General features: G+C 65.5%; 55 protein-coding genes and 1 tRNA gene (2 of these 56 only partly in view). 27 read left to right on the forward strand and 29 right to left on the reverse strand.

The window, feature by feature from the left end; translation table 11 throughout:
• Positions 1-661, forward strand: partial view of an ATP-dependent DNA helicase gene (locus SBA_RS01630; protein ID WP_261935672.1) — the end only. 2,108 nt of this gene lie to the left of the window's left edge; the window shows 661 of its 2,769 coding nt (coding positions 2,109-2,769); its start codon lies beyond the left edge, outside the window; its stop codon occupies positions 659-661.
• Positions 658-1,200, forward strand: a complete 543-nt coding sequence (locus SBA_RS01635; RefSeq protein ID WP_224547842.1) for a SixA phosphatase family protein — start codon at positions 658-660, stop codon at positions 1,198-1,200. The genes SBA_RS01630 and SBA_RS01635 overlap by 4 nt, the downstream gene beginning before the upstream one ends.
• A gap of 5 nt (positions 1,201-1,205) precedes the next feature.
• On the opposite strand, the gene SBA_RS01640 is transcribed toward SBA_RS01635, so the two are convergent.
• Together SBA_RS01640 and pip are read right to left on the reverse strand one after the other, a co-directional pair.
• Positions 1,206-1,607, reverse strand: coding sequence for an SPFH domain-containing protein (locus SBA_RS01640; protein ID WP_261935673.1), 402 nt, complete (start codon positions 1,605-1,607; stop codon positions 1,206-1,208).
• Between the two features lie 11 nt (positions 1,608-1,618).
• Positions 1,619-2,605 carry a prolyl aminopeptidase gene (gene pip, locus SBA_RS01645; RefSeq protein WP_261935674.1) on the reverse strand — a complete coding sequence of 329 codons (987 nt, stop codon included), beginning with the start codon at positions 2,603-2,605 and terminating at the stop codon, positions 1,619-1,621.
• Between the two features lie 218 nt (positions 2,606-2,823).
• On the opposite strand from pip, the gene SBA_RS01650 reads away from it, so the two are divergent.
• The 4 genes from SBA_RS01650 (at position 2,824) to SBA_RS01665 (ending at position 7,842) form a co-directional block, all read left to right on the forward strand.
• Positions 2,824-3,603 (forward strand): class I SAM-dependent methyltransferase, encoded by a 780-nt coding sequence (locus SBA_RS01650; protein ID WP_261935675.1) that lies wholly within the window; start codon positions 2,824-2,826, stop codon positions 3,601-3,603.
• 61 nt (positions 3,604-3,664) lie between these two features.
• Positions 3,665-4,369 (forward strand): 2OG-Fe(II) oxygenase, encoded by a 705-nt coding sequence (locus tag SBA_RS01655; RefSeq protein WP_261935676.1) that lies wholly within the window; start codon positions 3,665-3,667, stop codon positions 4,367-4,369.
• Positions 4,370-4,552: 183 nt separating this feature from the next.
• The gene (locus SBA_RS01660; protein WP_390902425.1) at positions 4,553-7,336 is read left to right on the forward strand and encodes a TonB-dependent receptor; all 2,784 of its coding nucleotides are present in this window, start codon (positions 4,553-4,555) and stop codon (positions 7,334-7,336) included.
• Positions 7,337-7,413: 77 nt separating this feature from the next.
• Positions 7,414-7,842, forward strand: a complete 429-nt coding sequence (locus SBA_RS01665; protein ID WP_066599614.1) for a response regulator — start codon at positions 7,414-7,416, stop codon at positions 7,840-7,842.
• A 646-nt stretch (positions 7,843-8,488) separates the two neighbouring features.
• Here the strand turns inward: SBA_RS01665 and SBA_RS01670 are convergent.
• Both SBA_RS01670 and dnaN read right to left on the reverse strand, forming a co-directional pair.
• Positions 8,489-11,101, reverse strand: coding sequence for an EAL domain-containing protein (locus tag SBA_RS01670; RefSeq protein WP_224547836.1), 2,613 nt, complete (start codon positions 11,099-11,101; stop codon positions 8,489-8,491).
• A 97-nt stretch (positions 11,102-11,198) separates the two neighbouring features.
• On the reverse strand, positions 11,199-12,311 hold the full coding sequence (gene dnaN, locus SBA_RS01675) for a DNA polymerase III subunit beta (RefSeq protein ID WP_224547835.1): 1,113 nt from the start codon (positions 12,309-12,311) through the stop codon (positions 11,199-11,201).
• A 172-nt stretch (positions 12,312-12,483) separates the two neighbouring features.
• Between dnaN and SBA_RS01680 the strand changes: the two genes are divergently transcribed.
• The 3 genes from SBA_RS01680 (at position 12,484) to SBA_RS01690 (ending at position 14,847) form a co-directional block, all read left to right on the forward strand.
• On the forward strand, positions 12,484-12,984 hold the full coding sequence (locus SBA_RS01680; RefSeq protein WP_261936656.1) for an invasion associated locus B family protein: 501 nt from the start codon (positions 12,484-12,486) through the stop codon (positions 12,982-12,984).
• 45 nt (positions 12,985-13,029) lie between these two features.
• Positions 13,030-14,292, forward strand: coding sequence for a 23S rRNA (adenine(2503)-C(2))-methyltransferase RlmN (rlmN, locus tag SBA_RS01685; protein WP_261935678.1), 1,263 nt, complete (start codon positions 13,030-13,032; stop codon positions 14,290-14,292).
• A gap of 81 nt (positions 14,293-14,373) precedes the next feature.
• Positions 14,374-14,847 carry a hypothetical protein gene (locus SBA_RS01690; protein WP_261935679.1) on the forward strand — a complete coding sequence of 158 codons (474 nt, stop codon included), beginning with the start codon at positions 14,374-14,376 and terminating at the stop codon, positions 14,845-14,847.
• Between the two features lie 16 nt (positions 14,848-14,863).
• Here the strand turns inward: SBA_RS01690 and SBA_RS01695 are convergent, their stop codons facing one another.
• A complete protein-coding gene (locus tag SBA_RS01695; RefSeq protein WP_261935680.1) occupies positions 14,864-15,376 on the reverse strand; it encodes a porin family protein in 513 nt (170 codons plus the stop codon).
• 363 nt (positions 15,377-15,739) lie between these two features.
• Here SBA_RS01695 and SBA_RS01700 point away from each other — a divergent pair, with 363 nt between their 5' ends.
• From SBA_RS01700 to SBA_RS01730, 7 genes are all read left to right on the forward strand, one after another.
• Positions 15,740-16,459, forward strand: coding sequence for a cytochrome b/b6 domain-containing protein (locus SBA_RS01700; protein ID WP_261935681.1), 720 nt, complete (start codon positions 15,740-15,742; stop codon positions 16,457-16,459).
• Complete coding sequence (locus SBA_RS01705) at positions 16,456-17,202, forward strand: molybdopterin-binding protein (protein WP_261935682.1); 747 nt, start codon at positions 16,456-16,458, stop codon at positions 17,200-17,202. Before SBA_RS01700 ends, SBA_RS01705 begins: the two co-directional genes overlap by 4 nt.
• Before the next feature lie 31 nt (positions 17,203-17,233).
• Positions 17,234-18,475, forward strand: coding sequence for an SAM-dependent methyltransferase (locus SBA_RS01710; protein WP_224547823.1), 1,242 nt, complete (start codon positions 17,234-17,236; stop codon positions 18,473-18,475).
• A gap of 111 nt (positions 18,476-18,586) precedes the next feature.
• Positions 18,587-18,898 carry a hypothetical protein gene (locus SBA_RS01715; RefSeq protein WP_261935683.1) on the forward strand — a complete coding sequence of 104 codons (312 nt, stop codon included), beginning with the start codon at positions 18,587-18,589 and terminating at the stop codon, positions 18,896-18,898.
• A gap of 72 nt (positions 18,899-18,970) precedes the next feature.
• Positions 18,971-19,393 carry a DUF350 domain-containing protein gene (locus tag SBA_RS01720; protein ID WP_224547819.1) on the forward strand — a complete coding sequence of 141 codons (423 nt, stop codon included), beginning with the start codon at positions 18,971-18,973 and terminating at the stop codon, positions 19,391-19,393.
• A gap of 4 nt (positions 19,394-19,397) precedes the next feature.
• A complete protein-coding gene (locus SBA_RS01725; RefSeq protein WP_261935684.1) occupies positions 19,398-20,231 on the forward strand; it encodes a S1 family peptidase in 834 nt (277 codons plus the stop codon).
• A 114-nt stretch (positions 20,232-20,345) separates the two neighbouring features.
• Positions 20,346-20,636: a DUF3297 family protein gene (locus SBA_RS01730; RefSeq protein WP_261935685.1), complete on the forward strand. Its 291-nt coding sequence runs from the start codon at positions 20,346-20,348 to the stop codon at positions 20,634-20,636.
• A gap of 36 nt (positions 20,637-20,672) precedes the next feature.
• Here SBA_RS01730 and SBA_RS01735 read toward each other — a convergent pair whose 3' ends face one another.
• The 4 genes from SBA_RS01735 to SBA_RS01750 all read right to left on the reverse strand — a co-directional run bounded on the left by SBA_RS01735 (position 20,673) and on the right by SBA_RS01750 (position 23,942).
• On the reverse strand, positions 20,673-21,425 hold the full coding sequence (locus tag SBA_RS01735; protein WP_261935686.1) for a CHAP domain-containing protein: 753 nt from the start codon (positions 21,423-21,425) through the stop codon (positions 20,673-20,675).
• Positions 21,426-21,575: 150 nt separating this feature from the next.
• Positions 21,576-22,106, reverse strand: coding sequence for a CHAP domain-containing protein (locus SBA_RS01740; RefSeq protein ID WP_224547812.1), 531 nt, complete (start codon positions 22,104-22,106; stop codon positions 21,576-21,578).
• Positions 22,107-22,214: 108 nt separating this feature from the next.
• A complete protein-coding gene (gene recF / locus SBA_RS01745) occupies positions 22,215-23,285 on the reverse strand; it encodes a DNA replication/repair protein RecF (protein WP_224547810.1) in 1,071 nt (356 codons plus the stop codon).
• Between the two features lie 168 nt (positions 23,286-23,453).
• A complete protein-coding gene (locus SBA_RS01750) occupies positions 23,454-23,942 on the reverse strand; it encodes a hypothetical protein (protein WP_261935687.1) in 489 nt (162 codons plus the stop codon).
• A gap of 120 nt (positions 23,943-24,062) precedes the next feature.
• Between SBA_RS01750 and SBA_RS01755 the strand changes: the two genes are divergently transcribed.
• Positions 24,063-24,470: a VOC family protein gene (locus tag SBA_RS01755; protein WP_066599553.1), complete on the forward strand. Its 408-nt coding sequence runs from the start codon at positions 24,063-24,065 to the stop codon at positions 24,468-24,470.
• Complete coding sequence (locus SBA_RS01760; RefSeq protein ID WP_066599550.1) at positions 24,467-24,997, forward strand: peroxiredoxin; 531 nt, start codon at positions 24,467-24,469, stop codon at positions 24,995-24,997. Before SBA_RS01755 ends, SBA_RS01760 begins: the two co-directional genes overlap by 4 nt.
• A 39-nt stretch (positions 24,998-25,036) precedes the next feature.
• Here the strand turns inward: SBA_RS01760 and SBA_RS01765 are convergent, their stop codons facing one another.
• Positions 25,037-25,951, reverse strand: coding sequence for a dienelactone hydrolase family protein (locus SBA_RS01765; RefSeq protein WP_261935688.1), 915 nt, complete (start codon positions 25,949-25,951; stop codon positions 25,037-25,039).
• A 37-nt stretch (positions 25,952-25,988) separates the two neighbouring features.
• Positions 25,989-26,426 (reverse strand): gamma-glutamylcyclotransferase family protein, encoded by a 438-nt coding sequence (locus SBA_RS01770; RefSeq protein ID WP_261935689.1) that lies wholly within the window; start codon positions 26,424-26,426, stop codon positions 25,989-25,991.
• A 323-nt stretch (positions 26,427-26,749) separates the two neighbouring features.
• On the opposite strand from SBA_RS01770, the gene SBA_RS01775 reads away from it, so the two are divergent.
• Positions 26,750-26,935, forward strand: coding sequence for a PspC domain-containing protein (locus SBA_RS01775; RefSeq protein WP_224547800.1), 186 nt, complete (start codon positions 26,750-26,752; stop codon positions 26,933-26,935).
• 331 nt (positions 26,936-27,266) lie between these two features.
• Here the strand turns inward: SBA_RS01775 and SBA_RS01780 are convergent, their stop codons facing one another.
• Positions 27,267-28,007 (reverse strand): DUF72 domain-containing protein, encoded by a 741-nt coding sequence (locus SBA_RS01780; protein WP_261935690.1) that lies wholly within the window; start codon positions 28,005-28,007, stop codon positions 27,267-27,269.
• A 129-nt stretch (positions 28,008-28,136) separates the two neighbouring features.
• Here SBA_RS01780 and SBA_RS01785 point away from each other — a divergent pair, with 129 nt between their 5' ends.
• Entirely contained in the window at positions 28,137-28,373 is a 237-nt protein-coding gene (locus tag SBA_RS01785) for a DUF2061 domain-containing protein (RefSeq protein ID WP_224547796.1), read from the forward strand.
• 6 nt (positions 28,374-28,379) lie between these two features.
• Here SBA_RS01785 and SBA_RS01790 read toward each other — a convergent pair whose 3' ends face one another.
• From SBA_RS01790 to recJ, 3 genes are all read right to left on the reverse strand, one after another.
• Entirely contained in the window at positions 28,380-29,051 is a 672-nt protein-coding gene (locus SBA_RS01790; protein ID WP_261935691.1) for a peptidylprolyl isomerase, read from the reverse strand.
• Between the two features lie 126 nt (positions 29,052-29,177).
• A tRNA-Glu gene (locus SBA_RS01795) sits at positions 29,178-29,252 on the reverse strand.
• A gap of 101 nt (positions 29,253-29,353) precedes the next feature.
• On the reverse strand, positions 29,354-31,120 hold the full coding sequence (recJ, locus tag SBA_RS01800) for a single-stranded-DNA-specific exonuclease RecJ (protein WP_261935692.1): 1,767 nt from the start codon (positions 31,118-31,120) through the stop codon (positions 29,354-29,356).
• A 139-nt stretch (positions 31,121-31,259) separates the two neighbouring features.
• On the opposite strand from recJ, the gene SBA_RS01805 reads away from it, so the two are divergent.
• Entirely contained in the window at positions 31,260-33,392 is a 2,133-nt protein-coding gene (locus tag SBA_RS01805; protein WP_261935693.1) for an autotransporter assembly complex protein TamA, read from the forward strand.
• On the forward strand, positions 33,392-37,615 hold the full coding sequence (locus SBA_RS01810; protein WP_261935694.1) for a translocation/assembly module TamB domain-containing protein: 4,224 nt from the start codon (positions 33,392-33,394) through the stop codon (positions 37,613-37,615). Before SBA_RS01805 ends, SBA_RS01810 begins: the two co-directional genes overlap by 1 nt.
• Before the next feature lie 105 nt (positions 37,616-37,720).
• On the opposite strand, the gene SBA_RS01815 is transcribed toward SBA_RS01810, so the two are convergent.
• From SBA_RS01815 to SBA_RS01835, 5 genes are all read right to left on the reverse strand, one after another.
• Positions 37,721-38,524 (reverse strand): APH(3')-I family aminoglycoside O-phosphotransferase, encoded by an 804-nt coding sequence (locus tag SBA_RS01815; RefSeq protein ID WP_261935695.1) that lies wholly within the window; start codon positions 38,522-38,524, stop codon positions 37,721-37,723.
• Between the two features lie 100 nt (positions 38,525-38,624).
• Complete coding sequence (locus SBA_RS01820) at positions 38,625-39,410, reverse strand: transglutaminase-like domain-containing protein (RefSeq protein WP_261935696.1); 786 nt, start codon at positions 39,408-39,410, stop codon at positions 38,625-38,627.
• Positions 39,411-40,069: 659 nt separating this feature from the next.
• Complete coding sequence (gene recA, locus SBA_RS01825) at positions 40,070-41,143, reverse strand: recombinase RecA (protein WP_088182345.1); 1,074 nt, start codon at positions 41,141-41,143, stop codon at positions 40,070-40,072.
• A gap of 119 nt (positions 41,144-41,262) precedes the next feature.
• On the reverse strand, positions 41,263-41,619 hold the full coding sequence (locus SBA_RS01830) for a response regulator (protein ID WP_224547782.1): 357 nt from the start codon (positions 41,617-41,619) through the stop codon (positions 41,263-41,265).
• Positions 41,620-41,651: 32 nt separating this feature from the next.
• Positions 41,652-41,783 carry a hypothetical protein gene (locus tag SBA_RS01835; protein WP_261935697.1) on the reverse strand — a complete coding sequence of 44 codons (132 nt, stop codon included), beginning with the start codon at positions 41,781-41,783 and terminating at the stop codon, positions 41,652-41,654.
• Positions 41,784-41,852: 69 nt separating this feature from the next.
• Between SBA_RS01835 and SBA_RS01840 the strand changes: the two genes are divergently transcribed.
• Positions 41,853-42,974 carry a hypothetical protein gene (locus SBA_RS01840; protein WP_261935698.1) on the forward strand — a complete coding sequence of 374 codons (1,122 nt, stop codon included), beginning with the start codon at positions 41,853-41,855 and terminating at the stop codon, positions 42,972-42,974.
• The gene (locus SBA_RS01845; RefSeq protein WP_261935699.1) at positions 42,967-43,368 is read left to right on the forward strand and encodes a hypothetical protein; all 402 of its coding nucleotides are present in this window, start codon (positions 42,967-42,969) and stop codon (positions 43,366-43,368) included. Before SBA_RS01840 ends, SBA_RS01845 begins: the two co-directional genes overlap by 8 nt.
• A gap of 28 nt (positions 43,369-43,396) precedes the next feature.
• Here the strand turns inward: SBA_RS01845 and SBA_RS01850 are convergent, their stop codons facing one another.
• The 4 genes from SBA_RS01850 to dapA form a co-directional block, all read right to left on the reverse strand.
• Positions 43,397-45,784: a hybrid sensor histidine kinase/response regulator gene (locus tag SBA_RS01850; protein ID WP_261935700.1), complete on the reverse strand. Its 2,388-nt coding sequence runs from the start codon at positions 45,782-45,784 to the stop codon at positions 43,397-43,399.
• A gap of 70 nt (positions 45,785-45,854) precedes the next feature.
• Positions 45,855-46,448, reverse strand: coding sequence for a DUF2062 domain-containing protein (locus SBA_RS01855; RefSeq protein ID WP_224550411.1), 594 nt, complete (start codon positions 46,446-46,448; stop codon positions 45,855-45,857).
• Positions 46,445-46,927, reverse strand: a complete 483-nt coding sequence (smpB, locus tag SBA_RS01860) for an SsrA-binding protein SmpB (RefSeq protein ID WP_066599515.1) — start codon at positions 46,925-46,927, stop codon at positions 46,445-46,447. Before smpB ends, SBA_RS01855 begins: the two co-directional genes overlap by 4 nt.
• Positions 46,928-47,042: 115 nt before the next feature.
• Complete coding sequence (gene dapA, locus SBA_RS01865; RefSeq protein WP_224550338.1) at positions 47,043-47,921, reverse strand: 4-hydroxy-tetrahydrodipicolinate synthase; 879 nt, start codon at positions 47,919-47,921, stop codon at positions 47,043-47,045.
• Between the two features lie 147 nt (positions 47,922-48,068).
• Between dapA and SBA_RS01870 the strand changes: the two genes are divergently transcribed.
• Both SBA_RS01870 and greB read left to right on the forward strand, forming a co-directional pair.
• Entirely contained in the window at positions 48,069-50,111 is a 2,043-nt protein-coding gene (locus tag SBA_RS01870) for a lytic transglycosylase domain-containing protein (protein WP_390902426.1), read from the forward strand.
• 109 nt (positions 50,112-50,220) lie between these two features.
• Positions 50,221-50,706 carry a transcription elongation factor GreB gene (gene greB / locus SBA_RS01875; RefSeq protein ID WP_261935702.1) on the forward strand — a complete coding sequence of 162 codons (486 nt, stop codon included), beginning with the start codon at positions 50,221-50,223 and terminating at the stop codon, positions 50,704-50,706.
• Between the two features lie 200 nt (positions 50,707-50,906).
• Here the strand turns inward: greB and SBA_RS01880 are convergent, their stop codons facing one another.
• A complete protein-coding gene (locus tag SBA_RS01880; RefSeq protein ID WP_261935703.1) occupies positions 50,907-51,824 on the reverse strand; it encodes a LysR family transcriptional regulator in 918 nt (305 codons plus the stop codon).
• A gap of 155 nt (positions 51,825-51,979) precedes the next feature.
• On the opposite strand from SBA_RS01880, the gene bla reads away from it, so the two are divergent.
• Positions 51,980-52,813 carry a subclass B3 metallo-beta-lactamase gene (gene bla, locus SBA_RS01885; protein WP_390902427.1) on the forward strand — a complete coding sequence of 278 codons (834 nt, stop codon included), beginning with the start codon at positions 51,980-51,982 and terminating at the stop codon, positions 52,811-52,813.
• Between the two features lie 59 nt (positions 52,814-52,872).
• Here bla and SBA_RS01890 read toward each other — a convergent pair whose 3' ends face one another.
• From SBA_RS01890 to aspS, 4 genes are all read right to left on the reverse strand, one after another.
• The gene (locus tag SBA_RS01890; protein WP_224550343.1) at positions 52,873-53,058 is read right to left on the reverse strand and encodes a hypothetical protein; all 186 of its coding nucleotides are present in this window, start codon (positions 53,056-53,058) and stop codon (positions 52,873-52,875) included.
• 122 nt (positions 53,059-53,180) lie between these two features.
• Entirely contained in the window at positions 53,181-54,494 is a 1,314-nt protein-coding gene (locus SBA_RS01895) for a methyl-accepting chemotaxis protein (protein WP_261935705.1), read from the reverse strand.
• A gap of 74 nt (positions 54,495-54,568) precedes the next feature.
• Positions 54,569-55,351 (reverse strand): polyphosphate kinase 2 family protein, encoded by a 783-nt coding sequence (locus SBA_RS01900; protein ID WP_224550345.1) that lies wholly within the window; start codon positions 55,349-55,351, stop codon positions 54,569-54,571.
• Between the two features lie 119 nt (positions 55,352-55,470).
• Positions 55,471-56,344: the 3' portion of an aspartate--tRNA ligase gene (aspS, locus tag SBA_RS01905; RefSeq protein WP_261935706.1), read on the reverse strand. 911 nt of this gene lie beyond the right edge of the window; the window shows 874 of its 1,785 coding nt (coding positions 912-1,785); its start codon lies off the right edge, out of view; it ends in the stop codon at positions 55,471-55,473.

The raw sequence follows: 56,344 nt of genomic DNA on the forward strand, positions 1-56,344 counted from the left end.
CACCGACATCAAGCGCGGCGATATAGCGGCGCTGTCCGGCGCTTACGGCCGGCTGATCGAGGCGGCGGGCGGCGGGACGCTGGGGCTGTTCACCGCGATCCGGCGGCTGCGCGCGGTCCATGCCCGCATCGCAGACCGGCTGGCGCGCACCGGCCTGCCACTCTACGCCCAGCATGTCGACCCGATGGATACCGGCACGCTGGTCGATATCTTCCGCGACGATCCGCGTGCCTCGCTGCTGGGCACAGATGCTTTACGGGACGGCGTTGACGTGCCGGGGCATTCGCTGCGGCTGGTGGTGATGGAGGGCGTGCCCTGGTCCAAGCCCACCGTGCTGCACGCCGCGCGCAGACTGGCGGGCGGCGGCAGCGCCTATGACGACCGGCTGATCCGCGCGCGGCTGGCGCAGGCCTTTGGCCGCCTGATCCGACGGGCCGAGGACAAGGGCCATTTCGTCATCCTGTCCGCCGCCATGCCCAGCCGCTTGCTGAGCGCCTTCCCCTCCGGAACGCCGATCCGCCGCCTGACGCTGGACGAGGCGATCATCGCCGTCAGCGGGGCGTCGCATCGCGAAACGCTTGGCGAAACCGGCCTGCTCGGGCATCAGGGGGGCGAATCCGGCCTGCCCCGATCAGGGACTCCCGAACAGGAGAGACAATGAAGCGCCTGACCCTGTTGCGCCACGCCAAATCGGACTGGGACGATCCGGTGGCGCGCGATTTCGACCGGCCCTTGAATCGCCGCGGCGAAAAGGCCGCGATGTTGATGGGCCAGTTCGCCGCCCAGCGGAAGATGCAGTTCGACCTGCTGGTCGCCTCCCCCGCGGTGCGGGTGATGCAGACGCTGGAAACCTTCTTCGCGGGCTATGGCCAGACGCTCGATGCGCGCTGGGACCGGCGCATCTACCTGGCATCCGCGCCCACCCTGTTCGACGTCGTGCGCGACCTGCCCGACAGCGCCGACAGCGCGCTGTTGGCCGGGCATAATCCGGGGCTGGAGGAGCTGATCCTCGACCTCGTCCCCGACGACGGCGTCAATCCGCTGCGCGAGGATGTGGAGGTCAAGTTCCCGACCGCCAGCATCGCCGTGCTCGACCTCGCCATCGACCGCTGGGGGCAAGCAGGCGAGAATAGCGCGACGCTGAGCAGCTTCACCCGCCCCCGCGACCTCGATCCCGCCTTGGGGCCGGGCACGCGTTGAGGCCTTTATGGCGCCGGGCTGGTCCGGGGCGCCAGACGGTTGCTTTCCAGCAGCGGCAGACCGCCTTCGGTTGGCACGTAGATAATACTGGCATCCTTGGCGTCGATCGCCTGAATTTGCAGATAGCGTAGATAGCCGTCGGGTCCGCCCAGGCTGTCCTGCAATATTCGGTTGGCACGCGCTGCCCCCTCCGCTCGCACGACCTCGGCATCTGCCAGCATCTTGGCGCTTTCCAGCCGGGCGCGCGCTTCCAGCACCGCTATCTGGCGCGACGATTGCGCTTCGGCGAGCGCCGCCCGCCCGGCCTGTTCCTGACTATAGACATTATAAGCGGGGCAGCCGGCCAGCAGGCCGAACCCGGTCACGAAGATCAGTATGATGATGCCGACAATGGCCGTTCCGCTCATGGGCTGCCCCCTCATCCCTCTATTATATCCGCAAAGCCGTCGGTCGCGCGGATCAGCGCGTCCAATATGCCCGGTTCATTATAGGCGTGCCCCGCCCCCTCGATCATTTCAAAGCGCGCCTGCGGCCAGGCGCGATGCAGCGCCCAGGCGGTTTCCGCGGGGCAGGCCATGTCGTAGCGGCCCTGCACGATGACGCCGGGAATGTCCGCCAGCTTGCCCGCGTCGCGGATCAGCTGCCCGTCCTCCAGCCAGCCGCCATGAACAAAATAATGATTTTCGATGCGGGCGAAGGCGAGCGCGAAATCGTCGGCGTCGTGGGTCGCCGACAGCGCCGGGTCGGGCAGCAGGCGGATCGTTTCGCCTTCCCACACGCTCCAGGCGCGCGCCGCCGCGATCTGGGCGGCGCGATCATCGCCGGTCAGACGGCGACGATAGGCGGCCACCAGATCGCCGCGCTCCGCCTGCGGGATCGGGCTAACGAACCGTTCCCACTTGTCGGGATAGATGCGGCTTGCGCCCGCCTGATAATACCAGTCGATCTCGGATTTGCGGATCGTGAAGATGCCGCGCAACACCAGTTCGGTGACGCGATTCACATGCGCCTGCGCATAGGCCAGCGCCAGCGTCGATCCCCAGCTTCCGCCGAACACCAGCCATCGCTCCACGCCCATCATCGCGCGCAGCCGCTCGATATCTGCAACCAGATCCCAGGTCGTGTTGGCGGTCAGATCGGCATGGGGCGTCGATCGGCCGCAGCCGCGCTGGTCGAACAGCAGCACATCGTAGCGCGCCGGGTCGAACAGGCGGCGATGATCGGGCGATATGCCGCCGCCCGGCCCGCCATGGAGGAACACGGCCGGCTTCGCGCCGGGCGTGCCGGCCCGCTCCCAATAGATATGATGGCCGTCGCCGACATCGAGATGGCCGGAAGCGAAGGGGGCGATCGGCGGATAGAGGGTCCGGGCGATATTGCCGTCCCTGGAGTCATGATCGGCCATGCTTTGCCTGCCTTTCCCGAACTTCATACATGTGCGCACTATGGAATCTATGTAAAGTTACCTGTTTACAGCCGCTTATAGCAGCCGAAACTTCTGTAGGACAGCGATTGCGCGCCGTTTCGACCAGCGACGTGCAGCATCGACAGCCGTCATGCCGCAGGGTTGAGCGGCGGACAAGCACGGCGCATGATGGCGCGCCATCAGGAGGGAAAATCATCATGCGCGCCAGCCCCGTCATCCTCTGCCCCGCAATCCTCTGCCTTGCCAGCCTCGCCGCGCCGCTCGCCGCCCGGACGCCGAACCCGCCCGCGCCCGACTATGCCGCCGCAATCTCGGACGCCAAACGCCCGGCCGAGGCGAGAGCGCTGGACGAGAGCCGCAAGCCCGCCGAAACGCTCGCTTTCCTGGGGCTGAAGCGCGGCATGAAGGCGGCCGACATCATGACAGGATCGGGCTATTGGGCGGAGATCATGGCCGATGCGGTCGGTCCGACCGGCAAGGTCACCGCGTTCGAGCCGAACCAGTTCTACACCCAGCCCGAAGAACAGAAAAAATGGCAGGCGCTGGTCACGCGGCGGCCGGATGTGCAATGGGTCCGCTACCCGTTCGAGGCGTTCAGCGCGCCGGCGGACAGTTTCGACTTCACCATCATCAACCTGAGCTACCACGATCTATACTGGCAGTCGGAGAAATATGGCATCCCGCGGACCGATCCGGCCGCCTTTGTGAAGAGGCTCTATGCCGCGACGAAGCCGGGCGGGATCGTGGGCATCGTCGATCATGTCGGCGCGGCGGGCGACACGCGGGCGATCGTGGACAAAGTGCATCGGATCGACCCGGCGGTGGTGAAGGCCGATTTCATCGCCGCCGGATTCACGCTGGAGGCGGACAGCCCACTGCTCGCCAACGCGGCGGACGATCATGCCAAGCTGGTGTTCGACCCGGCGGTGCGCGGCAAGACCGACCGGTTTCTGTTCCGCTTTCGCAAGGCGGGATAAGGCGAAGGCACCTCGCTGCGCCCGGGGCGAACGGGAAAGGCATTTGACCGCAAGCGGTGGGATGACGCAGCGTCGCGACAAGTCCACCCTGGCGCCCATGGACGTCACCGATCTCGACCGCCATGGCGCGGCGCGCCTGCCCGCTTTGCTGTCCCCCGACCAGTGCGCCGCGATCGTCGCCCTGTGGGACGATCCGCGCGCCTTTCGCAAGGAGGTGGTGATGGCGCGCCATGGCTATGGCAGCGGGCGCTATCGCTATTGCGCCTATCCGCTGCCCGATCCGGTCGCGGCGCTGCGGGACAGCCTCTATCCCGTACTGGCGGCGCAGGCCAATCGCTGGGCGGCGATGCTGGGCACCGGCGACATCTATCCGGCGCGCCACGCCGATTTCCTGGCCCGCTGTGCGCTGGCTGGGCAGGACAAGCCGACCCCGCTGCTGCTGCGCTACGAGGCAGGCGACTGGAATGCGCTGCACCAGGATGTCTATGGCCCGCATATCTTTCCATTGCAGGTCGCGATCCTTCTGTCGCAGCCGGAGCGCGACTTTACCGGCGGCGCCTTCGTCCTGACCGAGCAGCGGCCGCGGATGCAGTCGCGTCCCGAAGTGGTGCCGCTGCGCCAGGGCGACGCGGTGATTTTCCCGGTGCGCGACCGGCCGGTGACGGGCGCGCGCGGCGTACATCGGGTGCAGATGCGGCACGGCGTCAGCCGCTTGCTGTCGGGCGTGCGCTATACGCTGGGCATCATCTTCCACGACGCGGCCTGACATTGCAGGGTCAAGACCCCGGCCTCAGCCCACGTTCAGCCGACCCGATTACATCTTGCGACAAATATCGCTGGTCGTTGCCAGAATCTTGCGACAAGCGGCTGCTAGGCCAGTTATCAGCTTCGGGTTTGTCTGTGGGGGTTTTTCGTGCGTTTTTCTGCATCCATCGTCTGTGTCGCGCTCATGGCCGGCGTCGCGCCCGGCGCCCTGATGGCGCAGGAGGAGAAGAAGGCTGCACCCCCCGTCGAAATGGACGAGGGCGAAGAAATCGTCGTCACCGGCCAGCCGCAACGCGGATCGGTGATCGGCGACGTCCAGCCCGAACAGCAATTGTCCGCCGCCGACGTGCGCGCGCTGGGCGTCACCTCCATTTCCGAACTGATCAGCGAATTGTCGCCGCAGACCAACGGATCGCCGGTCATCCTGCTCAATGGCAAGCGCATCTCCAGCTTTTCCGAGATCCAGGACGTCCCGTCCGAAGCGGTGGCGCGGGTCGACATCCTGCCCGAACAGGTCGCCCTCTCCTATGGCTATGCGTCGACGCAGAAGGTGGTGAACATCGTCCTGCGCCAGCGCTTCCGCGCCGAAACGGCCGAAGGACGCGCGGGCACGACGACGCAGGGCGGGCGGGAAAATGGCAAGGTGGAGGCCGGGCTGCTGCGCATCCAGGGCGACAATCGCTTCACCCTGAACCTGCAATATAGCCGCGCCGCCGCGTTGCTGGAAAGCGAGCGGGGAATCACCGCCACCGCGCCGCGCCGCCCCTATGCATTGGCGGGCAATATCGTGGGCACCGGCACGGATGGCGAGATCGACCCGGCGCTGTCGGCGCTGGCGGGGCAGACCGTGACGATAGCCAGCGTGCCGGGCAGCGCCGCGGCCACGCCGCCCACGCTTAATGATTTCGTCGCGGGCGCCAATGCCGCCAGCGTCAGCGACCTGACCCGCTATCGCACGCTCAGCCCGGAGACGGAGAGTTTTTCCGCCAACGCCACCCTGGCCCGCGCGCTGGGCGGGGTGTCGGCGACGCTGAACGGACGGCTGGAACTGTCGGACAGCGATTCGCTTCAGGGCCTGTCGCAGGGCGCGTTCGATCTGGCGGCGGGCAGCCCCTTCTCGCCCTTCGCCAATGACGTCACCCTCTATCGCTATCTGGCGCAGGGCGGCGCGTTGCAGCAGCAGACCAAAGGCACGACCGGCCATATCGGGCTGACCCTGAGCGGGCGGCTGGGCGGGAGCTGGCAATGGTCCTTCACCGGCAATGGCGACCTGTCGATCACCCGCACCCGCACCGATCGCGGCATAGACACCGGCGCGATCCAGACGGCGCTCGATGCCGGCGACGCCAGCGTCAATCCCTATGGCAGCTTCGCCCCCGCGCTGACCGCCACCCGCCTGACCGACCGCGCCCGCGCGGAAAGCCGGGCGGTGCAGGGTGACCTGCTGGTCAGCGGGTCGCTGTTCGACCTGCCGGCGGGCGATGTCATGACATCGATCCGGCTCGGCGCATCGGCCAATGGCTTCGAAAGCCGGTCGGTCCGGTCGGGCGTGGCAAGCGGCAATGACTATAGCCGGGAGATCGGCAGCGGGCAGATCAGCGTCGACCTGCCGCTGACCAGCCGGTCGAAGGGCGTGCTGGGCGCGGTGGGCGACATCGGCGTCAATTTCAACGCCGCGGCGCAACGCTATTCGGACTTCGGCGCGCTCTCGACGCTGGGCTATGGCCTGCGCTGGGAGCCGGTCAAGGCGGTGCAATTCTTGCTGTCCGCCAATCAGGATCGCGCCGCGCCCACCGGCACGCAGATCACCGATCCGCAGATCGTGACGCCCAACGTGTCGGTGTTCGACTATGCGACCGGGCAGACGGTGTTCGTGTCCCAACTGTCGGGCGGCAACGCCAGCCTGCGCGAAAGCGTGCGCGACCAGTTTCGCCTGAGCGCCCGGATCAAGCCGTTCGAAAAGCCCAATCTGACGCTGACCGCCACTTATCTCAACAGCCGCACCAGCAACCCGATCGCCGCTTTCCCCACGCCCACCCCGGCGCTGGAGGCGGCCTATCCGCAGCGCTTCGTGCGCGACGCCGACGGCAACCTGCTCCAGATCGACGCGCGGCCGATCAACTTCCTGTCGTCGCAGAGCGAGCAGTTGCGCTGGGGCTTCGACCTGTCGATCCCGATCAAGTCGCATGTGCAGAAGCTGGTGGAAGCCTGGCGCGCATCGGGCGGCAAGCCGGAAGACCGGCCGCCCGAATTGCAGGCATTGTTCGGCAATCGCGGCCCCCGCGGCGAAGGCGGTCCGCCGCCCGGTGGCGGTGACGGCGGCGATCGGCGGCGCGGCGATGGCGGCGCAGGGCCGGGCGCCGGCGGGCCGGGCGGTGGCGGCGGTGGACCGCGTGGCGGCGGCTTTGGCGGCGGTGGGCGCGGGGGCGGCCAGGGCGGCGGGCGAATGACGTTCAGCCTCTATCACACCTGGCACCTGACCGAGAGCATCGCCATCGCGCCGGGCGTGCCGCAACTGAATCTGCTGGACGGCGACGCCACCGGATCGTCGGGCGGCCAGCCGCGGCATGAGATAGAGGCGCGGGTCGGCTATATGAACAATGGCATCGGCGCGCGGCTGGGCATCGACTGGGAAAGCGGCACCCATGTCGATGGCGCGCTGACGGGTACGGCGGGCGGCAGTTCGCGCCTGAACTTCGGCAGCCTCGCCACCGCGAACCTGCGCCTGTTCGCCAATCTGGGGCAGGTGCAGGGGCTGGAGCGCAAGATCCCCTTCCTGCGCGGGGCGCGGATATCGTTCAACATCGACAATATCTTCAACCAGCGCCGCGAAGTCACCGATGCGACCGGGGCGACGCCGCTGCGCTATCAGCCGGGCTATCTCGACCCGCTGGGCCGGACCGTGTCGATCAGCTTCCGCAAACTCTTCTTCCCCAATTTCGCGGCGGGCAACCGGCCACGTAGTTAAACCCGTATTAGGGACATTAAAGGCTTTCGTTCCTCGGCCGTTATGAGGACGTGTAACGGTTTGGGGAGACGCCTGTGATGAAGCCCGTCAGAATAGTGGTGGTCGACGATTCGCTCACCATCCGCGCAATGATCGAAACGCTGCTGGAGCGCGACCGGCGGATCGAAGTGGTCGGCATCGCCCGCAATGGCGAAGAAGCGATCGACATGATCCGGCTGGAAAAGCCCGATGTCGTGACGCTGGACATCGCCATGCCGGGCAAGGATGGTCTGGCGATATTGGACGAGATCATGGACATGGAGCCATGCCCGGTGATCATGCTGTCCAGCCTGATGCGCGACGGCGCGCCGATCGTCGCCGAAGCGATGGACCGGGGCGCGGCGGCCTGTTTCAACAAGGCGATGATCGTGCGCGAGGCGACCCGCTTCATCGGCCTGATCCGCGATCTGGGCCGTGGGCTGGTCGTGGCGGATACCGCAATGGAGCCGGTGGCGATCGCCGCCTGATCGCTGGATAATGGCGGGACGGAAAAAAACGAGGCAGGCGACTGCCTCGCTTTTTTGCGTTTGGGACATCCGCTGTCGACCCATTTTCGGACGGCAGAAAGGCTTTTCGCGATCCACACAACCGGACACAAAATTAGTCAGCGCGGCACGGGAATCTGTTAATCTCGTCGCGAAGACCGAGCCGTTCGGCATCCGCGAAATCGATGCACACTCCATTCGTTACTGACCCTGTCCACACGATTTTTGGCTCGCCTTTCAAAGGTTCAATGACGAGATAGTATCTCCCGCCTGTTCGCGGACGCGCTGAAGCTTGTATCAAATAGACCGTAGATTTGGTCTTTGGTCCTGCAAGCAACCGGTTTACCTTGAAGGTAATACGAAACGATCCATCGATGATGATTTGGCAATCCGCATCGAGACATATCCGAGGAGTATTTGGCATCTCCGAAACATCTTCAACGTGAGCGAGAGTGGCCCTAACCAACGATCCAGCAGGTTGAGCTAATGCAGGTGTCGCTAGGCAAGCGACAGCGATTGCAAGACAGGTTTTTCGCACGCGGCCCCCGACGTCAAATTCTTCTCGAACGTCCGCTTTTTAGCGCAACTGCGCAAGGCCAGACAGCCGGCTTCCCACCGCCACCCAACCTCACCCCGCCATCGACCTGGGCGCGTTGCGCAGGGTGCTGATGTCGACCGATCCGGCGAACTCCACGCCCATCCGGTCGTCCTTCGACCAGCGCGCGGTCGCGTTGACGAACTGGTTTTCGGCCAGCTCGATCGCGAACAATGTGCCTTCGGGCACGTTCCACAATCCCTCGATCAGCGCGCCGGTGGCGGAGATGTTGCGGACGCGGCCGGTATAGATATGGCCGTCATGATGGATCGCGATCGTGCGCAGCATCGTCTTGCGTTCCGGGCGGCTGGACTGGAAGCCGTTGGCGCTGGCCGCGGTGCCCATGCTGCGCTGGCCTGCCAGCACGTCCGCGGCGGGCATCGGCTTGCCGTAGATATAGCCCTGGATATGGCTGCAGCCAAGCTGGCGGATCAGCGCCAGTTCGTCCTGCGTTTCCGCGCCTTCCGCCGTGGTGTCCATGCCCAGCGCTTCGGCCAGGCTGACGATCGCCTTGATGATCGCGCTGTTGCGGCTGCCCTTGGTCGCGGCGCCGCGCACGAAGCTCTGGTCGATCTTGATCTTGTCGAACGGCGCCTTCTTCAGATAGCCAAGCGAACTATAGCCGGTGCCGAAATCGTCGAGCGCCAGCCGCACGCCGATCGCTTTCAGGCGCGTGAACATCGCGTCGGTGCCGTCGTCGTCGTTCAGGAATACGCTTTCGGTGATTTCCAGCTCCAGCCGTTCGGGCGCGAGCTGCGCGCCCGCGAGCGCGTTCATCACCGTGGACGGGAAGCCGGGATTGGCGAACTGGCTGGGCGAGACGTTGACGGCGACGCGGATGCCGTCCTGCCAGTCGGCGGCGTCGCGGCAGGCGGTATGCATCACCCATTCGCCGATCTGGCCGATCAGCCCGCTATCCTCGGCGATCGGAATGAACAGGGTGGGAGAAATCGGCCCGCGCACCGGATGGTTCCAGCGCAGCAGCGCTTCGTAACCGGTGATCTGCTCGGTCTTGGACGACACCACCGGCTGATAGACCAGATGCAGGCCGTCGGCGGCGAGCGCGCGGCGCAGATCTTCCTCCAGCGCGCGGCGATCCTCCGCATCGGCATGCATGTCGGACGAATAGAAGCGATGGACGCCGCGGCCATTGCCCTTGGCGGCGTAGAGGGCGAGGTCGGCATTGCGGATCAGCGCGTCGGCGGTGACGCCGTCCTGCGGGCAACAGCTGATGCCGATCGACACGCCGATGACCACAGCGGTCCCTTCGATCATATAGGGCTGCGAGATCGACGCGATGATCGCCTGCGCCAGCTGGGCCAGCGCGGCCTGATCGTGGCGGCCGGGCAGCAGCAGCTTGAATTCGTCGCCGCCCTGGCGCCCGACCAGCCCCTTGTCGCCGACCACGCGCTGCAACCGCTGGCTGACCTGGCGCAGCAGCGTGTCGCCGGCGGGGTGGCCGAGCGTGTCGTTGACGATCTTGAACCGGTCGAGGTCCAGCATCATCAGCGCGCATTCGCCCGGCTTGCCGTGGCGGGCGGCCACCGCCTGCTCCAGCGAGCTGAGCATCTGGATGCGATTGGCCAGGCCCGTGAGCGAATCGAACTGGGCCAGGCGCGTCACTTCCGCTTGGCTGCGGCGCATTTCGGTGAGATCGGTGCCCGACCCGCGAAAGCCGTGAAACTGGCCATATTCATTGAAGACCGGCTGGCCGGAAATCGACCACCACCGTTCTTCCTTCGCCAGCGCCGCGCAGACCGCCAGATCGGAAAAGCCGGTGCGAGCGGACAGGTGAAAACCCAGCGTGCGTTCGCCATCGCCCTGCTTCTTGTCGCCGGGGCGGATGATCTCCGTGATCGGCCGTCCGATCAGCCCGTCGCCGGGCGCATCCAGCGTCTGCGCCAGGGCGTCGCTGATATAGGTGAGGCAACCCGTCCGGTCGGTTTCCCAGAACCAGCCGCGCCCGGTGCGTTCATGTTCCTGCAAGAGCCGGTCGGAGCGTTGCGCGCGCAGATCCTGGCTGTGGCGGACAATCGCCCGGTCGCGATCCGCAGTCGCCTGACGCACCGTCGCCAGCAGCATCACCAGCACGCAACTGAACAGCAGCCCGACCTGCGCCATGCCGGTCTTTTCCACCACCGACACCAGCAGCGCGCCGAGAAAATAGCTGATCCCCAGTAGTCGACGGTCGCCGAAGATGCACACCGCCAGCAGCGCCACCGCCAGTTCCGGCACCGCCGCCAGAAACAGCGCGTCGGTCGCCGCCTTGGCTTCATAGCCCAGCCACAGGCTGAAGGTCAGGCCCGACAGGAACACCATCGGCAGCATCATCCAGTTCTGGACATGCGGCATCTGGCGCTGAAACCAGGACCGGCGCGGCGCGAGCATCAGGGCGCCGTCGATGGCCAACATGGCGACCATCAGGCCCACTTGCGCGATATCGCCGGAATAGAAGGGCAGGTTGAGCAGCGCGACGACGCAGATCTTGGCCAGCAGGATCAGCGGCCACAGCCGCGCGATGTGGATGAAGGCGCCGGAAATCCAGGACGCCGACACTTCGGTCCCGCTTTCCGACAGGCCGAGTGCGACCATCAGCGTCATCGGGCGGGACGGGTTATCGGTCAGGGATGCGCGGAGCGGGGACATGCGCCATTTGGTAACGCAAACTCCTTGCCAGAGAATTACTGCTGGCGGGTCATGACGATCCATAATGGTGCAGGTCGAACCTGCACCAAAGGGAAGGTCAGACGCGCATCGGCATCAATACGTAAAGCGCTGGACTGGCGTCATTTTCACGGATCAGCGTGGGCGCGGCCGCATCGGCCAGATGCAATTCGACCAGGTCACTGTCGATCTGCCCCAATATGTCGAGCAGATAGCGCGCATTGAAGCCGATATCGAAGCCTTCGCCCTGGAAGGCGCCGGGCACTTCTTCGGCCGCCGTGCCGTTTTCTGGGCTAGTGACGGACAGGGTGATCTTGTCCTTGTCCAGGCTCATCTTGACCGCGCGGGTCTTTTCGGTGGCGATGGTGGCGACGCGATCGACGCCTTCCTCGAAGCTGCGCGGATCGATCTTGAGCAGCTTGTCGTTCGCGGTCGGAATGACGCGGCTATAGTCGGGGAAGGTGCCGTCGATCAGCTTGCTGGTCAGGATCGCGCTGCCCAGGCCGAAGCGGATCTTGCTGGCCGACAGGTTGATCTGCACCGAACCTTCCACCTCGTCCAGAAGCTTGCGCAGTTCGCCGATGCACTTGCGCGGGATGATGATGCCGGGCATCCCCTCCGCACCGTCCGGGCGGGTTACGGTGACGCGGGCCAGGCGATGACCGTCCGTCGCCGCGGCCTTCAGCACCGGCTGATCCTCGTCGGACACATGGAAATAGATGCCGTTCAGATAATAGCGCGTCTCTTCGGTCGAAATGGCGAAGCGCGTCTTGTCGATGATCTGCTTCAACGTCTCCGCCGGCAGCTCGAAACGGGTCGGCAGGTCGCCTTCCGCGATTACGGGGAAATCGTCGCGCGGCAGGGTCGACAGGTTGAAGCGGGCGCGACCGGCCTGGATCAGCATCTTGCCTTCGGCCGCCTGCAGCGACACCTGGCTGCCTTCGGGCAGCTTGCGCGCGATGTCGAACAGGGTGTGGGCCGAAATGGTGGTCGCCCCGGCCTGTTCCACCTGCGCCGACACGCTTTCGACGATCTGGAGGTCGAGATCGGTCGCCATCAGCTTGATCGCACCGTCGGCCGACGCCTCGATCAGCACGTTCGAAAGGATGGGGATGGTATTGCGCCGCTCGACCACCGACTGGACGTGGCTCAGGCTCTTAAGGAGCGTTGCGCGTTCGATGGTGGCCTTCATGTCCCTGTTCTGTCCGTTTCTTTTTAAGCCGATAGCCGGGGATTCGGTCGAATCCCGGCGACAATGATGGATGCTTCTTCATAACCGCTATGACGGCTTGGGCAAGCACCGCCTTCGCGCTTTTGATCGAGCCGGGGTTGCAAAAGGGGACGGCATGGGCTTTGCCCGCATCATGCCTCGCTTCATCGCCCTGCTGATCCTGTCGCTGCTGGCGGCGTCGCCGGCCCTGGCGCGCGATTCGCTGGGCATTTTCGAGGGTTGGGGCGCTTTTCGCGATCCCGGCGCGGGGCAGAACGGGCCGCGCTGCTATGCCATCGCCCAGCCCGCCGCGCGGAGAGGACAGACGCCCAAGGGGTTCGTCGCGGTCGGCACCTGGCCGCGCCAGCGGGTGCGCGGACAATTGCATATCCGCCTGAACCGCGCGCTGGCGGCCAGGGCGCCGGTCACGCTGACCGTGGGCGAGCGCCGCTTCGCGCTGGTCGCCGGGCAGATGGACGCCTGGGCGCCCGATGCCCGCGGCGACGCGCAGATCGTGGCGGCGATGCGATCGGCCAGCAGTATGAGCGTGGCAGGCGTGGGCGCAGACGGGCGCGGCTTTGCCGACAGCTATGCGCTGCGCGGCGCGGCGACGGCGATGGACGCGGCGGCGCTGGGCTGCGCCAAACTGCGTTAGGCGGCCGCGCTTCCAAAATCCGCAAAAATCGGCTAAGGGCGCGCCATGCAATCAGCCGCCAGCCCGCTCATGCCGATTCCCGGCCTTATCGACCCTGTGCCCGTGCCGCGCGCGGTGACGCCGCGTGAAGACGGGCGCACCGACCTGATGGGCCTGTCGCGCCCGCAGATCAAAGCCGTGCTGGAAGAGGCCGGGCTGGACGTGAAGGCCGCCAAGCTGCGCTCCAAGCAATTGTTCCACTGGCTCTATCATCGCGGCACCACCGATTTCGACGCCATGACCGACCTCGCCAAGCCGATGCGCGGCTGGATGGCCGAACGCTTCGTCGTCGGCCGCCCGCAGGTGGTCGAAGCGCAGGTGTCGAGCGACGGCACGCGCAAATGGCTGCTGCGGTCCGACGATGGGCAGGACTATGAAATGGTCTTCATCCCCGATGCGGATCGCGGCACGCTCTGCGTCTCCAGCCAGGTCGGCTGTACATTGAATTGCAGCTTCTGCCACACCGGCACGATGCGGCTGGTGCGCAACCTGACGCCGGGCGAAATTGTGGGGCAGGTGATGTTGGCGCGCGATTCGCTGGGCGAATGGCCCAAGGGTAATATGGCCGTTGCCAATGACGTCGATGATGATGACGACGCGCCGCAATATACGGCGGACGGGCGGATGCTGACCAACATCGTGATGATGGGCATGGGCGAGCCCCTCTATAATTTCGATCATGTCCGCGACGCGTTGAAGCTGGTCATGGACGGCGACGGGCTGGCGCTGTCGAAGCGCCGTATCACCCTTTCTACGTCAGGCGTGGTGCCGATGATGGCGCGCGCGGCCGAGGAGATCGGCGTCAACCTGGCCGTCTCGCTCCATGGCGTGACCAAGGCCGTGCGCGACGAACTGGTGCCATTGAACCGCAAATATGGGATCGAGGAACTGCTCCAGGCCTGCGCCGACTATCCCAAGGCGAACAATGCCCGGCGCATCACCTTCGAATATGTGATGATCCGCGACAAGAATGACAGCGACGAGGATGCGCGCGAACTGGTCCGGCTGATCCGCAAATATAAGCTGCCGGCCAAGGTCAACCTGATCCCGTTCAACCCCTGGCCGGGCACAGACTATGAATGTTCGACGCCGGAGCGGATTCGCGCGTTCAGTTCCATCGTGTTCGAAGGCGGCATCAGCGCGCCGGTGCGCACCCCGCGCGGGCGCGACATCATGGCGGCCTGCGGCCAGCTCAAGTCGGCGAGCGAGAAGAAGAGTAAGGCGGAGATGAAGCGCCTTTCCGAAGAGAAGCAAGCTGCGCTCGGATGAGCGCGGGACGATAGGCTGCGCCATTGGCGCAGGACGACCAGCCCCGCCCGCAACGGCGGGGCTTTTCTGTTGGGGAAGATAATGACCGATGCCGAGATAGACGCGCTGGCGACGGCCTTTTGCGCCTGTACGCTGCCCAAGGAAAGCTGGACCCACGGCGCGCATTTCGCGACCGCGCTGTGGTTTATCCTCACGCGCCCGGACGTGCAGCCCGAACGGGACATGCCCGGCATGATCCGCCGCTATAATGCAAGCGTAGGCGGGGTGAACAGCGCGACGAGCGGCTATCATGAGACGATCACCCAGGCGTCGATGCACATGGCGCGCCGCCTGCTCGCCGGATTGCCGGCCGATGTGACGCCGACGACTGCTTATATCGCGCTGATGACCTCACCGCTGGGGGACAAGGACTGGCTCTTCGCTTACTGGTCGCGCGACGTGCTGATGGCAACGACGGCGCGGCTGGGCTGGGTCGCGCCCGACCTCCAGCCGCTGCCTGCCTGGACGGACAATATAGGAAAAGGGCGGCCCCTTGCAGGACCGCCCCTTCCCTGATTCCGATCGAGAGGGATCAGAAGCGGAAGCCGACGCCCACCAGGCCGACGTCGCGGCCACCGATGTTGGCTTCATATTCGCTGCGCTGATATTCAGCCGAGATGTAGGTGTTCGGGGTCACCGAATATTCCAGACCGCCACCATAACGCACGCCTTCGAACGACGCGCCGCCATTGCCAAGGTCGATGCGGGTGTTGGCATAGCCGACCTTGCCGAAGGCCAGAACCTGCGGAGTCAGGGTGTAGCCGAGACGGACCGAAGCGGCCAGGTCGCGGCTGACTTCCGCACCGGCGCCGGCGCTGGTGGTGGTGTCGCTGAACGACACTTCGGGGCCGAAGGTCACGCCCGGGGTCACGGCGATGTCGTAACCGGCGGTCACGCCATAGGTGAAGCCTTCGCGGCCATCGAACTTGTCATAGCCCGCCGTCACGCCCGCGCGCGGCCCGGTGAAGGGCGCAGCGTCCTGAGCGAAAGCAGGAGCCGAAACAACGGTGGCAGCAGCAATAGCTGCGAAAATCACAGTCTTCATAAAGTCCTCATTTATTATCTTGTCGCCGTGACTTAGACATTCATCCGGCGTTCAGGTTTGATGCAAAGCAACCATGAACTTATTCTCACGATAGCTCCTGCGACTCTTCTCTCCATTATCGGGAGATCAAGAGCATGATCTGCATCATGATCACGCAGCAGCCATCTAGGATCGCAAGATTGAGTTGCAAAGGGGGTCTGCCTTTATTTCAATTAATTTCGGGGCTTGTGTTGCAAAAGTGTGACATCGCCCCCGCCGGGCTGAAGGGACGCCGGCCACGCGCCCGCTCGCAATGGCCTGTAACCAGAGCAGGTCGAGGACCGAATAGTGGACTATTGCCTCAGATGGGATAGGATCACCGCCATGGACAGCCCGACCCCTACGGTAGCCGGCGATGTCAAGCGCCACCGCCTGTCCACCCGGCTATGGCACTGGGCCAATGCGCTGCTGCTCTATACCCTGTTCGCCAGTGGCCTGGGCATCTTCAACGCCCATCCCCGGCTTTATTGGGGGCAATATGGCGCAAACCTGGACCATGCCTGGCTGACGCTGGCGCGCTTCCCCGGCTGGATCACCCTGCCCGGCCATTACAGCCTGGCCCTGTCGCGCCACTGGCATCTGGCCGCCGCGCCGCTCTTCGCCTTCGCACTGCTCGCCTACATGCTGTGGAGCCTCGCCAACCGGCACATCGCCCGCGACCTCGCCTTTCGCCGCGGCGAACTGGCCCCGCGCCATGTCTGGCAGGATATCAAGAACCACGCCCGGCTGCGCTTTCCCACGGGCCAGGCGGCGCTGCGTTATAATGTGCTGCAGAAGGCGAGCTATATCGGCGTGATCTTCGTCGCGCTGCCGCTGGTGATCCTGACCGGCCTCACGATGTCGCCAGGCATGAATGCGGCCTGGCCCTGGCTGCTGGACCTGTTCGGGGGACGGCAGTCGGCGCGATCGATCCATTTCATCACCGCCTTCGCGCTCGTCGCCTTCTTCCTGGTCCACATATTGATGGTCGTCCTCGCCGGGCCGCTGAACGAGGTGCGCTCGATGATCACCGGCCGCTATCGCGTGCCGGAGGATCGGCCATGATCCTGACCCGCCGCCATCTGCTGCTCGGCGCGACCGCAACGCTGGCCGGCTGCGACCGGCTGGCGCGCAACGAGACGTTTCGCGAGGCGCTGTTTTCCGCCGAGAATTTCCACAAATGGGCGCAGCGCGGCCTGATGGCCCCCGATGCGCTCGCGCGCGAGTTTCGGCCCGACCAGATTTCTCCCGTCTTCCGCGCCAACGGCACCGCCAATCCCAATACGCCCGCCTACAAGGCGTTGTGGCGCAACGGCTTTGCCGACTGGCGGTTGCAGGTCGGCGGCCTGGTCGCGCGCGACCTGTCGCTGTCGCTGTCGCAACTGCGCGCATTGCCCCATCGCGAGCAGATCACCCGTCATGATTGCGTCGAAGGCTGGAGCGCGATCGGCAAGTGGCGCGGGGTCCGCCTCAAGACCATTCTGGACGGCGCAGGGCTGCGCAGCAGCGCGCGCTATATCGTCTTCCGCTGTGCCGACGACATGGGCGGCGGGCGGCCCTATTATGAGAGCATCGATCTGGCCGACGCCTTCCACCCCCAGACCATCCTGGCCTTCGCGCTCAACGACCGGCCGCTGTCGGTCGCCAATGGCGCGCCGCTGCGGCTGCGGGTCGAACGCCAACTGGGCTATAAACAGGCCAAATATCTGATGGGGATAGAGGCGGTCGACAGCCTGGCCGCGATCGGCAAGGGCAAGGGTGGTTTTTGGGAGGACCATGCCGATTATGATTGGTATGCGGGCATTTGACGTCTGCGTAACGACATGACAAGGTCCCGGCATGAAGCTGTTTGAATTGGTTCTCAAGCGGTTGGTCACACGCGGTCGCCTGACCGTTCACTACGCCAACGGCAAAAAAATCACCGTGGGTCAGCCCGACCCAGCCTTTCCCGACCTCGCGTTGCGCTTCAAGGACGGCCGGGTGCCTTTCGACATCGTGAAAGACCCGCGGCTGGGCATGGCCGAAGCCTGGATCGACGGGCGGGTCGGTATCGATGGCGGCGGCATCATGGAATTCCTGTCCATGATTCGCGCCAACAACCCCTGGGAACAGGGCAAGTCGATCGAGGGCAAGAGCCTGCTCAAGCGCAGCATCGGCAGCGTGCGGCAAAAGCTCTGGCGCGCCAACCACAAGGCCCGGTCCAGGGCTAATGTCGCGCATCATTACGACCTGTCGGGCGCGCTCTACGCTCTCTTCCTGGACCGCGACCGCCAATATAGCTGCGCCTATTACCCCGACGCGGACAATGAGGCCGGGATCGGGCTGGAACAGGCGCAGGAAGACAAGAAGGCGCATATCGCCGCCAAGCTGCACTTGAAGCCGGGCATGAAGGTGCTGGACATAGGCTGCGGCTGGGGCGGAATGGCGCTGTACCTGCACCGCACCTGCGGCGTCGATGTCACCGGCATCACCCTGTCTGAAGAACAGCTCAAGGTCGCGCGGCAGCGGGCCGCCGATGCCGGCGTCGCCGACCATGTGCGGTTCGAACTGATCGACTATCGCGACATGACGGGGCCGTTCGACCGGATCGTGTCGGTGGGCATGTTCGAACATGTCGGCACCGCCCATTTCCGCACCTTCTTCGACACATGCCGCAGCCTGCTGACGCCCGAGGGCGTGATGCTGATCCACACGATCGGCCGCATGGGCGGGCCGGGCGTGACCGACGCCTTTACCCAGAAATATATCTTCCCCGGCGGCTATATCCCGGCCCTGTCGGAAATGATCGCCGGCAGCGAGGGCACGCGGCTGATGGTGACCGACGTGGAGGTGCTGCGCATCCATTATGGCCTCACCATCCGCGAATGGTATCGGCGGACCATGGCGCATAAGGCCGACATCGTCGCCCTCTATGACGAGCGCTTCTTCCGCCTCTGGACCTTCTACCTGGCCGGGGCAGCGACCGTGTTCGAACATGGCGGCATGGTGAATTTCCAGGTCCAGTATAGCCGCGACCGCCGCGCGCTGCCGATCACCCGCGACTATATGCAGGAAGCCGAGGCGGCGCTGCGGGGGCGCTGAAAAGCCTGAACCGTCGCTGACATGTCCATTCGCGGACGGTTCAGTCGGCGCGGTGCATTCTCTTGTCCATGCTCCCCCCGTGACGGGCGGGATCTGTGAGGAGAGAAAGACATGAACCTGTTCTGGAAGGGCGCGGCCGCGTTGAGCCTCGCCATCACCGGCCTTGGCGCGGCGGCGGCGCCGGCCCAGGCGCAATATTATGGTGGTTCCGGCTGGCGCGGCGACCGCGACGGGCGCTGGGACAATCGCCGCTGGGACAACAGGCGCTGGGATGATCGCCGCCACTGGCGCGGCGACCGGCGCGATTGGCGCGGGTATCGCGGCCATTATCGGACCGCCTATCGCTATCGCACGCGCTGCTGGACCGAATGGCGCTACGACTATTATCGCGACCGCGACGTGCGCGTGCGCATCTGCCGCTAAAGCCGGCGGCTATATTGTACCCGTGACCCGCCCCGATTGAACCTTGGGGCGGGTTGCGGCATTGGGGACGGCATGACCGATCCCATGCCCGTGATTCAAAGCCTGTTGTCGGGCCTTCCCATCCTGCTGCTACATCTGGGCAGCGCCACCCTGGTCTGGCTGGCGGCGCTGGGCCTCTATATGTGGATCACCCCGCATGACGAATTCGCGCTGATCCGCGGCGGCAACGAGGCCGCGGCGATCTCGCTGGGCGGGGCGGCGATCGGGCTGGCGGTCCCCTTGGGCTTCTGCCTCGCCGGGTCGGTCAATGTCTGGGACATCGTCATCTGGGGCAGTGTAACCCTGGTGCTGCAACTCGTCGCCTTCCGCCTGGTCGATTTCCTGCTGGGCACCCTGTCGGCGCGGATCGAGGCCAATGAACGGTCGGCCGCGATCTTCCTGGCGATGATGAAGGCCGCCATCGCCTGCCTCACCGCCGCCGCGGTCGCGGGCTGAGGCGATGGCAAAGCGCGGCTGCGGCTGCCTGCCGTTCGCGCTGGGTGGCCTGCTGCTGGTCGCCTGGCTCGGTCAGGACATGGCCGTGCCGCCGCTCAAGGTCGAGCAATATGATCCCCGATCGCCGCGCCGGCCGATGCCCGACTGGAGCGACGAACAGTTTGTGATCGAGGATACGCCCGGCGGCCCTGCCGATTCGATGGGCACCGCCTTCGCCGTCGACCGGGACGGCGCCTGGCTGACGGCGCAGCATGTCACCCATGGCTGCGCGCGCGTCGGGCTGGAGGATGGCCGCTTCGCCCGGCCGGTGTCGCGGGTGATCGAAAGCCGCGAGGCGGATGCGGCGCTGGTCGCCGACAGTCTGCCCAGCGAAGCCGCCCTGCCGCTGTCCAGCCGCATCCCGCAACCGGGGACGCCGGGCTATCATATGGGTTTTCCCGCGGGCGAACCGACGCTGGTCATGTCCGAACTGATCGGCGAGGCGAGCGCGCGGCGCGGGCGCAGCGACCTGACCCAGCCGATCCTCGCCTGGGCGGAAAAGGGCCGTATCCCGGCCGGCGACGGCACCCTGTCGGGCATCAGCGGCGGGCCGGTCTTTGCCGAGGACGGCCATGTCGTGGGCGTCAACAGCGCCTCGACCGACCGGCGCGGTCGCATCCTGACCACCGCCCCCGACGCGGTCGCCCGGCTGACGGCGGCGAGCCGCGCGGTCGACGATCGCCCGGTCGCCTATCCCTTCGCCGGCCTGGCCGACGCGGAAAGCCGCTTTACCGCCTGGCTGGAGCAGGGCGTGATCCGCCGCATCTACTGCGACGTAGATGAAAAGCGCGGCGGTTGACGGACGGCGACCGCAGGCGGGTTTATTGTTTTTCGCATTTTCCGAGTCGGCAAGTGATTCCACTTGCCTCGAAAATGCTCTAGGCGAGGCGCAACTTTTCCAGGGAATATCACCATGAGCGACACGCCCCCCGATCATCTGTCCACCAACCCCAAAAGCCCCCATTTCGACATGGAGGTGCTACAACGCGGCATCGGCATCCGGTTCAAGGGCCGCGAGCGCAAGGATGTGGAGGAATATTCGATTTCCGAGGGTTGGATTCGCGTTGCCGCCGGCAAGAGCCGCGATCGCCACGGCAACCCGCTGACGATCAAGCTGTCCGGCGAAGTGGAAGCCTGGTTCGAGAACCCGGCCGAGGGCGCGCAAGACGCGGCCGCCGCGGACAAGCCGGCCGACGCCGAATAAGCAAAGAGGGCGCCGCTGAGGGCGCCCTTTTTTCTGTCAGTTCATCACCGCTTCGCGCCGGACGTCGGCGATGATCGCGCTCAGCGTGCGCTGCGACGGATCGGCATCGGCATATTCCACGACGAAGGGATCGGCCTCCAGCCGCGGCGCGGCCTTGCGCGCCCTGGGCGCTGGCTTGGCCTGCGCAACCTGGATGATGCGCGGACTGACCATGACCGGCGTCGCGCGGGGCTCGCGCAACAGGGTTGGCGCTCTTTGCTCGTCCCAGACATCCGAATCGACCTTGGCGAAACGCACGCTCGCGCCCAGCGTCGGGTCGGGGGTAAAATCATGCAGCCGGGCCTTGGCCGGATAGATGAAGCCATAGGTCGGGTTGGTGCGCGCGCCCATCTGGCCGGTCGGGCTGTGCCACACGCGCACCTGGCTCCAGTCGCCATCCTCCGACACGTCGATCGCCAGCACATCTTCCTCGATCGCGCCGGGCACCGACCAGTTGGCGTGACGGATCAACACGCGCCGGTCGTCCAGCACCTTGCTGATGACCGCGACATGACCCAGCGCCATCGGGCCGTTGGGCCGGAAGGCGAGCACCGCGCCCTTTTTCGGCCTGGTCCCCCGCTTATACTGGCCGTCGGCCTGGTCCCACCAGGTCAGCGCATCGCCCCGGATCGCCACGCCCGATACGATCCGGGCATAGGGAACACATTGCAGCACCGTCGACCCCCAGGAGGGCGCGGTCGCCAGACCGGACAACAGCAAGGCTGCGGCCCAGCGTATCGCTCGAAACATCTATGCGATCCTACAAAACAAGAATCGCCCCACCGAGGATGACCCTAGGCCGCCATGGTTTGAGAAGAGGTTAAGCCCGCATCAGCGATGTAAGGGTTTGGAAAAAAGCGATCGATCCGCGCCGCAGGCGGCGTCGATCGCGCGCCGCGATCAAAAGGCGGCGCGCACCGCAGCGCCACCGGTCGCGTCGGCAGACGCGATCTGGACGGGCTGGTCGATGGTCTTGGACGGCTGGGCATAGATGAAGCCGCGCGCCGGGTTGGAGCGCAGGCCCAGGTCGCCGATCGGGCCGTACCATACGCGGACATCGGTCCAGTCGTTATTGGCCGACACGTCGATGGCGCGGACGTTGCGCTCGATGCCGCCGCGATAGGACCAGTTGGCGTGGGTCAGCAGCACTTCGCGGCCGCTGACCACCTTGCTGACCATCGCGACATGGCCGACCGGCATCGAACGGCTGGCGGCGAAGGCCAGGACGGCACCGACGCGGGGTTCATGACCGCGGTCGTAGCGCCCTTCGGCCTGGCCCCACCAGGTGTTGGCATTGCCGTGGATGTCGATGCCGGAAACCTGCCTGGCGAAGGGAGCGCACTGAAGCGTGCCGGCGGTGGCGGGAACAGCGAAGAGGGTCGAGAGCGCAAGAATAGACGCCGCGAAAAACGCGCGAAAACCAACGACCATGTGATTGCGACCCCGACTTATTTTGTAGGCTTGAACCCCGATGCCGGTCTTAGGGCAGACGCCGGACGGATGGACAAGCGTGGGGCGACGAGTCGTTTCGTCGATGCGTTATGTTGCGGAACGAAAAACATGCCCAGCAGTTACAGTCAGTCGGGTCGCATCATCCAGATCGTTGAAAAGACTGGATTCCGTCCCCGTCATCCACACCTGCCCCCCGCTTTCCCGCAAACGCTGAAATAATGCGCTGCGGCGGGATGGGTCGAGATGCGCCGCCACTTCGTCGAGCAGCAGCACCGGCGGCTGGCCCCGTGTCGCCGCCACCAGCGCGGCATGGGCGAGCAGCATCGAGAGCAGCAGCGCCTTCTGCTCGCCGGTCGAACAGAGCGCGGCGGGCTGCCCCTTGGCGATATGGGTGACGGCGAGGTCGTGGCGATGCGGGCCGGACAGGGTGCGCCCCGCCGCCGCATCGCGCCGCCGTTCGCGCCCCAGCCGGTCCTGCAGCGATTCGTCGGGGGCTTCGTCGCCCTCGATCGCGATCCGCGGCCGGGCGAAGGGTTCGTCGGGCTGGTCCGCCAGCATCGCGTTCAGCCGCGCCACCAGATCGGCGCGCGCGCCGGCCAGCGCCGCGCCATGTTCGCCCATCTGCGCCTCCAGCGCCGACAGCCAGGCGGGATCGGCCCGGCGCAGGTCGGCGAGCAGCCGGTTGCGCGCCCGCATCGCCGCGTCATAGCGGGCGCTGTGCATCGCATGGCCCGAATGCAGCGCCAGCGTCAGCCGGTCGAGGAAGCGCCGTCGCCCGCCGGGACTGTCGAGGAACAGCCGGTCCATCGCCGGGGTGAGCCAGACGATCGCCAGATGGTCGGCCAGCGCGTTGGCGGAGGAGGCCACGCCGCCGATCCGCACCTGTCGCCGTTCCGGGCTGGCGGCGGCGACGCCGGTGCCCAGCACCACGCCGTCCACTTCCGCCGCGATCCCGAAGCCGCCGCTCCCTTCCTGCCGCGCCATGGCGGACAGCGGCGCGCCGCGCAGCCCGCGACCGGGCGCCAGCATCGACACCGCTTCCAATATGTTGGTCTTGCCCGCGCCATTGTCGCCAGTCAGCAGGATGAAGCTATGGTCGGGCAGGATCAGCGCGTCCGCATGATTGCGGAAATCGCTCAAGGTAAGGCGGCCGATCATCGCGTGGCTGTAGCGGGCAGAAGGCGGAGGGGGAAGGGGCGGTTAGCGCGGGTCGTTGGAGGAGTGATTTGTCGCGGCACTGCGTCCACTCCCTAAACCCCTCCCGTCAGCGGGAGTGGGAGCGTGTCAAATTCAGGCCACTTCCAACCGGCCGATCCAAGCCTCCATTCAGCAGCGCTTGCGCGTCACCGCGGTGCCATCGTTGACGATGGTCAGCGCCTTGCCGTCCGGCGACGTGCGCAACGCCAGGGTGCGGGTCCAGCTCTGGCCTTCGCCGGTGAAGGCCGCTTCCACAGCGGCGCGGCCATCCTCGCCTGCCGTCACGCTTTGCACCGTACCGACGCTTTCGTGGAACAACAGCCGGTCGGGGGTGACGGTCAGCTCCAGATCGGCGCTGCGGTCGCCGCACCGGTCCTGCGCGCCGGTCCAGCGTCCCTGCATGGCGGCGGGGATCAGGCCGGCGACAGCCGCTTCGGGCGGCGGCGTATCGATTTTCGGCGGGGATTCGACCGGGGTGATGACGTTGGCGGCGGGCGGCGCTTCCTCCACATTGGGCAGCGTCTGATCCAATATGTTGGCGACGACGCCGGACTGGTCGGCGCTCTTATCCGACGACTGGTTGCAGCCGGCGGCCAGCAACAGGGACAGAAGCGTCACGGGTGGACATGATTTCCGCATGTAAGGAGGAACCGGCCAGCGCGCCGCCGGTTCCCATGCATGACTCGGCCCTGCCCGCATGATAGCGTCCGGGCGTTCACATAATGGGGAGTCGATGCCATGCCGGTGCTGGGAATGGGAGGCCTGTTCTTTCGCGCGCGCGATCCCGATGCGCTGGGGGCGTGGTATCGCACCCACCTGAATGTCGGCGGCGGCTGCGTGGTCGATCCGGCGGACACGCCCAATGAATGGATCTGGCAGCCGCGCGGCGGGCCGATGGTGTTCGCCCCGTTCAAGGCGGACAGCGACTATTTCGCCGCCGACAAGGCCTTCATGCTGAATTTCCGCGTGTCCGATCTCGATTCCCTTCTGGACCGCTTGCGCGCCGCAGGCGTTGCGATCATCACCAAGCCCGAATGGGACGATCCCGTCCTCGGCCGTTTCGCCCGCATTCATGATCCGGAGGGCAATGCGATCGAATTATGGGAACAGCCCGATCACCGTCCGACCCAAGGAACCGACCTATGAAGCGCCTGTCTCTTCTCCTCGCCGCCGCCGCCGCCCTGAGTTCCAGCGGCGCGATGGCCGCCCTTGCCGTCGGCGCCAAGGCGCCCGACTTCACCACCCGCGGCGCGCAGGCGGGCAAGACCTTCACCCTGACCCTGTCGCACCAGTTGAAGCGCGGGCCGGTGGTGCTCTATTTCTTCCCCAAGGCGTTCACGCCGGGCTGTTCGGCCGAAGCGCGCGAATTTGCCGAGAATATCGACAAGTTCAAGGCGGCCGGCGCGACGGTCATCGGCATGTCGGCCGACCCCGTGGACGATCTCGTCGCCTTTTCGACCAAGGAATGCGCGGGCAAGTTCGCCGTGGCGTCGGCCGGGCCGGCGATCGTGACCGGCTATGACGTGGCGCTCAAGATGCGGCCGGGCATGACCGATCGCACCTCCTATGTCATCGCGCCGTCGGGCCGGGTGGCCTTCGTCCATAGCGAAATGAACTATGCCGAGCATGTGAAGACCACGCTCGCCGCGGTCGAGGCGATGAAGCAGAAATAACATGGCCGGGCTCCTGCGAACACAGGAGCCCGGTTTTTCTCACCGCTTCACATATGTTCCAAACCAGTCGAGCGTCGCGTCCCACGCGGCCTTGGCGGCGGCTTCGTTATAGCTGGGGCGATAATCGGCCATGAAGCCATGGTCCGCGCCGTCATGGACGGTGATGGCGTCGGGCGGCGACTTGCCCGCCTTGACCAGCGCCGCGCGCATCGCCTCCACGTCCGTCAGCGGTATGCCCTTGTCCAGTGCGCCATATTGGCCCAGCACCGGCGCCTTGAGCTTGCCGACCTCCTCGATCGCGCTCAGCGGCTGCAAGGGCGTCTTGTCCGTCACCAGCCGCCCATAATAAGCAACACCCGCATCCAGATCGGCGCTATGCGCGGCATAGAGCCAGACGACCCGCCCGCCCCAGCAAAAGCCGGTGATGCCGCGCCGCTTCGCGTCGCCACCATGTTTTCCGGCCCAGCCATAGGTGGTGTCGATATCGGCCAGCACCTGCGCGTCGGGCGCTTTGGACACGATGGTGCCGATCAATTGCTTGAAATCAGCGACCTTGGTCGCGTCGCCATGGCGGGCGAACAAGTCGGGCGCAATAGCGTAATAGCCCGCCTTGGCGAAGCGGCGGCAGATGTCGCGAATCCATTCATGCACGCCGAAAATCTCATGCACCACGACGATGACGGGCGCGGCCTTGCCGTCCGCCGGGCGCGCGACGAAGGCGGGCATGGCAAAGCCGTCGCTGGCGGGAATCGAGACATTGTCTTCCGTCAGCCCTTCGGCGGAGGTCTGCACCGCGCTGCTGGCGATGGGGCGGCAGGCGGCGGCGAAACCGGCCGCGAAGGCTCCGCCCGCCAATATGTGCCGACGCTGGAAGCCGGTGGTGCCGATCCAGTTACGGTCTTCGGCCAGCCGCTCCACGGGGGCCGCGTCATCCTGTTTGCGATCGGTCGTCATCGGCGCCTGTCTCCTGTGCATCCCCCGACGCGGCAGACTAGTCGTCCGGGGTCTGCGCGCAAGACAGGAAGTCGCCATCGGCGATAGGGGGCAGGCCTGCTGTGTCGCGCGCGTAGAGATAGGCCCAGGCCTCCACCGGCCCGTCCGCCGCCTGCACCGTCATCGCCTCGCGGCGATATTCATGGGGCTGGGGGTGATGGGCCGCGCATTCCTCATAATCGTCCAGCACGGCCAGGATCGCCGCGGCGTCGGTCAGTGCGAAGAGGTCACCCTGCACCCTGCCCGTCGGCCCGGTCACCAGCCCCGGATAGTCGGCGACCCGGTAGAGCGCGCCGCCGACCGTGGCGGGGCCGACCGTGGCGGGGCCGACCAGCCGCGCCACCTGCCGCAACCAGCGCGCCATCTGCCCGTCAAAGGTGGCCCGCAGCGTGCCATAGACGAACAGATGGACAGGCTCCACCGCGGGGTCAGGCATATTTCACCAACCTGCGGGAAAATCTCCCAATAACGAGCCTATTGGCCAGCCTAGCATGATGCCTTATTGGCAAAGAGTCTCGGATTTCCGCCAAAAATCGAAACTGGCACAGCATCTGCAATTCCTGTGGGCATCAAGGTCGGAATGATCCGGCCATCACATCAGGGAGTATCCACCATGTCCATCGCCAAGATCCAGCACGCCGCTATCGCCCTTGTCGGCGCTTTCATCGTCGCCAGCCTGTTCGTCAGCGCGGCGATCCCGGTGTCGCCGATCGCCTGATCGCGCCCCCCTTCCCATCATTTCAGCAGAAGGCCAGACAGATGAACAGCAGCTTCACCCTCGACCGCAACAACGGCAAGATCATGGGCGTGTGCGCCGGCGTCGCCAACCGCACCGGACTGGACGTGACGCTGCTCCGTGTCGGACTGGTCCTGCTGACGCTCTGCGCGTTGGGACCGATCGGCGTCGTGGCCTATCTGCTTGCGGGCTGGCTGGCGGAGGGTTGATGCTCGCCCGCAATCGGTTCACGACATCGCCTAATAGAAAGCAAATAAAAAGGCCGCTCCGGTCAACCGGAAGCGGCCTTTTCGCATCCTGACGAGTCGGGATGCAGTGCGCGCGCAACGCGCGATCAGGCATATAGCACCGAATAGAAAGTCAGCATCTGAACACCGACCGCAATGGCCAGCACAGCGCCCTGAAAGGCCTGCCGCATATTTTGCTCCATCTTTGCAAGAATTGTCACCCATCTGGGTGTGAGCGGGCCAATAAGCCCGTCATATTATTGTAACAATCGCAAAGCACGGCATACCGATTGCACTAAATGCAACAGGCCTGTTACTGCAAAGCCACGATCATCGCCTGCGCCGCCGTCGGGTTGCGCTCCTTGGCGCCGCTGATGAAGAAGGCGAAGACATCGCCCTGCCCCGCGGCCGCCCTGGCCCGCCCGGCCCAGTCCGCGATCGCCGCAGGCGGATAGCCGGTCGCCTCGTCCGCCTGCGCCCGCATCAGCCGCATATAGGCAAAGCCGACATCATGACCGGCGATCGCGGGATAGTCGTCATGGTCCGCCAGCACCACCGCGGCCCCAGCGTCGCGCGCCATCGCCAGAAAGGCCGGGTCGTCGAAACTCTCATGCCGCACCTCCAGCGCATGGCGCAGCGGCACGCCATCGACGCTGTGCGGCAGTAAGTGCAGGAAGGCGCCGAAATCGTCCGGGTCGAAGCGCTTGGTCGGCATGAACTGCCACAGGATCGGCCCCAGCCGGTCGCCAAGTTCGGCGATCCCCTGGCTGGTAAACTTGGCGATGGAATCACCCGCCTGCGCCAGCAGCTTGCGATTGGTGCAATAGCGCGACGCCTTGACCGCAAACTGGAAGCCGTCCGGCACCGCCTTCGCCCAGCCGGCAAAGGTCGCGGGCTTCTGGGTGCTATAATAAGTCGCGTTGATCTCGGTCGCGGTCAGATGTTCGCCGACATAGGCCAGCTCGTCCTTCTGCCGCAGTCCCACCGGGTAGAAATTCCCGCGCCACGGCTCGTAGACCCAGCCGCCAATGCCCACCCTGATCCGTCCAGCCATGCGCCCTCTCCTCCGTCGCCATCCTGATCGCGGCAGCCTGATCGTCCGGGGCGATCAGAGCCAGCGGAAAAAGCCATTGGCCGTTGTTGCAAACGACTCTTAACTGGGTTGCAACCAAGGAGACGCCCCATATCGCTCGACCTCATCAAGACCGGCACCTATCTGTCCATCCACCTGACCGTTGGCTTCACCGTCGCCTATGCCATGACCGGTTCGATCGCGCTCGCCGGCGGAATCGCGCTGGTGGAGCCGGTGATCAACGCCGTCGCCTTCTTCTTCCACGAACAGGCTTGGAAGACGGTTCAGGCCCGGCCGCCGCGCGAAGGCGGCAAGCGATGGGTGCGCGATCGGGCGGTGTTCGCGTAGAGCTGTCTATTTCGCCGTCCGTTTGTTGAGGCCGATCAGCCACGGCTTCACCCCGCGCGTGGGCTTGGGCGTGCCGTCCAGCCGCCGGGCGCGCAGGATGCGGATCGGATTGACGATCATCTGCCCGCGCATCGGCCCCGACCCGCAGCAGGTCGGCACCGACAGAATCTTGCGCACCACATCCATGCCACCGACGACATGGCCGAAGGCGGCATAGCCGATATAGTCGCCGCGCGCGTCCATGTTGGGCGTCGCACCGATGGTGATGAAGAAATTGCCCATCGCCGAATTGGGCCGGTTGGGCCGCGCCATGGACAGCGTGGCGTCGAGATGAAGAATGCCGGTCCGGCTCGTCGGCTCATGCGTAACGGGCGGCAGCGACCGGCGGGCATCGGTGTCGATGCCACCCTGGATCAGGCCATAATGGGGGTCGCTCTTGCGCCGCGCCGCGCGGTAGAAAGTGACGCCATCGAAACGGCCGTCATCGACATATGTCAGGAAATTGGCCGAGGTCCGCGGCGCCCGCTTCTGGTCCACCGCCACGACGATCGTGCCGACCGATGTTTCGATCGCCACGCGGGTGAAACCAGGAGTGGGCCGATTGGCCGGAAGCGCGATGGAGAGGGCAGACCACAGCCCAAGAGTCAGACCAAGGACACACAGGACAACAGGACGCATCGGGCAACATTTACTCGGCAAGGACGGCGGGCGCCCAACGGTAAAGCGGGCGCAGGCACCCCGCAACCGCCGGGCCAAGCATTTGTCGATGAGAAGAGCTGAAAAGCCCCTCCGCCGGAGCGGAGGTGGTGATCCCAACGGGATTCGAACCCGTATCGCTGCCGTGAAAGGGCAGTGTCCTAACCGTTAGACGATGGGACCTCATGCAGCGACTGACCGGGCAGCGCTGCGAAGCGAGGGCGCAATTAGGCGGGGACGGCAAAAGGGTCAACCCCCAAAAGGCAAGAAAATGACAATCCTGCTTAATCCGCCCAGGCGGCGTCCTCCAGATGCAGTTCGGCGGCCGGGCGGCTGCCCCAGTCATCGATCTTGGCCTTGCCCGCGACCCACAGTTTGCGGTCGCGCGGCGCGCCCAATATCGCCTGGCCCAGATCGGTTTCGGCCTGGCGGAAGGCGATCGTCTTGATCGAACGGCCGTCCTCCCCGCTCATGATCGCACGCAAATGGCCGTTGCCCACGACATCGGCCTTGATGACGCGCATCGGTCCGGCAGCGATCAGCGGGGCGGGCCAGCCCGCGCCATAGGGCCCGCCCTGCTCGATCGCCGCGACGAAGTCCGGGTTCACCCCGGCAGGGGCGAGCACCGCGTCGATCAGCAGCGCCCGGTTGTCGCGCGCCCTGGCGACGGCGGCGGACAGCCGGCCGTCGAGATAGTCGGCAAGCGCGTCGATCCGGCCGGCCGCGACCGTCAGCCCCGCCGCCATGGCATGGCCGCCGCCCGCGACCAGCAGACCGCTATCCTTCGCCGCCATCACCGCAGCGCCCAGGTCCACGCCGGAGATGGAGCGGCCCGATCCCTTGCCCACCCCGTCCTCATCGACGGCGATGACGATCGCTGGCCGCCCCGCCTTTTCCTTGATCCTCCCTGCGACGATGCCGATGACGCCGGGGTGCCAGCCCTGGCCGGATATCACCGCCACGGCGCGATTGCCCTGCGCGGCCAGCAAGGCTTCGGCCTGTTCCTGCACCGTCGATTCGATGGCGCGGCGTTCCTCATTATAGTGATCGAGCTGCGCGGCGATGCGGGCGGCTTCGGCCGGGTCTTGCGTGGTCAGCAGCCGCACGCCCAGATCCGCCTGCCCGACCCGACCGCCCGCATTGATTCGCGGGCCGAGCGCGAAGCCCAGATCGTGGCACAGCGGCGCGCGGGTCAGGCGGCTGGCGTCGATCAATGCGGCGAGGCCGATATTATGGCGCTTGGCCATCACCTTCAGCCCCTGCGCCACGAAGGCGCGGTTGAGGCCCTTCAATTGCGCGACGTCCGCCACCGTGCCGAGCGCGACGATATCGAGCAACTCCATCAGCGCCGGCTCGCTGCGACTGGCGAACCAGCCCCGCGCCCGCAAGACCCGCACCAGCGCCGCGCCGAGCAGGAAGGCGACGCCGACCGCGGCCAGATGGCCATGCACCGCCGCGCCGTCATTCTCGTCCAGCCGGTTGGGGTTCACCAGGGCAAAGGCTTCGGGCAGCGTGGTCGAGCATTTATGATGATCGACCACGACGACGTCGACGCCGGTCGCCCTGGCCATCGACAGCGCCTCGAACGCCTGCGCGCCGCAATCGACGGTGACGATCAGGGTCGCGCCCTCCCCCGCCAGCCGCACCAGCGCCTCGCCCGACGGGCCATAGCCTTCCATCAGACGGTCGGGGATATAGGGTTTCGCGTGCAGCCCCAGGTCGCGCAGCAACCGGATCAGCAGCGCCGCGCTGGTCGCGCCGTCGACGTCATAATCGCCGAAGATACGGACATCCTCGCCGCGCTGCACCGCGTCGGCCAGCCGATCGGCGGCCGCATCCATGTCGCGGAACAGGCTGGGGTCGGGCATGAACTGGCGGATGGTAGGATTGCGGTGGGCATCGACTGCGTCGCGCGGACACCCCCGCGCCAGCAGCAATTGCGTCACCAGATCGTCGGGCAGATAGGTGGCGTCGCGCCCGTCGGCGTTGCCGCCCCGCCAGCGCCAGGGCTGGCCCGAAATCGATCGCGAGATATTGAGCGCAAATGTCATGCAAAGCCTCTAGCCTTGTGCGAGTCCCGTGGGAAGCGCGGCAAATCCTGTTGTAGGTGGAACCGAGGCAACTTGTTGAGCGTATTGCCTCTTTACCGCGCGTGTGGAATGCACGGTGCAAAGGGGGCATCGTAGGTTCATGACGAGACGACAGGCATATCATGTCCGGCGCATAATGGCCGTGGCGCTGATGACAGCCTCGTCCCTGCCGCTGATGGCCCAAGCCCAGTCGACGCCCGTACCCGATCCCAGCCTTCCTCATGAAGCGACCCAGGGCGAAGAGCCGATCCTGCCCGACGACCAGTTCGAGGCGCGGTTGCCCAAGGCAGCGACTCCGGACCAGGCCAATCCCGACGCGCCCCTGCCCTCGATCGAGAGCTGGATCGACCAGCAGATGCCGCAGTCATCGAACGCGCCAACCGAATTGCCGCCAGCGATCGATCCGGCCGAGGAACAGGAACTGGCCCAGCCGCTGCCGCCGCTCGACAGCGTGACCGTCCCGACCAATGTCGCGGACAATAATAATGCCAACGCGAAGCAGCCCGACATACGCTACGCCACCAGCATCGAAGGGTTCGGCAAGACCGGGCTGGAGGACGAGTTCCGCGCCGAATCCGCGCTGATCGACGGCAAGGGCAAGGCGGAAACCGCGGCCATGGTGCAGGCGCGCGCGCAGGAGGATGAGAAGCTCGCGACGCGCCTCTTCTATTCGCAGGGCTATTATGACGCGACGGCGCTCGCCAGCCTGGACCATGCCGGTGACGGGACGCTGAAGGCGGTGATCTCCGTAACGCCGGGCAAACGCTACAAGATCGGCGACATCGTCATCAATGCCGGGCCGACGGTGCCGCCCGGCCTGGTCCGCGACAGCCTGCCGCTCAACACCGGCGATTATATCGTCGCGACCCTGGTCGAAGGCGCGGAGGCCAATGTCGCGTTGAAGCTGCCCGAAAATGGCTATCCCTTCGCAAAGGTCGGGGACCGCGACATATTGCTCGATCCCGCGACGGTGACGGGCGACTATACGCTGCCGGTGGATACCGGCCCGCGCGGCACGTTCCGCAAGATCACCACCAGCGGCGACAAACAGGCGTTCGGCGCCGACCATATGGAAGTCATCAAGCGCTACACGCCGGGCGAACTCTATGACAGCCGCAAGGTGGACGATCTGCGCAAGGCGCTGGTCGCGACGTCGCTGTTTTCCAGCGTGTCGGTGGAGCCGGTGCAGACCGGCGAGGCGGGGCCGGACGGCACCGAATATGTCGATCTGGCCGTCGAGCAGGAAGCCGGGCCACCCCGCACGCTGGCGGGCGAAGCGGGCTATGGCACCGGCCAGGGCTTCCGCGCCGAGGGGACATGGACCCATCGCAACCTCTTCCCGCCGGAAGGCGCGCTGATCCTGGGCGCGATCGCGGGCACCCAGGAACAGGGCGCGTCGGCGACCTTCCGCCGGTCCAATGCGGGCAAGCGCGACAGGACGTTCCAGACCGGCATCACGCTCAACCACCAGAATTACGATGCCTATGAGGCGTTTACGGCGGGCCTCAACATCGGCTGGTCGCGCCAGTCCACCCCGATCTTCCAGAAGCGCTGGACCTACAGCTATGGCGCGGAAATCCTGCTGACCAACGAGCAGGTGGTGATCGACCCGGCCACCGCTGACAAGACGCGGCGCACCTATTTCATCGGCGGTCTGCCGGTGCAGATCGGCTATGATCGCTCCAACGACCTGCTCAACCCGACCAAGGGCTTCCGCGCCAATCTGCGCGCCGAACCGGAAGGGTCGTTGCAGGGGAATTTCTCGCCCTATCTGCGCGCCAGTTTCGACCTGACCGGCTATTATCCGGTGTCGGACAACCTGGTCATTGCGGGACGGGCCAAGGTCGGCACCATCACCGGGGTCAGCCGCGGCGATGTCGCGCCATCGCGGCGCATCTATGCGGGCGGCGGCGGATCGGTACGCGGGTTCGGCTATCAGGAACTGGGGCCGAAGGACGCGAACAACGATCCGATCGGCGGCCGGTCGGTCAATGAATTTGCGGTCGAGGGCCGTTATCGCTTCGGCAACTATGGCGTCGTCGCCTTCGTGGACGCCGGTCAGGTCTATGAAAGCTCCATGCCGCAATTTTCCGACATGCGCTACGGCGTCGGCCTGGGCGGCCGCTTCTACACCAATTTCGGTCCGTTCCGCGCGGACATCGCCATGCCGATCAACCGGCAGCCCGGCGAGTCCAAATTCGCGCTCTATATCGGCATCGGGCAGGCTTTCTGATGGCGCAGGACGACATCATGCCCGCCGGCGACGACGCAACCCAGACGATCGTCATTCGCGAAAAGCGCCCGCTGTGGCAGAAGATCGCGATCGGCCTCATCGGCCTGATCCTCGCGCTGGTCCTGCTGGCGGGCGGATTGCTGCTTGGCCTCAATACCCAGCCGGGCAAGAAATTCCTGATCCAGCAGATCGCCGCGCTCCAGATGGAATCGGGCATGAAGATCGAGGTCGGCCGGATTGACGGGTCGATCTACAGCGACATGACGATCCACGATCTGGTGCTGCGCGACCCCAAGGGCGTGTTCGCGGTCAGCCCGAAGGTCCATGTCGTGTGGCGGCCGTTCCGCTACGTCAACAACCATATCTCGGTCAGCCTGCTGGAAACGCCGCTGGTCGTGCTGGCGCGCAGCCCGCAGTTCAATGTCGTCGCGAGCGATCCCAATGCGCCGATCCTGCCGGACCTGGACATCGACGTCGACCGGATGAAGATCGGCAAGTTCATCCTGGCCAAGCCGGTGATCGGGCAGAAGCGCGAGATCGCGATCGACGGCGTCACCCATATCGCCGACGGCCGGGCTATCCTGTCCGCCGATGCGATCGTCGACAGCGGCGACCGGCTGCAGGCGAAGCTGGACGCAGTGCCCGACCAGAACCGCCTGGCGATGAGCGGCACGCTGACCGCGCCCAAGGGCGGCGTCATCGCCGCGATGACTGGCCTGACCGATGGCGTCACCGCGACGCTGGACGGCAAGGGGACGTGGCAGGCCTGGGACGGGCGGGTCGTCGCGACCTCGCCCAAGGGCGAGCTGGCGAATATCGCTTTGTCGGCGCGGAACGGCAATTTCACCGCCAAAGGCCCGGTGCGTCCGGGGCTGGTCTTCGCCGGCACCGTCGATCGGCTCACCGCGCCGCAACTGGACGTCGATCTGTTCGCCGGGCTGAACGAGCGGCGCGTCAATATCAAGGGCACGTTGCGCTCGCCCGCCATGAGCGCCGACGCGCAGGGGCTGATCGACCTCGGCAAAAGCCAGTTTAGCGCGCTCAGGATCAACGCCGCGCTGCTGACGCCCGGCGCGATCATGGAGAAGGTGAAGGGTCGCGACGTGCGTGCCTCCATCATCCTCGACGGGCCGATGGCGACGCCGTTCATCGATTATGACATTACCGCCAAGAGCCTGGCGTTCGACGCCACCGGCATCGAGAATCTGAAGGCCAGCGGCCGGGCGGTGATCGACAGCGATCGCATCCGCATTCCGATCAGCGCCACCGCCACCCGCGTCACCGGCCTCAATGCCGCAGCGGGCGGCCTGCTGCAAAATCTGCGCGTGAAGGGCGACTTCGCCTATGCCGCAGGCAAGCTGATCAGCGACAATCTGAAGATCGACAGCGACCGGGTGGACGCCACCGCCATCGTGCTGGCCGACCTCGACAATGCGCTCTATCGCGGGGCGCTCAAAGGTCGAGTCAACGATTATAAGATCGACGGAGTCGGCATCGTCAACCTCAATACCGATGTCGAACTGGTGCCCGGCCCCAAGGGCGGCTTTGGCCTGTCGGGCCGCTTCGGCGTGCGCACCGCGCGCTGGGAGAATGCCTCGGTCCGCGATTTCCTGGGCGGCAATGCGGTCGCCAGCGGCAAGATCGGCATGACGCCGGAGGGCAAGTTCACGCTGGCGGGCCTGAAAGGCGCGGCGCCCAACTTCACGATCCACAGCGGCTCCGGCAGCTATGACACTGACGGGCAGGTCGCGTTCGACGCGACGGCGTCGTCCAAACAATATGGGCCGCTCGCGCTGACCGTTCGGGGCACGATGGAGCGGCCGCAGGCGGTGTTGCGCGCGGCGCGGCCCAATGTCGGCGTGCAACTGACCGACGTGGTGGCCAAGCTGAATGGCGAGGCGGCAGGATACCGGCTCGAAGCCACCGGCGGGTCGCCCTATGGGCCTTTCTTCGCCAATGTGTTGATCCGCACGGCGAAAGGCCCGCTGACCATCGACGTCACCAAGGCACGCTTCGCCGGGGTCGACATGAACGGCCGCATCCAGCAAAGCCCCGCCGGCCCCTTTACCGGGCAGCTCGCCATGAACGGCTCGGGCATCACCGGCGCGATCCGGCTGGCGGCCGTGGGCAAGGTGCAGGGCGTGGACGTCAACGCCACCGCCAGCAACGCCAAACTGCCGGGCGAGGCCGATGTCGTGATCGGCCGGGCGATCGTCACCGCCTCCATGCTGCTGACCGAGCAACCCCAGATCAAGGCCGATGCGCAGATCGCCAACGCCGCCTATGGCGCCTATGTGGTGCGAAAGGCGCGGGCGCGGATCGACTATCAGGGCGGACGCGGACGCGCGCAACTGGTCGCCGACGGCTCCAGCGGCGTGCCCTTCTCGATCGCCGCCAACGCCGCGTTGCGCCCGAACCTCTATGCCGTGGCCTTGCAGGGCAAGGCGGCGAACATCGACTTCCGCCTGGCTCAGCCGGCCATCATCCGCAGCGAGCCGGGCGGCTATCGCCTGGAGCCGGCTACGCTGGTGCTGCCGCAGGGCAAGGTGGACCTGGCCGGTCGCTTCGGCGACACGACCGTGGCGCAGGCGCGGTTCAAGGATTTCGACCTCGCCATCGCCAATATGGCCGCGCCCGGCCTGGGCATCGGCGGGCGGATGACGGGCACGCTGGACTATGCGCAGAAGGGCAGCGCCTTCCCTACCGCGACCACGCGCCTCGCGATCAATGACTTCCGCCGATCCAGCCTGACCGCCGTGTCCGACCCGGTGTCGATGAGCGTCGAAGGCAAGCTGTCGTCGGCGGGCGGCGACCTGCGCGGGCTGATCCGCGAGGGCAGCAGCACGCTGGGCCGCTTCACCGCGACGCTCGCTCCTCCGGGCGCCGGTGCAAGCTGGGCCGAGCAGTTGCAGAATGCGCCGCTGGGCGGCGGCATCCGCTATGCCGGCCCGGCCGACGTGCTCTTCTCCTTCGCCGGCCTGGCCGACCAGCAGCTGACCGGCGGGCTGGCGGTGGCGGCCGACTTTAGCGGGCGGCTGAGCGATCCGCGGCTGAACGGCGTGGTGCGCGCCAATGCGCTGACCTATGAGAATGAGACGTTCGGCACGCGCGTCACCCAGATGAAGCTGGATGGCCGTTTCACCAACGACCATCTGGAGATTCGCGATTTCTCCGGCCGCGCGGGCGACGGCACGGTGCAGGCGTCGGGCAATGTCGGGCTGGCCGCCGCGAGCGGCTTCCCGATGGATATCGCGGTCAAGTTGAACCGCGCGCGGCTGGCGCGCAGCGAAGCGATCACCAGCGTCGTCAGCGGCACGATTAACATCAGCAACAGCCCGGCCAATGGCGGCCTGATCAAGGGCGACCTGAACCTGCCCGAAACCCGGTACAAGGTAGCCTGGCAGGGCGGGACCGAAATCCGACAGCTCGCCGGGGTGCGGCGCAATGGCGAAGGCGGCGACGCGCTCGACCAGCGACTGGCCGCGCGCAAGGCGGCGGCGGCCAAGCCCGCCGACTGGAAGCTGGACATCCGGGTGAAGGCCGATAATGAAATCTATGTCACCGGCATGGGGCTGGATTCCGAATGGAAGACCAATATGCGCATCACCGGCACGACCGCCAATCCGCGCATCATTGGCAAGATCGAGGTGATCCGCGGCCGCTACAGCTTCTCGGGCCATCAGTTCGACCTGGAACAGGGCGTCATCACCTTCAATGGCCCGATGATGAATCCGATCCTGGCGATCAAGGCGCAGACCCGGATCGACACGGTGACGGCGGGCATCCAGGTGACGGGATCGGCGCAGCAGCCCGATATCGCCTTCATCTCCACGCCGACCTTGCCGCAGGACGAAATCCTCTCGCGGATCCTGTTCGGGGACAATGTCGCCAACCTGTCGCCGATGCAGGCGGTGCAACTGGCGGCGGCGCTCAACGGACTGCGCGGCAGCAGCGGCGGGCTCAATCCGATGGGCAAGCTGCAGGGCGCGTCGGGCATCGACCGGATCGGCATCGTCGGCGGCGACGACACCACCGGGCGCGGCACCTCGCTCGCCGTGGGCCAGCATATCTCCAACAATATCTATGTCGAGGTGATCACCGACTCCAAGGGCTTCACCGCCACCCAGCTGGAGATCGCGCTGTCCAAGACGCTGAGCCTGTTGTCGAAAACCGGCACCAATGCCGGATCGTCGGCCAACCTGCGCTATTCGAAGGATTATTGAGCGCAGCGCGTCGATGAACGGGTGTGCCGCCGGTCCAGGTGCCGGTGATGCTATGTGGGCGTTAACGGCGCGGGCACCCGGACGAAGCCCTCTGACGGCGCCCTGCTAGAAAAACTCGTCCAGCATCAGGTGGAATTGCAACTTGGCACGGTCTAGGTCATGCGCGCCATATTGGTCGAGGAACCGGCGCTGAAGCGGTGCATCGAACTCCCCTAGGCAGTTCCATAGGATGGCGATATCCTGGTAGCGATCAGCAATCCCGACCCGGCCGACGTCAATGCATCCAACCACAGCTCCATCGGCCATCAGCAGGTTATCGAGCGAGAAGTCGCCGTGCGTTACGACCGGGTCGGGCGCAAACGGCAGGAGGCCGTTCATGGCGTCCCATACCGCCTGCGCCGTCCAGCCCGCTCGCTCGTCGTCAAAATCATCTTCGTCCACCAGACCCGCGTCCAGGCGATCCCGCGCCTTGGCAAGCCGATATGCATGATCGCTATCGAAGGGGCATGCGCTGGTCGGAACAGCATGCAGCCGGCGCATGAACGCGGCAAGCGCATCGACGATGGCGATGGATTTGTGCGGATCATCCGTCAGGCACTGGTAAGCGGTCTGCCCCGTGAGCGCCGTCATCACCAACCATGATTCGTCGGGCGTGCTGGCAGAATACATGATGCGCGGCACCGGCATATGGGTCGCGAGCCAGCGGAGCCTGACCGTCTCATCCAATATATCGGCCGCCACGTCGCCCCCGCCATATTTCAGGAACAGGTCGGGCCGATCTGCCCGTTGGAGACGATAGACCGATCCCCCCGATTCCCCGGTGGTGTCACGACACCATCGATAGCCTGACAATAGGGCCGCAAGACTTTCAGGCATGGCTAGGGGTGCGGGCGTTTCCTCCAGCATCATGTCGGCTCCCTGTCGATATACCCGGCTCGGACCGCGTTTGATAACGGCTGGACAAACAAGAGGAAAGAGGCGGCAGGAGAGACCTGATGCGCTGTGGGCGTCAGGCGTCCTCGCGCGTTACCGTAATCGACTGGGCGTTCATCATCGCGCCGCCGAAGACGGTCATGAAGGCGATGTCGGTGGCGTCGCGGCCGACGGCAATGCGCACCATCGTCTCGACCGGCGCAAGGCCCGTCGAATCGACGATGTGCCAGGCGCCGTCGAGCCAGACTTCCACCACCGCGTGGAAGTCCGGCGGGTCGAGGCCGAGCGCATAGACCGACACGAGCCGCGCGGGAATGTCACGCGATCGGATCAACGCGGCGGTGAGATGGGCGAAGTCGCGGCAGACGCCCTGTTGCGCGACGAAGGTATCGGCCGCGGTGGTCGTGATGTCGGAACTGCCCGGCACATAGACGAGATTGTCATGCACCCAATCGACCAGGGCCTGCACCAGTGCGCCGCCCTGTAGGTCCGGGAAATGGCTGCTGACGAAGCTGCCGAACCGATCGGCCTCGCAATAGCGGCTGGGCCAGATGAACGGCAGCACCTCTTCGGGCAGGCTGGGCAGCGGACTTTTCGCGAGGCTGGCGATATCGACCGGCGCCCGATCGACATCCACGGTGGCGCGGTAGGTGCTGAGCATCCGGCCGGTGCTGGTGCGGGTCCAGGTGCGGCGGCCGATGCCGCTGCCGCCCACCTTGTTGGTCAACGGCCCGGCATTGTCGATGATATGCGACTGGGTGACGACCCGCTGGTCGGGCAGCGCCGCCGCCTCGACCGCTAGCAGTACGTCGGTCGGTTCGGCGAAGTCATAGTCGAGGATCGCTTCGATGGCGACGCGCATGGGATGGGTTCCAGTGTGAGAGGGGACGGGTCGAATCGGCGCGCCTGACCCAGCATCGGGAGGCTGCAAGGGGTTAGCAAGGGGCCATAGGCGGCGGCCGGATGGATAGCCGGAAGGAGGCGGGCTTGGTGGGTCTGTATGGTGGCGGGCATGGGCTGAAAAGCCTGCCCACGCTTTATGTTCCGCCGGGTCTGCGGTGACGCGGACGAAGGCCGATCGATATTCAGCCCGGCAGCCTGCACAGGCGATTTCCCGCGCCGCCGCTGCCCAGATAAGTTTAATATGCAGGACTCCGGGTCACGAAAACCAGCATGTTCCACGCGTCATCGCCCGAATATCGATCGGCCTGTGGCAGGACATCAGGCGATCAGAAACGGCAAGAATGCAGACAGCGACTGCACGAAGGGATCGGAGGGTCCGCGGCGGACGATCGCGGGCGTTTTGCCGGCTCAACTACGCATATTTCCCGCTTATCCTGTTCTTTCGCTACGCTACCCCGATCCTGTCGGAAAGTCGGCGCCCGCCCTTCCTACGTTCGGTACACGGTAAAAGGCCCGTCGCGCGGGGACGCGACGGGCCTTTTCAGAGCGTGATGCGCAAGGCGGGCGAGAGCCGATGAACCGCCCCCCGGCTGATCCGGCCGGGGGCTGTTTCAGGGCTTATTCGCCATCATCCTCCGCATCGGGTCCGGTGATCATCTTTTCTGCGACTTCTTCGGTCTTCCCGCGGATCGCCTTTTCCAGCTTGTCCGCCAGTTCGGGATGTTCCTTGAGAAAAGTCTTGGAATTTTCACGTCCCTGACCGATGCGGATCGAGTCGTAGGAAAACCAGGCGCCCGACTTCTCGACGATCCCGGCCTTGACGCCGAGGTCGAGAATTTCGCCGATCTTCGAGATGCCTTCGCCATACATGATGTCGAATTCGACCTGCTTGAAGGGCGGGGCGACCTTGTTCTTGACCACCTTCACGCGGGTCGCGTTGCCGACGATATCGTCGCGATCCTTGATCTGGCCGGTGCGACGGATGTCGAGGCGGACCGACGCATAGAATTTGAGCGCATTGCCGCCGGTCGTGGTTTCCGGGTTACCGTACATCACGCCGATCTTCATGCGCACCTGGTTGATGAAGATCACCATGCATTTGGACCGCGAGATCGAGCCGGTGAGCTTGCGCAGCGCCTGGGACATGAGGCGCGCCTGCAGGCCGACATGGCTGTCGCCCATCTCGCCCTCGATTTCCGCACGGGGAACCAGCGCCGCGACGGAGTCGATCACCAATATGTCGATCGCATTGGAGCGCACCAGCGTATCGACGATTTCCAGCGCCTGTTCGCCGGTATCCGGCTGCGACACGATCAGTTCGTCGATATCGACGCCCAGTTTCTTGGCATAGCCCGGATCGAGCGCATGTTCCGCATCCACAAAGGCCGCGGTGCCGCCCGCCTTCTGCGCTTCGGCGATGGCGTGGAGCGCCAGCGTGGTCTTGCCCGAGCTTTCCGGGCCGTAAATCTCGATGATGCGCCCCTTGGGCAGGCCGCCGATACCGAGCGCGATGTCGAGGCCGAGCGAGCCGGTCGAAATCGCCTCGATCTCCAGCTTCTCGCGGCTGCCCAGCTTCATAGCCGAGCCCTTGCCGAAGGCGCGGTCGATCTGCGCGAGCGCCGCGTCCAATGCTTTCTGTCTGTCCATTGTCCCGTTCTTCTTGGAATCGATGAGGGAGAGCATTGCGGTCATCGGCCAGTCCTCTGTCAAGCGGAACGCAAAGGTTCCGTGCGCTGGACGATGATGTATCCCGTTTGTTCTTCAAGAACAAGAGGGGAACGGAAATTTCCTATCCCGCTCTCGAAAGGCCTTCACTCGGCCAATATCTTGCCCAGGGCGCGCTCGACCGCGCCGATGGTGAAGGGCTTGGCGAGCGTCGGCCGATCGGCATGGCCCGATGGCAGGTCGTCGGCCATGCCGCCGGTCGCGAAGATGAAAGGCACGCCCCGTTCGGCCAGGATATCGGCCACGGGCCAGCTTTTTTCGCCCTGGAGATTGCAGTCGACCAGCGCCGCGTCGAACCCGCCCTCGCGCGCATGGGCGCAGGCTTCGTCGACCGATGCCGCCACGGCGTGGAGCCGGTAACCCAAAGCGTCGAGATAATCCTCCAACATCATGCCGATCATCGCTTCATCCTCGACGATCAATATGCTTTTGGCGTCCGACATGCTGTGCGATCCTCGCTAATCCAGCCGACTCGCTAACCGATCACCGCCGACTTGCCCAGCATATTCACCTTGACCGAGATTGTGCTTTTCACCCAGAGCCGCCCAATGTCCGGCGCTATGCAAATGGCTTCCAAAATCGTCGCTCCATCGACAAAGCCGGTCATGCTTGACTTGTTGGAAAATGTTGCTGATATGTTCTCACCGCGATAACAACTCGGGGTGAGACAATGGAGATGGAATCGGAGACCTATCGGCTCGGATTTTCCACCTGGTTGCGAACTGGCCGCTGGCCGATTGCTGCACAGCGCGATGACGTTGAACTGAAGTTCAACCCCTATCACGATCCACGGAACGGACAATTTACCTTCGCACCGGGCGGGCCACGTTCGCTCAATAGGGTGATCGTCTCGCATGGACGGCAACACGCCCTGCGAAACGCGCGTCCAGCATTGACGAATACTGCATCGACGGGGAAAGGCTTGACGGTCAGCAATGCGGCCGGACGTCAGGCGACATTGCAGGATGCCCTGTATCGGCCGGGCGAGCATAGCGCTTCCATAATAGCAGCATCTCGCGCTCCCAGAGCCTCACGCGGCAGCAATGCCAGCGCCTTCCACGATCCCATGACGTTGCAGCAGGCGGTTCCCAATCTTGAGGGTCGGCCGGGAGGCGCAATCATAGCGTTGGCTGACACTCTTCTCGATATCACCGGCCCAGCACAAGAATTGACCGCCCAAATGACGCGGGACTGGTCAAATCAGTTGATCAATCAGGTCCGGGCTCTCGATCCTGAATATCGTTTCGATAGCCTGGGTTTCCCGCAGACCTTGGAAGGCCAGATCAACCAGTTGAACACACTCCGCTTTGATCGGGCCGTAGCCTTTCTGCGCATGAGACAAGAAGTGAGGCCGCTGCAAGTAGAGATTTTGCGATTCATACAGCAACGAGTCGATAGGGCTTATGCAGATGGCATCAAGTTGCTACGCGCTGGTAAATTAACCATTCGACTGTCAGAACGGGAAGCTCTCGGCAATTTCATTGATCGAAGAGTACGGTTCGATCTGCGCAAGCAGTTCAGTCGGTATGGTATTGAATCGGCCGGAAAAGGGCCCGTACGCGTAAATAGAAGAGAAAATGACACTTCAGGAAGCGAACTGACCTTCCGGTTGCCGGATGCACGCATCGGAGACATTGCCTATGATGTGACTTTAACGCAAAAAACCTTGAAAAATGCACAAGTAAGAGGTTTTTTCAATACAGATTTCAAGCCCAGTCATGTTATTATCATTCGCCCTCGTCAGGTCGGATTAAATAGTAGCTATGTTATAACACGATCGGAGACAAAAAATGATTGAATATTTTGTTAGCTCTTATCGTAAAACCAATCCCTATATTCCAGATTCACTTAGCGAAATTTATGATATGCTGGGATCTATGATCTTAGGTGCCCCCACCTTTATCGACGCAACCGGGGTTTTCCACGATCAAAACATCGACACCGAATTTCATGCGCTGACCGAGGGGTTCGGGAAAGTGCGCAAGAAACTCGGCGACGACCGCTATGCCCAACTGATCGCACTCGCCGCGCGGGCGAAGACCCTGTTCGCCGACGACCCCAACGATGACAACGGAAAGACCGATGAGGGCCGGGCTTTATTGTTCGAGATCGAAAAGCTGATCCAGGCAACACGATCGCGCCGCGTGGCTGCGAAGCGGAAGGACGATGACGGCGACGTTTCCGGCGACTGATCCAGAGGTCGCGTCGTCAGTCCCTCGATCACTTGGCCGTCGGCCGCATCGCCAGCGCGTCGCGCGCGGCCTCCGCCAGCTGGCTGACCGAGAAGGGCTTGGGCAGGAAGGCGACATGGGCGATGTCGATCGATTTGCGCAGCTGTTCCTCGGCATAGCCCGACATGAACAGCACCGGCAGGTCGGGATAGGCGCGGCGGGCCTGGGCGACCATAGCGGGGCCATCCATATTGGGCATGACGACGTCGGAGATGAGGAGGTCGATCTTCTCCGGGCCGCCCAGCACCTCCAGACCCTGTTCGCCGTCATTGGCGGTCAGCACCTTATAGCCCTGCCGCGTCAGCGCCCGTTCGGCGACGGCGCGGACCATATCCTCATCCTCCACCAGCAGCACGGTGCCGGTGCCCCAGGTTTCGGGCCGCGGCGCGGGCGCCTTCACCGGGGCCGGCTGTTCGGCGTCGGCGCCGGCATAGACCGGCAGGTAGATGACGAAGCTCGCGCCGCGGCCCAGTTCGGATTCGGCGAAGATATAGCCGCCCGACTGTTTGACGATGCCGTAGACGGTGGAGAGGCCAAGGCCCGTGCCCTTGCCCAGTTCCTTGGTGGTGAAAAAGGGTTCGAAAATCTTCGCGAGGATGTCCGGCGGGATGCCGAGCCCGGTGTCCGACACGCGCAGCGCGGTATAGTCGCCCACCGGCAAAATCTGCTGGCGCATTTCGCGCACCTTGATCGCGGGGACGGCATAGGTCTGGATATTGACGGTGCCGCCTTCGGGCATGGCGTCGCGGGCGTTGACCGCCAGATTGACGATCACCTGTTCCAACTGGCCCGGATCTGCGCGGATCGCGCCCAGATTGCGGCCGTGGGTCACGTCCAGCTTCACATTTTCGCCGAGCAGGCGCTTCAGCAGATTGGAGACGTCGGCGACGATGTCGGGGAGTTGCAATATCTGCGGGCGCAAGGTCTGTTGGCGCGAGAAGGCGAGCAGCTGGCGGGTCAGGCCCGCGGCGCGATTGCTGTTCGACTTCACCTGCTGGATATCGTCATAATCGCTGTCGCCCGGCGTATGGCGCATCAGCATCAGGTCGCAATGGCCGATGATCGCGGTCAGGATATTGTTGAAATCATGCGCGACGCCGCCGGCGAGCTGGCCGATCGCCTGCATCTTGGTCGCCTGCGCGACCTGGCGCTTGAGCTTGGATTCCTCGCTATTGTCCTTGAGGCTGAGCAGCACCGCCGCTTCGCCCAGGCCGCGCACGCCGGCCAGGCTGAGCGCGATCGGATCGTCGGGCGTGTCGCGCATCCGCACCGCGATGTCGCCCGACATTTGCGGGCCGACGGCGAAGCGGCGCACCGCGTCGGCGACCGCCGCCTGATCCTCCCGCACGACGAGGTCGCCGGGATAGCTGGGCTTGTCGCCGGACTTGAGGCCCGCGACCCGCGCGAAGGCGTTGTTGACGAACAGGACGCGCCCGTCCCGGTCGGCCATGGCGAGGCCGAAGGGCAGCAGCGACAGCAGGGTTTCGATATAGGAGAGCGCGGAGGTGCCGCCACCGCCCGCCGGTTCGTCGATCAGCAGCAGCAGCAGCATCGGCCCGTCCTGCATCGACGCCTGCGATCCGTTGGGCTGGGCGGCGCGCTTCAAGGGTACCTGGAGCAGGCGCAGCGGCAGGCCGCCCTGCTCCTCGCGCGCCAGAAACAGTCGCCCCTTGTCATCCACCCGCATATGGGCGGCGAAGTCGCGGCCGCCGATATTGGCGTCGATCCGCCCGGCGGCGCGCAGCAGGAAGGCGCCATTGGCGGCGCGGATGCGCCCCTCCCCGCCGATCAGCACCGCCATGATGCCTGCTTCGCCGAGCTGGCGGCCCGCTTCCCCGGTGAGGAAGCGATTGACGTCGTCCAGCGCGCTGGGCTGGCGCACCGGCGAGAAGCGCCAGAGCAGATAATCTTCCGACCGGCCGGTGCGGGCGACATCGACGTCGAGGCGCAGCGCGCCCTGCGCCACGCCCTCATGCCTGGCCTCGCCGTCGCGCCAGGCGGCGCGGGCGGCCGCGGAGAGAGCATCGTTGAGCGCCGCGTCGGCAGTGACGGCGGGCGGGGTCGGGTAGCCGGGAAACCATTCGCCGAACAGATCGCTGGCGCAGACCAGCCGCCCAGCCCGGTCGGTGACGGCGATGGCCATGCTGGATGCGTCGGCCGCGGCGCGGGCCACGGTCCAGTCGGGCGTGGCTTCCCGGTCCGAGATTTGGGGCGGATAGAGATGCTGATACCAGGTCAGCAGCGCTGCTGCGGTCAGGATCGTCGCGGCGAAACCGGCGGCGAGCGGCCAGCTGCCCACCGCGTAGAGGACGAGCGCGGCGGAGGCCAGGGCGGCAAGGATCAGCAGCGGCAGCGCCAAGCGCGAGCGCGGCTGCATCAGCCAGGCCTCTTCACCTCTTTTCAACCCGACACCTCTGATACGAAACTGGACCTGAATGTTCCGCCGATCAGACGCCGGCGGCCTTCTCCAATGCGCCGCTTTGATGGACCTTGCCAATCCTCAATTTGCGCGCCTGCCATTTCCGCCCCATGCGGCGGCGCCAGAACCAGTCTGCGATGACATAGCCGATGACGGCGCTGGCGAGCGAGATCAGGAAGAGGCCGAGCAGCATCGCGGGCGCCGCTTCGGACAGGAGCCATGTGGTCCATTGGCTCACCGATGCATGGCCATCGACCAAAGCCATGAAGCCGGTCGCATCGGCGCTGCGCCCCAGCATCCAGTTGCCCAGCCAGACCGACGCCATCAGGATGAGCGGCGTGGTGGCGGGATTGGAGAGGAAGGTCATCGCGGCGGCGACCGGGATATTGGCGCGGAACGGCAGCGCCAGCAACGCCGCGCCGGCGATCTGCACGCCGGGGATCAGCAGGAAGATGCCAACGAACAGGCCCAGCGCCACGCCGCGCGGCACCGACCGGCGGGTGAAGCGCCAGAGCGAGGGTTCCAGCACGCGATGGGCGACGGGAGCCAGGACGCGGCTCTGTTCAAGCGATTCGCGGGTCGGGCAATTGGCGTGCCACCAGCGGGTCAGGCGGCTCATCAGCCCTTGTCCCGCATGATGCGCTGCTGGTCGCGCTTCCAGTCGCGGTCCTTGATCGTCTCGCGTTTGTCGTGATTCTGCTTGCCCTTGGCCAGCGCCAGCTCGATCTTGGCGCGGCCGGTGCTGTTGAAATAGATCATCAGCGGCACCAAAGTCATGCCCTTGCGCGACACGGCGCTGTGCATCTTCTCGATCTCGCGCTCGTGCAGCAACAGCTTGCGCGGCCGCTTGGGCTCGTGATTCTCGCGGTTGCCATGGCTATATTCGGGGATGTTGCTGTTCACCAGAAACACCTGGTTGCCCTTCACCTCGGCATAGCTTTCGGCGATATTGCCCTCGCCCCCGCGCAACGCCTTCACCTCCGTGCCTTGCAGGGCGATGCCGGCCTCGAATACGTCCTCGATGAAATAGTCGAAGCGTGCGCGCCGGTTTTCGGCGACGATCTTCTTCTTGTCGAAGGTTGCGGGACGGGGGCGGGCCATGGTCTTGTCTATGCTTCCATTCGTGTCGGGCCGGGATGGCGACTATACGCCCCGCGCCCCTCTCCTATTCCATGCCTGCGCCCGGAATGGGCAGGATATGGTGTCGATCGCGTCGTTACACCAGCCCGGCGATTTCCAGCGCGCGATCGACCGCGGCCCGGCTCGATTCCGACGGCCAGGTGATCGGCAGGCGGACGTCGCTGGGCATGTCGGCGCGCACGCGCGTAAGCGCATATTTAACCGGACCGGGTGAAGAATCGCTGAACAGGGCATCGTGCAGGGGATAGAGACGATCCTGCAACGCCAAGGCGCCATCCCAGTCATGGCGCGCGCAGGCCGCCTGGAAATCGGCGCACAGGCGCGGCGCGACATTGGCGGTGACGCTGATGCACCCCTTGCCGCCCATCGCGTTGAAGCCCAGCGCCGTTTCGTCATTGCCCGAAAGCTGGCAGAAGTCGGGACCGCAAGCCAGCCGCTGGGCGGTGACCCGCCCCAGATTCCCGGTGGCGTCCTTGATCCCCACGATCGACTGATATTCCTCGGCCAGGCGATACATTACCGGCACGCCGATGTCGGTGATGGTGCGACCGGGCACATTGTACAGGACGATCGGCAGGTCGCAGCGTTCGGCCAGATAGGCGAAATGCTGATACACGCCATCCTGATTGGGCTTGTTATAATAGGGCGCGACGACCAGCGCGGCGTTCGCGCCGGCACCCTGCGCCGCATACATATGTTCGAGCGCGATTCGCGTGTCGTTGGAGCCGCAGCCGGCGATCACGGGGACGCGGCCGGCGGCCTGATCGACGCAGATGGCGATGACGCGATTATGCTCCTCGACCGTCATCGTCGCGCTTTCGCCGGTGGTGCCGCAGGGGACGAGCGCGCTCGAACCTTCCTCTATCTGCCAGTCCACCAGCGCGCGAAACGCCGCCTCATCGACCAGCCCATCGCGAAATGGGGTCACCAGAGCCGGAATCGAGCCCGAAAACATGATTAAACTCCTTCAAATCTCCGGGCAGCCGGGGCATGATCGATCGAGCCGCGCGCTATAGCGCGTCATTCAGGGCCTGATAAGGATGCAATTGCGATAATGTCCAGCATGCGCGCCACCACCCATGTCGAAAGTTATCTGATCCGCATGCCCATCATTGCCCTGTTGCTCATGACCGCCGGCGCCGGCGCCCAGACCGAGATGGTCCAGCCCGTACCGCCCGAATATCCCACGGCGCGCGGTCCGGTCGTCCAGCCGCTGCCTGCGCAGAATAACGGCCCCAGCCCCTGGCAACAGGCGCAAAGCCGGATCGGCGTGGCGCAGGACGGCAGCATCGCCGGCACGATCAGCCAGTGGCGCGCCTTGCAGCAGAGCGACGCCCTCGGCTTTTCCACCTATGCCAGCTTCATCGTCGCCAATCCCGGCTGGCCGGGCGAGGACCGGATGCGGCGGCTGGCGGAGACGGGAATCAATCCCGACAGTTTCGATCCCAGTCAGGTAGCGGGATTCTTCGCGCGCTTCCCGGCGCGAACCGCGACCGGCCATGCCCGCAACGCCGTGGCGCTGATGCAGCTCGGCCGGATGGACGAGGCGCGAATCGCCGCCTGCAACGCCTGGATCGGCGGATCGCTCAGCCCCACCGACGAGGCGCGGCTGCTGTCGCTGTTCGGCTCCAGCCTGACGCCGGCCGATCATGACCAGCGTGCCGACGCGCTGCTCTGGGCCAATGACAGCAACGGCGCGGCGCGGATGATCGCCTATGTCAGCCCCGCCCGGCGGCCGGTATTCCAGGCGCGTATCGCCTTCCGGCGCAAGGCGCCCGATGCGGCGATGCTGATGCAGGCGGCCGAGGCCACGGGCGCGAGCGATGCGGGTTTCGTCGCCGACAAGGCGATCTGGCTGCGCGACAGCGGCAACTGGGTCGCGGCGCGGCAATATCTGGCGAACCGCAGCGCCGTCGCCTACCGCCCCAGCAACGCCGAGAAATTCTACGAAATCCTGCTGGATCAGGCGCGCGCCGCATCCAATGACAGCCAGTGGAGCTTCGCCTACGGCATCGCGAGCAAGATCGACGACGCAGTCGCGCCGGGCACCGACATCAGCACCCAGCCGATCGGCGTGCGCGACGACTATACCAGCCTGGCCTGGCTGGCGGGCAGCACGGCCTTTTACAATTTGAACCGCCCGACCGACGCGGTGACGATGTTCCGCCGCTATGCCGATGCGGCCAAGTCGCCCCAGACCAAGTCGAAAGGCTATTATTGGGCCGGCCGCGCCGCGCTCCAGTCCGGCGATGCGGCTACCGCCAACAGCTATTTTGCCCAGGCGGGCGTCTATCCCGATCAGTTTTACGGGCAACTGGCGCTGGAGCGGCTGGGCCGCCCGATCCCCGCCCCCGCCACGGTTGAGCGGCCGGTGCCGATTTCCCAGGCCGAACGCGCCGCGTTCGACAATCGGACGGTGGTGCGCGCGGTGCAGGCGCTGGGCCAGATGGGCTATTGGGAAGACCAGAGCAAATTCGCCCGCGCCATCGCCAACAATGCCGACAGCGATACCGACCATTATCTGGCGGCCGAACTGGCGCAGAAGATCGGCCGCCCGGACATGGGCGTGATGGTCGGCCGCCGCGCCGTGTCGAGCGGGCTGACCGGTTATGGCCAGAGCGCCTTCCCGCGCGTTCCGGTGCCGTCCGAAGCGCAATATAACTGGACCATGGTCCATGCTATCGCCCGGCAGGAAAGCCAGTTCGACAAGCAGATCGTCAGCCATGCCGGCGCGCGCGGCCTGATGCAGCTGATGCCCGGCACCGCGCGCGAGCAGGCGGGCAAGCTCGGCATGAGCTACAATCCTGGATCGCTCAACGAGCCGAGCTACAATATCATGCTCGGATCGTCCTATTTCCAGCGGATGCTGGACTATTATGGCGGCAGCTACCCGCTGGCGGTGGCGGCCTATAATGCCGGGCCGGGCAATGTGAACAAATGGGTTCGCGCCAATGGCGACCCACGGATGCCGGGCGCGGACATGCTGCGCTGGATCGAGCAGATCCCGATTTTCGAGACGCGCAACTATGTGCAGCGCGTGCTGGAAAATGCCGTGGTCTATGAGGCGATGAACCCGGAGCGGGCGAAGTTCCGGGGGACCAATGCGGTGCTGAGCCGCTATCTGGGCAAGCAGACGCCGGGTTAGGGGTAGTCTTACAGGCTGCGTCATCCCGCTTCTTCGACGTCGAGAAGAAAGCGGGATCCTGGGTCAGGCGCGGGATGACGAAGATGGGAATGGGCAGTAGGGTGACGCCATGACCACCCCCTATCCCAACTATATTTCCCCCGAAGGCTTCGCGAAGCTGCGCGCCGAATATGACCATTTGCTGGGCACCGAACGGCCGCGCATCGTCGAGGTGGTGAGTTGGGCCGCGGGCAATGGCGACCGCAGCGAGAATGGCGATTATCTCTACGGCCGCAAACGGATGCGCGAGATCGATTTTCAGCTCAAGCGCCTGTCGAAGAAGATGAAGGACGCCAAGGTCGTCGATGCCCGCCAGCAGCCCGACAAGGGCCGGGTCTATTTCGGCGCGACCGTCACCATCGCGGACGAGGACGACAATCACCGCACCGTCACCATCGTCGGCAATGACGAGACGGATGTGGACGCGGGGCGGATCGGCTGGGGATCGCCCATGTCGCGCGCGCTGCGCGGGGCGGCGGTGGGCGACCTGCGCCGCGTGCTGCTGCCGGCGGGGGAGAAGGAATATGAGGTGATGGCGATCGCCTATCCGGCATGACCGAGACAGCAAGTTGGACAGTTGTGGCGGTTTTGCGCTTTTCGTGAGCTGAGGAACGCAATACACTTATTCGTGATTATAATTCACGGATCGTGGCAACATTGCACGGATGTAACAGACCGGAACCAGCCCCGTCCGTTCGGGCTGAGCCTGTCAAAGCCCCATTCTTCCCTCCTCGCGACATGAAAGAAGAAAACCCTTCAACAGGCTGAGGGTGAACGGGCTGTATTCTGGATTGCCGTGCGCCTGTCCCCCCCGGCAGCGGCAATGAGCCATGTGCGGAAATCCGCCATCGCCGGACTGTCGGCGCGCGACATCAGGCGGGTAAGCCAGTAGCCGCCCAGATCGACCGTCGTGGCGAAGGGCTGGACCAGGCGGCCCGCGTGCAGATCGGCGTGAAACAGGGCGGGCGGGGCCAAGGCGACGCCCAAGCCACGCAGCGCCGCCTGCACCATCAGGATCGAACTGTCGAACAGCGGCCCGCGCAGCGGCGGGCAGAGGAAGCCGGCCGCCGCGAACCAGCGCGGCCATTCGTCGGCGCGGTAGGAGCGCAGCAGGGTTTCGCGCGCGAGCGCGGCCGGATCGGGCAGACGCGCCGCGACCTCGGGCGTGCAGAGCGGGGCGAGCGGCGCGCGCAGGATCGGGTCGGCATGGGTGCCATGCCAGGCGCCGTCGCCGAAGCGGATGGCGAGGTCCAGCCCCTCCCCCGCCAGATCGACGCGGTTGTTGTTGGTCATGATGCGCAGATCGACATGGGGGCAGGCCCGTTCGAAATCCGCCAGCCGATCCAGCAGCCAGCCGGCCGCGAAGGTGCCGACGACGCCCAGATTGAGGATTTCGCGCGGGCGGCCGCCCTCGATCCGGTCCAGCGTCGCACCGATCCGGTCGAGCGCGTCGCCCATGACCGGCAGCAGCGCGCGGCCTTCGTCGGTCAGCATCAGGCCGCGGGGCAGGCGGCGGAATAGCGGCGCGCCCAGTCGCGCCTCCAGCCCTGCCACCTGCTGGCTGACCGCACCCTGGCTGACGCACAGTTCGATGGCGGCTTTGGTAAAATTGAGATGACGCGCCGACGCCTCGAAGGCGCGCAGGGCGTTCAGGGGCAATTGGGCGCGGTCCATGGGGCAAGAGCCATAAGCCTGGCTTATGGCTCTGTCGAGAAATGCTGCTTTGCGGGCGGCCGCCCGACAGGGCAGCTTCGCCTTCACGAAGCAATGGAGGCAGGATCATGCGGAAAACGGCGGCATTGGCTATTAGCCTGGCTGGGATCGCGACCATGGGTGCGGGCAAGCCCGGCGGCGGCGCATCGCCGCCGGTCTCGCCCGATCATGCCAAGTGGATGGAACCGCAATCGCCCGCCCGGCTCTACGGATCGACCTATCTGGTCGGGTTCGGCGATTTGAACGTCGCGATGATCCGCACCAGCGCGGGGCTGATCCTGATCGATGGCGGCGTTCCGGAAGGGGTGCCGGAGATTGCGGCGAATCTCCGCCAGCTCGGCCTGTCGATCAAACAGGTGAAGCTGATCCTCTCCACCGAGCCGCATTATGACCATGCCGGCGGCATCGCCGGGCTGGCGCGGGACAGCGGCGCGACCGTGATCGCCAGCGCGGCCGGCGCGGCGGTGCTGCGGACGGGCGGCGGCGACCCCGACGATCCGCAGGCGGCCTGGCTGGATCGCTTTCCCGGCGTCGCGAAGGTGCGGCGCGCGCACGATGGGGAAGTGATCCGGCTGGGCGAGACCGCCGTCACCGCCCATGCCACGCCGGGCCATACGCTGGGCAGCATGAGCTGGAGCTGGAAAAGTTGCGAGGGGAAGGATTGCCGGACGATCGTCTTCGGTTCCAGCCTCAATCCGATCGCGCCCGATGGCTGGCGCTTCGCCGATCCGGCGCACCGGCCTTTCGTCGACGCGTTTCGCACCAGCTTCGCGCGGGTGAAGGCGATGCGCTGCGACCTGCTGATCCCGTCCCACCCGGCCGACGATCAGGCCGACAGGCTGGCGCGGCTGCACAAGACTCGCACGCCCAACCCGTTCCTCGACCCCCGCGCCTGCCGCGCCTATGCGCAGCGGGCGGAGTCCGCGCTGGGCAAGAAGCTGGCGGAGTGACGTCCGTTCGGTTCGCGCAGGCTTTTCGACAGGCTCGAACCGAACGGAGATGGGAAACTCTATTCGTGCGGACGTAGCGCCTGGTTCAGGCTGTCGAGCACGGCATCGATCGGTTCGGTCACGGTCACGCTGCGCCCTTCGCCGAAGCGGATGCGGGTGCCGTCGCTGACCGAGGAAACGAAGGTGACCTGCGCGGGGTTGATCGCGGTCTGGGTGCGATCGGTGCCGACGAACATCACGAGCATGGCGTCCTCTCCTTTTTTGTGGCCGCATTTTCCGAGCCGCCGACTTTATTGTCGACTTGAAAATGCGGCTGTCTTTGGAAGAACAGCCTAACCTTTTCGCGCGCCGACGCCAGAGGGATCGTTCAGGCGGCGCGGATCGCCGCGATAAAGCCGCTCGCGCGCTGCTCCAGCCGATGCGCTTCGTCGGCCAGGGCGTCGGCGACATCGCGCATTCCGCGCGCCGCCAGGACGGTGGCCTGGGCATTGTCGCTGATCTGGCGCGCGCCGGTGCGGATATGGGCGCTGGACGACCCCGCCTCCGCCACGCTGTCCGCCATGGTCCGGCTGAAGAGACTCTGCCGCGCCACCGCCTCGAACACCGCCGCCGACAGCCGGTCGGCGCGGGCCATGGTGGCGTCCATATGCGCATGGCCGGCCGCCACATCGCCGATGGCGGTGCGGATATGGTCGATCCGCCCGGCTATGCCGGCCGCGGCGTCGCGGGTCTGCTGGGCAAGCGACTTCACCTCGCGCGCGACGACGGCGAAGCCCTGCCCCGCTTCGCCTGCGCGCGCGGCCTCTATGCCCGCGTTGAGCGCCAGCATGGCGGTGGCGCGGGCGATGCTGTCGATGAGGGCAATGACCTCGCCGATGCCGTCGGCCTCGACCCGGAGCGCCGCGCTGCGTTCGACCCCGGACCGGCTACGCGCCGCCGCCTCCGATATCGCCGCGCCCGCCGCCTGCGCCTCGGCCTCCATCGCCCGGAACAGCTGCCCCAGTTCGGCGCCGCCCGACGCCACATCGGCCAGCCGCTCCGCCGTCTGCGCGGCGGCGACGGCCATCGCCGCCGAATCGGCCCCATCGCCCGCGGCCCGCTCCGCCGCCTGCCCCGCCAGCGCCGACAGCCGCTCGGCCATTGCCGCCATGTCGGCGATCATCGTCGCGATATCCTGGCGGAAGGCCGCGCTTTCCTGGGTGATCTGCTCGACCCGTGCGGTCCGCGCCAGCGCCACCCGCGCGTCGCGTTCGGCCGCCAGCCGCAGCAGCAGCCCGCCGTCGAGCACGCCGCCATAGAGGCCGGCGTCGGTGACGATCAGCCCGTCGCAGCCCGCACCCTGCGCCGCGAACAAATCGACCAGCGCCTCCACGCTGGCGGCGCGATCGACCGTGGCGCAGGGGCGGACATGATCGTCCAGCCGCCCGCCGAAACTGGGATTGCGCAGCAGCGCATGGCCGAAGGGATTGAACAGGATGCGGCGCATGTCGCGCTCATAGATGGCGCCGACGGGGCGATCGCGCGCATCCAGCACCGGCAGCAGGCGCAGGGCCGAATCGCGCTGGAACCAGTCCACCGCTTCGCTGAGCGGCTGGCCCAGGCGCACGACCGGCGTCCGCTCCGCCAGGGGCAGACCGGGGACGACGGACGGATCGGGCATGGCGATGGGCGCGGCTAACATGGACAGCGGCTTAGACGGTCAATGGTAAATGCGCGGTTAGAATTTCATGACACTTTTGTTACAAGTAGCTGATTTCATTTGGATTTATAGCCAAATGCGTCCTGCGCCAGTTTGACCACGGCAGGGTCCGCATCGGGGAAATCCATCGGCACCAGCTTTTCCAGCCGGTCGGCGACATAGGTCAGGGCCGCGATCCGCCCCGCCTTGCGGTGATTATTGTCGATCACCTGCCAGGGCGCGTGCTTGCTGTCGGTTTTCTTGAACATGGCGTGCATCGCGTCGAGATAGTCGGCGCGGCGGGCGCGGTTGCGATAGTCGTCCGCGCCGGTCTTCCATCGCTTCCACGGCGTATCGAGCCGCTGGGCGAGCTGTTCGTCCTGGGTTTCCTGGGTGATGTGGACGAAGAGTTTGACGAAGTTGGTGCCGGCCTGCGCCAACTGCTTTTCGAAGGCGTTGATCTCGTCATAGCCGCGCTTCCAGTCGGCCTTGCTGCAGAAACCCTCGACCCGCTCGACCAGTACGCGGCCGTACCAGCTACGGTCGAAAATGCCGATATTGTGGCTGGCGGGCAGGCGCGTCCAGAAGCGCCAGAGGAAATGATGGTCGCGCTCCTCCGCGTTCGGGGCGGAAATGGGGTGGACCTGATAATAGCGCGGGTCCCAGTCGGCGCTCATCCGCTTGATGATGCCGCCCTTGCCTGCGGCGTCCCAGCCCTCCAGCAGGATGACGCTGCGTTTGCCATGGAGGATATGGGCGACCTGAATCTTGGCGAGCCGCCGCTGCAGGGCGAGCAGGTCGGCGTCATAGTCGCCCTTGTACTTCGCGCCCTTTTCATAGTCGGCAAGGTCGATGGTCATGGCTACCCTCTCTACCGTTCGGGCTGAGCGAAGTCGAAGCCCTCCACTGAACGCAGTGAAGTGCCTTCGCTACGCTCAGGAGAGTCCTTCGACAAGCTCAGGACGAACGGACTGAAGGATCAACCCTTCGCCTGCGGCTCCACGACGCGGACATGGAGTTCGCGCAGTTGCTTGAATTCGGCCGCGCTGGGCGCGCCCATCAGCAGGTCTTCGGCGCGCTGGTTCATCGGGAACAGCGTGATTTCGCGCAGATTCTGCGCGCCGCACAGCAGCATCACGATGCGGTCGACGCCCGCCGCCATGCCGCCATGGGGCGGCGCGCCGTACTGGAAGGCGCGGTAGAGGCCGCCGAAGCGGTCTTCGACATCCTGCTGGCTGAGGCCCACCAGTTCGAACGCCTTGACCATCAGCTCGGGCGACTGGTTGCGGATCGATCCCGACGCGATCTCATAGCCGTTGCAGACCATGTCATATTGATAGGCGTTGATCGTCAGCGGATCCTGGTTGTTCAGCGCGTCGAGGCCCCCCTGCGGCATCGAGAAGGGGTTGTGCGCGAAATCGACCGACTTGGTGTCTTCGTCATATTCGTAGAAGGGGAAGTCCACGATCCAGCACAGGTCGAAGCGGTCCTTGTCGATCAGGTTCAGCGTTTCGCCGACGCGGGTGCGGGCGAGGCCGGCCAGCTTGGCGGCCTGGCCTTCCTTGCCCGCAGCGAAGAACACGCCGTCATTGGGGCCAAGGCCGAGCGCGGCGATCAGCTTGGCGGTTGCTTCCTCGCCATGATTCTTGGCGATCGGGCCGCCGGGGACGCCATCCTTGATGTTGATATAGCCCAGGCCCGAATAGCCCTCGGCCCGCGCCCAATTGTTCATTTCGTCGAAGAATTTGCGGCTGCCTGCGCCTGCGCCGGGCGCCGGGATCGCGCGGATCACGCTGCCGCTGTCGACCAGCGACGCGAAGATGCCAAAGCCCGATCCGACGAAATGCTCGGTC

It is taken from the genome of Sphingomonas bisphenolicum (genome assembly GCF_024349785.1).
GTDB lineage: Bacteria > Pseudomonadota > Alphaproteobacteria > Sphingomonadales > Sphingomonadaceae > Sphingobium > Sphingobium bisphenolicum.

Bases quoted from the DNA above. Each gene is read 5' to 3' on its own strand.
- SBA_RS01760 (WP_066599550.1), top strand. From the start codon at position 24,467: ATGAAGCGCCTGTCTCTTCTCCTCGCCGCCGCCGCCGCCCTGAGTTCC.
- SBA_RS01810 (WP_261935694.1), top strand. From the start codon at position 33,392: ATGGCGCAGGACGACATCATGCCCGCCGGCGACGACGCAACCCAGACG.
- SBA_RS01830 (WP_224547782.1), bottom strand. From the start codon at position 41,619: ATGTCGGACGCCAAAAGCATATTGATCGTCGAGGATGAAGCGATGATC.
- SBA_RS01775 (WP_224547800.1), top strand. From the start codon at position 26,750: ATGAACAGCAGCTTCACCCTCGACCGCAACAACGGCAAGATCATGGGC.
- SBA_RS01695 (WP_261935680.1), bottom strand. From the start codon at position 15,376: ATGAAGACTGTGATTTTCGCAGCTATTGCTGCTGCCACCGTTGTTTCG.
- SBA_RS01895 (WP_261935705.1), bottom strand. From the start codon at position 54,494: ATGTTAGCCGCGCCCATCGCCATGCCCGATCCGTCCGTCGTCCCCGGT.
- SBA_RS01840 (WP_261935698.1), top strand. From the start codon at position 41,853: ATGGAATCGGAGACCTATCGGCTCGGATTTTCCACCTGGTTGCGAACT.
- SBA_RS01790 (WP_261935691.1), bottom strand. From the start codon at position 29,051: ATGCGTCCTGTTGTCCTGTGTGTCCTTGGTCTGACTCTTGGGCTGTGG.
- greB (WP_261935702.1), top strand. From the start codon at position 50,221: ATGACCACCCCCTATCCCAACTATATTTCCCCCGAAGGCTTCGCGAAG.
- bla (WP_390902427.1), top strand. From the start codon at position 51,980: ATGGGTGCGGGCAAGCCCGGCGGCGGCGCATCGCCGCCGGTCTCGCCC.
- SBA_RS01755 (WP_066599553.1), top strand. From the start codon at position 24,063: ATGCCGGTGCTGGGAATGGGAGGCCTGTTCTTTCGCGCGCGCGATCCC.
- SBA_RS01635 (WP_224547842.1), top strand. From the start codon at position 658: ATGAAGCGCCTGACCCTGTTGCGCCACGCCAAATCGGACTGGGACGAT.
- SBA_RS01720 (WP_224547819.1), top strand. From the start codon at position 18,971: ATGACCGATCCCATGCCCGTGATTCAAAGCCTGTTGTCGGGCCTTCCC.
- SBA_RS01780 (WP_261935690.1), bottom strand. From the start codon at position 28,007: ATGGCTGGACGGATCAGGGTGGGCATTGGCGGCTGGGTCTACGAGCCG.
- SBA_RS01650 (WP_261935675.1), top strand. From the start codon at position 2,824: ATGCGCGCCAGCCCCGTCATCCTCTGCCCCGCAATCCTCTGCCTTGCC.
- SBA_RS01880 (WP_261935703.1), bottom strand. From the start codon at position 51,824: ATGGACCGCGCCCAATTGCCCCTGAACGCCCTGCGCGCCTTCGAGGCG.
- SBA_RS01805 (WP_261935693.1), top strand. From the start codon at position 31,260: ATGACGAGACGACAGGCATATCATGTCCGGCGCATAATGGCCGTGGCG.
- SBA_RS01765 (WP_261935688.1), bottom strand. From the start codon at position 25,951: ATGACGACCGATCGCAAACAGGATGACGCGGCCCCCGTGGAGCGGCTG.
- SBA_RS01640 (WP_261935673.1), bottom strand. From the start codon at position 1,607: ATGAGCGGAACGGCCATTGTCGGCATCATCATACTGATCTTCGTGACC.
- dnaN (WP_224547835.1), bottom strand. From the start codon at position 12,311: ATGAAGGCCACCATCGAACGCGCAACGCTCCTTAAGAGCCTGAGCCAC.
- SBA_RS01730 (WP_261935685.1), top strand. From the start codon at position 20,346: ATGAGCGACACGCCCCCCGATCATCTGTCCACCAACCCCAAAAGCCCC.
- SBA_RS01735 (WP_261935686.1), bottom strand. From the start codon at position 21,425: ATGTTTCGAGCGATACGCTGGGCCGCAGCCTTGCTGTTGTCCGGTCTG.
- SBA_RS01770 (WP_261935689.1), bottom strand. From the start codon at position 26,426: ATGCCTGACCCCGCGGTGGAGCCTGTCCATCTGTTCGTCTATGGCACG.
- SBA_RS01665 (WP_066599614.1), top strand. From the start codon at position 7,414: ATGAAGCCCGTCAGAATAGTGGTGGTCGACGATTCGCTCACCATCCGC.
- SBA_RS01705 (WP_261935682.1), top strand. From the start codon at position 16,456: ATGATCCTGACCCGCCGCCATCTGCTGCTCGGCGCGACCGCAACGCTG.
- SBA_RS01710 (WP_224547823.1), top strand. From the start codon at position 17,234: ATGAAGCTGTTTGAATTGGTTCTCAAGCGGTTGGTCACACGCGGTCGC.
- SBA_RS01820 (WP_261935696.1), bottom strand. From the start codon at position 39,410: ATGCGCGTCGCCATCGAAGCGATCCTCGACTATGACTTCGCCGAACCG.
- SBA_RS01690 (WP_261935679.1), top strand. From the start codon at position 14,374: ATGACCGATGCCGAGATAGACGCGCTGGCGACGGCCTTTTGCGCCTGT.
- SBA_RS01890 (WP_224550343.1), bottom strand. From the start codon at position 53,058: ATGCTCGTGATGTTCGTCGGCACCGATCGCACCCAGACCGCGATCAAC.
- SBA_RS01660 (WP_390902425.1), top strand. From the start codon at position 4,553: ATGGCCGGCGTCGCGCCCGGCGCCCTGATGGCGCAGGAGGAGAAGAAG.
- recF (WP_224547810.1), bottom strand. From the start codon at position 23,285: ATGATCGGCCGCCTTACCTTGAGCGATTTCCGCAATCATGCGGACGCG.
- SBA_RS01835 (WP_261935697.1), bottom strand. From the start codon at position 41,783: ATGACCGGCTTTGTCGATGGAGCGACGATTTTGGAAGCCATTTGCATA.
- SBA_RS01680 (WP_261936656.1), top strand. From the start codon at position 12,484: ATGCCTCGCTTCATCGCCCTGCTGATCCTGTCGCTGCTGGCGGCGTCG.
- recA (WP_088182345.1), bottom strand. From the start codon at position 41,143: ATGACCGCAATGCTCTCCCTCATCGATTCCAAGAAGAACGGGACAATG.
- SBA_RS01670 (WP_224547836.1), bottom strand. From the start codon at position 11,101: ATGTCCCCGCTCCGCGCATCCCTGACCGATAACCCGTCCCGCCCGATG.
- SBA_RS01725 (WP_261935684.1), top strand. From the start codon at position 19,398: ATGGCAAAGCGCGGCTGCGGCTGCCTGCCGTTCGCGCTGGGTGGCCTG.
- SBA_RS01700 (WP_261935681.1), top strand. From the start codon at position 15,740: ATGGACAGCCCGACCCCTACGGTAGCCGGCGATGTCAAGCGCCACCGC.
- dapA (WP_224550338.1), bottom strand. From the start codon at position 47,921: ATGTTTTCGGGCTCGATTCCGGCTCTGGTGACCCCATTTCGCGATGGG.
- SBA_RS01900 (WP_224550345.1), bottom strand. From the start codon at position 55,351: ATGACCATCGACCTTGCCGACTATGAAAAGGGCGCGAAGTACAAGGGC.
- SBA_RS01815 (WP_261935695.1), bottom strand. From the start codon at position 38,524: ATGATGCTGGAGGAAACGCCCGCACCCCTAGCCATGCCTGAAAGTCTT.
- SBA_RS01870 (WP_390902426.1), top strand. From the start codon at position 48,069: ATGCCCATCATTGCCCTGTTGCTCATGACCGCCGGCGCCGGCGCCCAG.
- recJ (WP_261935692.1), bottom strand. From the start codon at position 31,120: ATGACATTTGCGCTCAATATCTCGCGATCGATTTCGGGCCAGCCCTGG.
- SBA_RS01850 (WP_261935700.1), bottom strand. From the start codon at position 45,784: ATGCAGCCGCGCTCGCGCTTGGCGCTGCCGCTGCTGATCCTTGCCGCC.
- SBA_RS01740 (WP_224547812.1), bottom strand. From the start codon at position 22,106: ATGGTCGTTGGTTTTCGCGCGTTTTTCGCGGCGTCTATTCTTGCGCTC.
- SBA_RS01845 (WP_261935699.1), top strand. From the start codon at position 42,967: ATGATTGAATATTTTGTTAGCTCTTATCGTAAAACCAATCCCTATATT.
- SBA_RS01655 (WP_261935676.1), top strand. From the start codon at position 3,665: ATGACGCAGCGTCGCGACAAGTCCACCCTGGCGCCCATGGACGTCACC.
- SBA_RS01715 (WP_261935683.1), top strand. From the start codon at position 18,587: ATGAACCTGTTCTGGAAGGGCGCGGCCGCGTTGAGCCTCGCCATCACC.
- pip (WP_261935674.1), bottom strand. From the start codon at position 2,605: ATGGCCGATCATGACTCCAGGGACGGCAATATCGCCCGGACCCTCTAT.
- rlmN (WP_261935678.1), top strand. From the start codon at position 13,030: ATGCAATCAGCCGCCAGCCCGCTCATGCCGATTCCCGGCCTTATCGAC.
- smpB (WP_066599515.1), bottom strand. From the start codon at position 46,927: ATGGCCCGCCCCCGTCCCGCAACCTTCGACAAGAAGAAGATCGTCGCC.